The 42209-nt window shown below is 65.4% G+C and carries 27 protein-coding genes; 11 read left to right on the top strand and 16 right to left on the bottom strand.

All coding sequences use genetic code 11. The annotated features are described in order from the left end of the window. Nucleotides 1-713 precede the first annotated feature (713 nt). The gene (locus QBK88_RS27830; RefSeq protein WP_277964582.1) at nt 714-1658 is read right to left on the bottom strand and encodes a LysR family transcriptional regulator; all 945 of its coding nucleotides are present in this window, start codon (nt 1656-1658) and stop codon (nt 714-716) included. Nucleotides 1659-1730: 72 nt separating this feature from the next. Here QBK88_RS27830 and QBK88_RS27825 point away from each other — a divergent pair, with 72 nt between their 5' ends. The 3 genes from QBK88_RS27825 to QBK88_RS27815 all read left to right on the top strand — a co-directional run bounded on the left by QBK88_RS27825 (nt 1731) and on the right by QBK88_RS27815 (nt 4507). Continuing rightward, nucleotides 1731-2780, top strand: coding sequence for a Gfo/Idh/MocA family protein (locus QBK88_RS27825; RefSeq protein WP_277964581.1), 1050 nt, complete (start codon nt 1731-1733; stop codon nt 2778-2780). A gap of 147 nt (nt 2781-2927) precedes the next feature. Further along, complete coding sequence (locus QBK88_RS27820; RefSeq protein WP_277964580.1) at nt 2928-3860, top strand: AEC family transporter; 933 nt, start codon at nt 2928-2930, stop codon at nt 3858-3860. Nucleotides 3861-3937: 77 nt separating this feature from the next. Then, entirely contained in the window at nt 3938-4507 is a 570-nt protein-coding gene (locus tag QBK88_RS27815; protein ID WP_277964579.1) for a hypothetical protein, read from the top strand. Nucleotides 4508-4518: 11 nt separating this feature from the next. Here the strand turns inward: QBK88_RS27815 and rarD are convergent, their stop codons facing one another. Then, the gene (gene rarD / locus QBK88_RS27810; protein ID WP_445765016.1) at nt 4519-5382 is read right to left on the bottom strand and encodes an EamA family transporter RarD; all 864 of its coding nucleotides are present in this window, start codon (nt 5380-5382) and stop codon (nt 4519-4521) included. 373 nt (nt 5383-5755) lie between these two features. Between rarD and QBK88_RS27805 the strand changes: the two genes are divergently transcribed. Then, nucleotides 5756-6352, top strand: a complete 597-nt coding sequence (locus QBK88_RS27805; protein ID WP_277964577.1) for a trypsin-like peptidase domain-containing protein — start codon at nt 5756-5758, stop codon at nt 6350-6352. 15 nt (nt 6353-6367) lie between these two features. On the opposite strand, the gene QBK88_RS27800 is transcribed toward QBK88_RS27805, so the two are convergent. The 7 genes from QBK88_RS27800 to QBK88_RS27770 form a co-directional block, all read right to left on the bottom strand. Continuing rightward, a complete protein-coding gene (locus QBK88_RS27800) occupies nt 6368-7549 on the bottom strand; it encodes an HlyD family efflux transporter periplasmic adaptor subunit (RefSeq protein ID WP_277964576.1) in 1182 nt (393 codons plus the stop codon). Next, entirely contained in the window at nt 7546-9705 is a 2160-nt protein-coding gene (locus QBK88_RS27795; RefSeq protein ID WP_277964575.1) for a type I secretion system permease/ATPase, read from the bottom strand. Before QBK88_RS27795 ends, QBK88_RS27800 begins: the two co-directional genes overlap by 4 nt. After that, nucleotides 9702-11114, bottom strand: coding sequence for a TolC family outer membrane protein (locus QBK88_RS27790; RefSeq protein ID WP_445765015.1), 1413 nt, complete (start codon nt 11112-11114; stop codon nt 9702-9704). The genes QBK88_RS27795 and QBK88_RS27790 overlap by 4 nt, the downstream gene beginning before the upstream one ends. A gap of 161 nt (nt 11115-11275) precedes the next feature. Next, nucleotides 11276-24067 carry a BapA/Bap/LapF family large adhesin gene (locus QBK88_RS27785; protein WP_277964573.1) on the bottom strand — a complete coding sequence of 4264 codons (12792 nt, stop codon included), beginning with the start codon at nt 24065-24067 and terminating at the stop codon, nt 11276-11278. Between the two features lie 386 nt (nt 24068-24453). After that, complete coding sequence (locus QBK88_RS27780) at nt 24454-25125, bottom strand: YdcF family protein (RefSeq protein WP_277964572.1); 672 nt, start codon at nt 25123-25125, stop codon at nt 24454-24456. A gap of 23 nt (nt 25126-25148) precedes the next feature. Next, nucleotides 25149-25868: an aspartate/glutamate racemase family protein gene (locus QBK88_RS27775; protein WP_277964571.1), complete on the bottom strand. Its 720-nt coding sequence runs from the start codon at nt 25866-25868 to the stop codon at nt 25149-25151. A 23-nt stretch (nt 25869-25891) separates the two neighbouring features. After that, nucleotides 25892-27406: an NCS1 family nucleobase:cation symporter-1 gene (locus QBK88_RS27770; RefSeq protein ID WP_277964570.1), complete on the bottom strand. Its 1515-nt coding sequence runs from the start codon at nt 27404-27406 to the stop codon at nt 25892-25894. Nucleotides 27407-27787: 381 nt separating this feature from the next. Between QBK88_RS27770 and ku the strand changes: the two genes are divergently transcribed. Further along, the gene (ku, locus tag QBK88_RS27765) at nt 27788-28651 is read left to right on the top strand and encodes a non-homologous end joining protein Ku (protein WP_268141231.1); all 864 of its coding nucleotides are present in this window, start codon (nt 27788-27790) and stop codon (nt 28649-28651) included. A gap of 55 nt (nt 28652-28706) precedes the next feature. Here the strand turns inward: ku and QBK88_RS27760 are convergent, their stop codons facing one another. Together QBK88_RS27760 and ligD are read right to left on the bottom strand one after the other, a co-directional pair. Continuing rightward, complete coding sequence (locus QBK88_RS27760) at nt 28707-29648, bottom strand: DUF72 domain-containing protein (RefSeq protein WP_277964569.1); 942 nt, start codon at nt 29646-29648, stop codon at nt 28707-28709. After that, nucleotides 29645-32140 (bottom strand): DNA ligase D, encoded by a 2496-nt coding sequence (gene ligD, locus QBK88_RS27755; protein ID WP_277964568.1) that lies wholly within the window; start codon nt 32138-32140, stop codon nt 29645-29647. The genes QBK88_RS27760 and ligD overlap by 4 nt, the downstream gene beginning before the upstream one ends. 130 nt (nt 32141-32270) lie before the next feature. Between ligD and xth the strand changes: the two genes are divergently transcribed. The 3 genes from xth (at nt 32271) to QBK88_RS27740 (ending at nt 35414) form a co-directional block, all read left to right on the top strand. Then, the gene (xth, locus tag QBK88_RS27750; protein WP_277964567.1) at nt 32271-33068 is read left to right on the top strand and encodes an exodeoxyribonuclease III; all 798 of its coding nucleotides are present in this window, start codon (nt 32271-32273) and stop codon (nt 33066-33068) included. 391 nt (nt 33069-33459) lie between these two features. Then, nucleotides 33460-34638 (top strand): N-methyl-L-tryptophan oxidase, encoded by a 1179-nt coding sequence (gene solA / locus QBK88_RS27745; RefSeq protein WP_277964566.1) that lies wholly within the window; start codon nt 33460-33462, stop codon nt 34636-34638. Then, nucleotides 34635-35414: a MetQ/NlpA family ABC transporter substrate-binding protein gene (locus QBK88_RS27740; RefSeq protein ID WP_268141241.1), complete on the top strand. Its 780-nt coding sequence runs from the start codon at nt 34635-34637 to the stop codon at nt 35412-35414. Before solA ends, QBK88_RS27740 begins: the two co-directional genes overlap by 4 nt. A 1-nt stretch (nt 35415) precedes the next feature. On the opposite strand, the gene QBK88_RS27735 is transcribed toward QBK88_RS27740, so the two are convergent. The 3 genes from QBK88_RS27735 to QBK88_RS27725 all read right to left on the bottom strand — a co-directional run bounded on the left by QBK88_RS27735 (nt 35416) and on the right by QBK88_RS27725 (nt 37073). Continuing rightward, on the bottom strand, nt 35416-35964 hold the full coding sequence (locus QBK88_RS27735; protein ID WP_277964565.1) for a cysteine hydrolase family protein: 549 nt from the start codon (nt 35962-35964) through the stop codon (nt 35416-35418). A gap of 95 nt (nt 35965-36059) precedes the next feature. Further along, nucleotides 36060-36182, bottom strand: coding sequence for a hypothetical protein (locus QBK88_RS27730; protein ID WP_277964564.1), 123 nt, complete (start codon nt 36180-36182; stop codon nt 36060-36062). A 51-nt stretch (nt 36183-36233) separates the two neighbouring features. Beyond that, complete coding sequence (locus QBK88_RS27725) at nt 36234-37073, bottom strand: alpha/beta fold hydrolase (protein ID WP_277964563.1); 840 nt, start codon at nt 37071-37073, stop codon at nt 36234-36236. A gap of 167 nt (nt 37074-37240) precedes the next feature. On the opposite strand from QBK88_RS27725, the gene QBK88_RS27720 reads away from it, so the two are divergent. Continuing rightward, entirely contained in the window at nt 37241-37780 is a 540-nt protein-coding gene (locus tag QBK88_RS27720) for a DUF3237 domain-containing protein (protein ID WP_277964562.1), read from the top strand. A 184-nt stretch (nt 37781-37964) separates the two neighbouring features. After that, nucleotides 37965-39179 carry an aldose 1-epimerase family protein gene (locus QBK88_RS27715; protein WP_277964561.1) on the top strand — a complete coding sequence of 405 codons (1215 nt, stop codon included), beginning with the start codon at nt 37965-37967 and terminating at the stop codon, nt 39177-39179. Between the two features lie 46 nt (nt 39180-39225). Here QBK88_RS27715 and QBK88_RS27710 read toward each other — a convergent pair whose 3' ends face one another. Both QBK88_RS27710 and QBK88_RS27705 read right to left on the bottom strand, forming a co-directional pair. Continuing rightward, nucleotides 39226-39669: an SRPBCC family protein gene (locus tag QBK88_RS27710; protein ID WP_268141257.1), complete on the bottom strand. Its 444-nt coding sequence runs from the start codon at nt 39667-39669 to the stop codon at nt 39226-39228. 100 nt (nt 39670-39769) lie between these two features. Then, on the bottom strand, nt 39770-40996 hold the full coding sequence (locus QBK88_RS27705; protein ID WP_277964560.1) for an MFS transporter: 1227 nt from the start codon (nt 40994-40996) through the stop codon (nt 39770-39772). 242 nt (nt 40997-41238) lie between these two features. Here QBK88_RS27705 and QBK88_RS27700 point away from each other — a divergent pair, with 242 nt between their 5' ends. Next, on the top strand, nt 41239-42129 hold the full coding sequence (locus QBK88_RS27700; protein WP_277964559.1) for a LysR family transcriptional regulator: 891 nt from the start codon (nt 41239-41241) through the stop codon (nt 42127-42129). Nucleotides 42130-42209 lie beyond the last annotated feature (80 nt).

The raw sequence follows: 42209 nt of genomic DNA, 5'->3' as shown, positions 1-42209 counted from the left end.
AGGGCGCTGGAGAAACCCAAGCCATGCACCTAGAGGCCATGATGCGGTTTCATGACAGGCTTTTAGGGCCCCACCGGAGATCTCATCATGGCCACCAAGCGCTAGTCGATGGTGTTGTAGCGCCCTTGAGATCGAGCGCCGCCCGCGCGGCGCTTCGCGAGCAAGCTCTGCTCCTACATCTGTTTCGGGCCAGTTATGTCAGTGGGATTGCCTTGTCCGCCTTGTTTTTCCGGCTTGAGACCGTAGCAGGGCCGCCAGGCGCATGCCTTGGTTTTTCCGGCGCCCTTGAGACCGTGCGCCGCCCGCGCGGCGCTTCGCGAGCAAGCTCTGCTCCTACATCTGTTTCGGGCCAGTTATGTCAGTGGGATTGCCTTGTCCGCCTTGTTTTTCCGGCTTGAGACCGTAGCAAGGCCGCCAGGCGCATGCCTTGGTTTTTCCGGCGCCCTTGAGACCGCGCGCCGCCCGCGCGGCGCTTCGCGAGCAAGCCCGCTCCTACATCTGTTTCGGGCCAGTTATGCCTGTGCCATTGCCTGGTCCGCCTTGTTTTTCCGGCTTGAGACCGTAGCAGGGCCGCCAGGCGCATGCCTTGGTTTTTCCGGCGCCCTTGAGACCGCGCGCCGCCCGCGCGGCGCTTCGCGAGCAAGCTCTGCTCCAACGTTTGTTTCGGGCCAGTTATGCCTGTGCCATTGCCTCGACCGCCTTGTTTGCCTGGCTCAAATCCGTGTTACCAGCGCCTGCGGGCCGTGGGTCAGGGCTTGCTTGAGAAATTCAATGCACACCCGAATCTTCTCCGATTCCCCACCCCGCGCCGTGGTCACCGCCCACACGTCCGCCGGCTGGCGGTAACCCGGCAGCACTTGCACCAGTTCTCCCGCCTTGAGGCTGGCCGCGACGTCCCACATCGAGGCCATGATGATGCCGTACCCCTCGTGCGCCCACTGGCGCACCACGTCGCTGTGGTTGGAGGCCATGGGGCCGGTGACTTTGACGCTCTCTTCGCCATTCGCGCCGTGCAGGCGCCACAGGCCGAAGCGCTGGTCACGCTCGCGGAACAGCAGGCAGTCGTGCTGGGCCAGTTCGGCCAGGCTGCGCGGGGCGCCCATGCGTTCTACATAGGCGGGGGCGGCGCACAGGATGCGGTAGCTGCTGGTGATGCGGTGGGCAATCAGGTGCTGTTCCAGTACTTCGCCCACGCGGATGTCGATGTCGAAGTTCTCGGCGATCAGGTCGGCACGCCGGTCCAGCAGCTCCAGCCACACCTCCAGCGCCGGGTAGCGCTGGCGCAGGCGCGCCATCACCGGCGCGATGTATTCGCGGCCCAGGCGCAGGCTGGTGCTGATACGCAGCGCGCCGCGCGGTTCGTTGCGTACCCCGGACAAGGCCTGGAACATGTCGTCGACATTACCCAACAGGGTCTGGGCCCACGTGAAGGCTGTTTCGCCGTCGGCGGTGATGTTGACGCGGCGGGTGGTGCGCTGGAACAGCTTGACCCCCAGGGACGCTTCCAGCAACGCGATGCGCTTGCTCAGGTGGGCCGGTGAAATGCCGCTTTCCTGGGCTGCCGTGACGAAGCTGGCATGGCGGGCCACGCTGCAGAACAATTGCAGGTCGCGCAGGAAAGGCTCATTGTTCGCTAATCGCGCATTCTGAATCTTCATAATGAACGATTATGTCCTGATCGCACTGGATTAAGCTACGGCCATTGCTCACCATAATAATCAGAGAGCCCTATGCCCCTTCTTCGTATCGCCGTGGCCGGCGCCGGCATGATCGGTCGCAGCCACCTTGAACAGATTGATGCCAGCCCGGACTGCCAACTGGCGGCCATTGTCGACCCCTCTGCGGCGGCCGCGCAGTTGGCCGAGCGTTTCCAGGTGCCCCTGTACCCGTCCCTGGATGCGTTGCTTGCCGCCGACACCCCGGATGGCATCATCCTCGCCACGCCCAACCACCTGCACGTGCCCCAGGCCATGGCGTGTCTGGCGGCGGGGGTGCCGGCGCTGGTGGAGAAACCCCTGGCTCACAGCCTGGAAGAGGGCGAGCGCCTGTATGCCGCCAGTCTGGCATCGAATACGCCGTTGCTGGTTGGCCACCACCGGGCTCATAGCCCGATCCTGGAACAGGCTCGGCGGCTGGTTGCCGAGGGCGTGCTGGGTGATCTGGTGGCGGTGATGGGCAGCGCGCTGTTCTTCAAGCCGGACGAGTATTTTGCCGCAGGGCCCTGGCGCACAGTGGCGGGTGGCGGGCCGATCCTGCTGAACCTGATCCATGAGATCGGTAACCTGCGATCCCTGTGCGGCGAAATCGTCGAGGTGCAGGCCATGGCGTCCAGCAGCACCCGCGGCTTCGAGGTGGAAGACACGGCCGCCATCCTGCTGCGCTTCGCCAGCGGCGCGCTGGGCACCTTCATGCTGTCGGACACCGCGGCCAGCCCGCGCAGTTGGGAGCAGACCAGCGAAGAAAACAAAAGCTACTGCCACTATGACGATGAAGACTGCTACGTGATCACCGGCACCTTTGGCCAACTGTCGGTGCCCACCATGCGCCTCAAACGGTTCGGCAAGGCCGAGGACCGGTCGTGGTGGAAACCGTTCGATTGCGAGCAATTGGCCCAGGAACGGGATGACCCGCTGGCACGGCAACTGGCGCACTTCTGCCAGGTGATTCGCGGGCAGGCGCAACCGTTGGTGAGCGTGCGCGACGGGTTGCAGAACCTGCGAGTGGTAGAGGCCATCGCCCAGGCGTGCCATGGGCGTGAACGGGTGCTGATCCCGCAATAGCCTCGCATGACCACCGCCGCGTAGCAGCGGACCTGGCCGCGTCGGCGGTGCAGGCGGTGTACCTGGTGCTGCGTGGCGTTCATGACGCGGCCGGGTCCGCTGCTACAGTTCGAGGTGGCCACCGCCTTTACTTGAGGAACACGACCTTTGTTCGATGTGCTCGCCATCACCGCGCCGATTTTCATCATCATTGGCCTGGGCTACCTGGCCTCTGCCCTGAAACTGCTGAGCCGCGAGCAGGTGCGCGGGGTTGGCACGTTCGTGATCATCTTCTGCCTGCCCGCCCTGGTGATCCATGCCCTGGCCGACCGGCCCATCAGCGAAGTCTTCAACAGCCATTACCTGCTGGCCTACGGCCTGGCCTCGCTGGGCAGTTTCGCCATCGGTTTCACGGTCTTTCACCGTACGCGTCAGGCCAGCGTGGCCAACGCCGCCATCGCGGGCATGGGCATGTCGGTGTCCAACAGCGGTTTCATCGGCTACCCCATCGCCGCGATGGTCGCGGGGCCTTCCGCAGTGGTGGCGCTGGCCTTGGGCATGATCATCGAAAACCTGGTGATGATCCCTCTGGCGCTGGCCTTGGCCGAAGCCGGGGAGCAGCAGGGTGGTTCTGCCCGACGCGTCATCGGCGAGACCCTCAAGCGCCTGGGCAAGAACCCGTTGATCGTGTCGATCATCATCGGCGGCGCCCTGTCGCTGGCCGGCGTGCGCATTCCCGTGGCGCCGCTCAAAGTCATCGAGATGCTGGCGCAGGCCTCGGCGCCGGCAGCGCTGTTCGTGATCGGCGGGGTACTGTTCGGCACCAAAGTGCGTGGGCAGTTGCAGGAGCTGGGTCTGATCGGTGCGGGCAAGCTGCTGGTGCACCCCTCGCTGGCGGCGCTGATGTTCTGGGTGCTGGGCGACATACCGCTGCCGATGGTGCTGGCGGGCGTGGTGATCGCTGCCGCGCCGATGATGAGTGTGTACCCCATCCTCGGCCAGCGTTTTGGTTTGGAAGGCCGCTGCGCGGCGGCGCTGGTGCTGACGACCCTGGCGTCGTTCTTCACCATCAGCGTGGTACTGGTCATCGCGCGGATGTGAGGTACTGTAAGATTTGACAGGTGTGGACCTGGAATATCCTGGGTTTAATGGCACTTCATTCGAACAGGAGTGCCGCCATGAGCCAGCCCGAATCCATTCTTCCCGAGCTAAGCGTGCCAGAGAAAGGTGGAGAGCCGAATCTCCCCGGCCAAGTTTCGTTTGTCACAGGGTCACGTGTATGCACCTACTCACTGCGCGCATCCACTACGACTATCCGGCTGGCCTACAACGCACCTGAGGGCCTCATCCTGCAATATGACCTGATGACCGGCGACGGTATTTCCACTATCCGTTTTGACACCGTTCCCGTGCAGGGCGTTATCGTTAACGACCGGGGCGCCTATGTCGCTGGCCAGTATGACTTCCTCACAGGCACTGCGGGGCTGACGTTCACGCTGGGGCTGCGTGACGCCGATGTTGGCGACTTCATCGTTTCCCCCGCGGGGCCGTTCCCTTATGCAGGGGGCGTTGGAACGACCGTCAGGTCCTACAAGTGGACGTCCGTTCGCCTGTACAAGCGGGGGGTCATACCACGCGGTACCCACACCATAGCTGCCGGCCAACTGGCGGCCTATGCCTTCGGCGCCAGCAAGTTCACCCATGTCAGGTGGGTGACCGAGCGAGCGGTGCAAATCATCGTGAGCTGACGGGTGATGGTTCAGGCCGCAGGGCGGCGTCGTTGCCGCACCAGGTGCTTGAAGCCCTCGATGATCAGCACCACTACCGCCAGCCAGATCGGCAGGTAGGTGAACCACTGATCACGGGCGATGCTTTCGCCCAGCAGCAGCGCCACGCCGACCAGCAGCACCGGTTCGACGTAGCTGAGCAGGCCGAACAGGCTGAATGGTAATAGCCGGCTGGCCATGACATACGACACCAGCGCCAGGGCGCTGATCATGCCCAGCACCGGGATCAGGCCATAGAGCGCTGGGTGCTGGAGCAGGTCGGCCGATGACAGTGGGCCGGTGGTCACGAACCACAGCGCCGGCACCATCATCAGGCACATGTCGGTCCACAGCCCGCCCAGGTGGTCGGTATTGCACTTGCGCCGCAGCACGAAGTAGGCCGGGTAGCCGGAGGCAACCACCAGGGTTTCCCAGGCGAAGCTGCCGTGTACCCACAGCTCGTGCCCCACGCCGCACAGGGCGAAACCCACGGCCACCTTCTGCAGGTACGACAAGCGTTCGCCGTACACCACCCGTCCGGTCAGCACCATGGTCAGCGGCAGCAGGAAGTACCCCAGTGACACCGGCAGGCTGCGGCCATGCAAGGGCGCCCAGAGGAACAGCCATAGCTGTACGCCAAGGAGCGACGCGGTGCCAACGCTTCCCAGCACCAGAATGGGGCGTTCGCGCATGCGTTCGAGCAGGCCGATGACCAGCTTGAAGTCGCGGGTGATGAGCAGAAACAGAGTCACGCACGGCACGGTGAGCAGGATGCGCCAGCCGAAGATTTCTTCGCCATCGAGCGGGGTCAGCAGCGATGTATAGAAGTACATCACGGCAAACAGCGTCGATGCCATGACGGACGAAATGATGCCTTTGGACAAGGGAGCCTCTGAGACGCGGGGTGGAACGGGCAGGTAAGCGGGCAATGATCGCATTCGCAAGCAGGGTGTGTCACCAGAATGGGGCGGCCATTGATACATTTCGGTGCACGCTGGAAAGGTGGCTGCCGGTGGTTTGGTAAGGCCAGGGGGTACCCGACAGTGCAGATCTAACCAAACAGTTCATATAGCAAGATGATTGGATCCAGCCGAACGGTAGGCTCAGCCTATCGACGCCGTAGTGGCATACTGATATATTCGCGCCACTTCTCACCACCCATCGTGTGCCATCATGTACCCCCTCAAGTCACTTCTGGCAGCCTGCGTGCTGCTCAGCGGGTGCAACGGAATGCCGACCGCCTTCACCACGGACCCTGTCTATGATCAAGCCTTCGTCGTTCACTCAGGGGGGCCTTTGCCTTTCATGCTGATGGGCACGGCGGTGCAGTGGAACGCCGACTACGCGGTGACCGTCAAGCACATCCCGTACCTGTCGGGGGCTGTCTACCAGGGCCAGGCCGATGTGCAGTTCTTCCGCCACAAGGCCGACCACGCACCCCAATGGCGGGCGTATGCGCCGGGCGAGACATTGACGGCAGTGGGTTTCAACTCTCTGTACGTACCCGTCAAGGGTGAAGGCCACGCCCTGCCGGCCATGGTACGCCTGAGCGCCCAGGAAGGCGGCGTGATGTACGGCACCCATGATGGCGCCACCGCGAAAGGCATGTCCGGCGGCCCGGTGTTTGCAGCCGACGGCAAGGTGGTGGGCATCAACGTTGCCTACCTGACCCGCGGCGACCTGGCGGGCCTGAAGCGTGCAGACCTGGCCAACGAGCCACGGGTGAGCATCTTCCTGCCCTATGCCGAAATCACTCGCGAGTGGCAGCGGTACCTGGCGCAGTCGCAGCCGTTGCAGGCGCCAGCCACCAAGTTGGCGAGCCGCTGATCGCCGCCCTGCCTGTCAGCGCTCGCGCAGGGCTTCGCGGGCGCGGTTCAGCGGTTTGATCAAATAGTCGAGCACGGTTTTCTCGCCGGTACGGATGTCGACGGTGGCGATCATGCCCGGGACGATGGCGAAGGTCTTGCCGGCCTTGTTGCGCAATACGTCAGCCTTGGTGCGGATGAACACCCGGTAGTAGAACACTTCCGGCTTGGCTTCGTCCTGGATGGTGTCCGGGGAGATGGTCACGACCTTGCCGTCCAGGCTGCCGTAGATGGAATAGTCATAGGCGGTGATCTTGACCTTGGCTTCCTGGTCCGGGTGGATGAAGGCGATGTCCCGCGGGGCTATGCGGGTTTCGATCAGCAGTTGCTCGTCCAGCGGCACGATTTCCATCAGTTGGCCGTTCGGCGGTACGACGCCGCCCACCGTGGTCACCTTGATGTCCTTGACGATCCCGCGCACCGGCGAGCGCAAGGTCAGGCGTTCCAGCGAGTCGTTGCGTCCGCGAATGATGGCCACCAGCATGTCTGCCTCGGCGTTGGCCTTGGCCAGGTCTTCACGGGCGCGCACCATGTAGTCCGAGCGCGCCTCGGTGGCCTTGAGCTCGAGTTCCGAGCGCTGGCGGTTCAGCCGCAGCACCTCGACGCGGCTGGACGCGCCGATCTTGGCCAGGTTTTCGGTGATCTCCAGCTCGCTGCGCACCAGGCGCAGGCTGTCCTGAATACCCGCCAGGGTCGCCTCCAGGCCTCGGCGGCGGGTGGTGTACAACTCGGTTTCGGCGCGGGTCAGGTCAGGGTAGGCTGCCAGTGATTCGGGAAACTTCAATGGCTTGTCGCTGACCTCGGCCTGCAAACGGCTGACGCTGGCCAGCGCGGCGCGGTATTTGGCTTCGCTCTCGCCGACGTTGGATTCGTTCTTCACCGGGTCGAGCTGGGCCAGCACCTCGCCGCGTTCCACCAGGGCGCCCTCAGTGACGTTCATCTGCTTGATGATGCCGCCTTCCATGGACTGGATCACCTGCTCGCGGGAGCTGGGAATGACCTTGCCGGTGCCGGTGGACACCTCCACCACCTGGAACCAGTAGGCCCAGGCGAAAAAGCAGCCCAGCATCAGCGCGCAGCCCCAGATCACCCGGGTGCCGCGCACCAGGCCACGGTCGTCATCGCCGTCCAGATAGGACGCGTGCTCGTAAGTGCTCATGCCTGGGCTCCTTGGGGTTGCTTGAGGCGCGCCAGCGCGGCGTCGCGGTGGTCATCAATGACGATGCGTCCACCGTCGAGCACGATGATCCGCTCCACCAATTGCAGCAGGCTGACCCGGTGGGTGGCCACCACCAGGGTGCGGCCCTGGGTCCAGGTGGCCAGTTGTTCCAGCAGGCGCCGTTCGGTGATGTCATCGAGGCTGGCGGTGGGCTCGTCCAGCAACAGTACCTGGGGCTGGCGCAGCAGCAGGCGAGACAGCAGCAGGCTCTGGCGCTGGCCGCCGGACAGGCCCTGGCCGCCTTCCAGGATGAGGTGGTCCATGCCCTTGGGCAGCAGGCGCACGAAATCCAGGGCACCGGTCAGCGACAGCGCCGCGAGGATCTCCTGGTCGCTGGCCTGGCCGGCGCCCAGGGTGATGTTGTCGCGCAGGGTGCCGTGAAACAGCCGCGCGTGCTGGGCCATCAGGCCCACGTCGCGGCGTAGGTCGGCGGGGTCCAGGTGGGGCAGGGCAATGCCGTCCAGGGTGGTCTCGCCGGTGCTCAGGTCCATGGCCCCGGCCAACGCTTGCAGCAGGGTGGACTTGCCGGCGCCATTGCGGCCCAGCACGGCGATGTGCTCGCCCGGGCGGATGGTCAGGTTCAGGGCACTGAGGGCCGGCGCGGCCTCTTCGCTGTAGCGGAAGCTGGCCTGCTTGAACTGATAGTCGCCACGAATGGCCGGCAGGTGCACCCGCTGGCTGCCTTCGGGGTGGTCCACCGGCAACTGCATGATGCGGTTCAGGCCTTCCAGCGCCACCTTGGCCTGCTGCCAGCGGGTCAGCACGTGGGTCAGTTGCGCCATCGGCGCCATCATTCGGGACGACAGGATCGAGGCCGCCACCAGGCTGCCGGTGGTCAGGTCGCCGGCGATGACCATGGGTGCGCCGAACACGATCACCACCGCGAACACCGCGCTCTGCACGTTCTGGGTCCAGGCCACCAGGCTGTTGGTGAGGTTGCGCAGGCGCAGGCTGCTCTCCGCGGAAGCTGCGTTGTACTGGTTCCACTGCTGCTGGAAGCGTTGCTCGGCCTGCAGCGCCTTGATGTCGTCCAGGCCCTGGATGCTTTCCACCAGCATGGCGTTGCGCAAGGCGGCCTCGCGCATGGACTCGTTGGCCAGGCGCGCCAGCTTGCGTTGCGCCAGGATACCGGGCAATACCATGGCCACCAGGGCGACCACGGGGATGGCCACCAGGGCGCCACCGATCAGGTAGAACACCAGCAGGAACAGCAGGAAGAACGGCAGGTCGGCCAGCGCCGTGGCGGTGCTGGAGGTGATCAGGTCGCGAATTTGTTCCAGCTCGCGCAACTGCGAAATGAACGAGCCGGTCGAGCGCGGGCGTGCCGAGTTGCGCAGGCGCAAGGCGTGCCCGAACACCAGGTCGGACACCCGCAGGTCGGCGCGCTTGCCCAGCAGGTCAGTGATGCGCAAACGCGCGATGCGCATGACGAAATCGAACACCACCGACAGCAGCACGCCACCGAACAGCACGTACAGGGTGGGCAAGGATTCGGCCGGGATCACCCGGTCGTACACCTGCATGGAAAACAGCACCCCGGCCAGGCCCAGCAGGTTGGCCACCAGCGAGGCGATCATCACGTGGGTGTAGGGGCGCAGGTCGCGCAGCACGATGCGGCGGAACCAGTGTTCGTCGAAGGGCTTGACGTAGTCGTCGGTGCGCACGTCGCTCAGGGCCCGGGTGGGGCGCAGCACCACGGTGCGTATCGCTTCGCCCGCCAGGGTGGCCGGGGCCAGGCGGCTTTGCAGGCCCTGGTCGCCGCTGAACACCACGCCCAGTTCGCCGTCCTCGCCCACGCTTTCCACCACGCCCACCTGGCCGTCGCGCAACTGCACCACCAGCGGCGCGCGCCAGCGGCTGAGGCTGCGCCGGTCGAAACCGGCGAACTTGACGCTCAGCCCGGCCTGGCGGGCCATGTGGCGAACCACGTCTTCCAGGCGCCCGTCCGGTTGCAGGGAGGCGAGGCGGATGCTTTCCGGCGACACATCCAGGCGGTAGTGGCGGGCCACGGTGAGCACGGCTTCAAGCCACGGCGCGTAGTCGGCCTTGGGGGCGGCGCCGGCTGGGTCGTGGGGGATGACGATGGCGTCGGTCATGGCTGGATCTCCACGTGCTGGATGGTGCTGTGGTCGATGCCGAAGGCGCGGCGCAGGCCACCACCGTTGTACAGGCAATCGATTTGCAGGCGGCGCAGGTCGGCCACGGTGTTTTCCAGGTCGAAGCGCGACTGGTAGATCTCCTGCTCGGCATTGAGCAGGTCCAGCAGGGGGCGGGTACCCAGTTCCAGGTATTGCTTGCCGTAGAGCTCGCGGGCCTGGCTGATGCTGGCCTCGCGGGTTTTCAGGGCATCGAGGCGCCTGCCCAGGCCAGCGGTCTGTGACTGGGCTTCGGTGAGGCCCTGGCGCGCCTGCAGGCGGGCGGCGTCCTCGGCTGAATCGGCGGCGGTCAGGGCATGGCCGGCGGCGCGGCTGCGCGCGCTGATGGCGCCGCCCTGGTAGATCGGCACTTCCAGGTTGAGGAAAATGCCCACCTGGGTACGGTCCACCGCCGGGTTGTCCTTGTTGTAGTCGTTGTCCAGGTACTGGTTGAACGACGGTTCCAGCGACAGGGTAGGGTAGGCCTCGGCCTTGGCCTGGGCCAGTTCCGCCTGGGCCTGGCTGCGCTGCGCCACGGCGGCGAGCACGGCAGGCAGGGCATCGCCGTTGTCCGGTGCCACGCACGACTGGTTCAGCCCGGGCGCGAAGGCATCGGTGACCTGCGGCACGCTGCGCCGCCCCAGCAGGTTGGCCAGGGTTGACTGCCAGCGTGCGTACTGGGCCTTGTAGTCTTGCAGGGTGGCCATGCCGCCTTCCGCCCTGGACTGCGCCTGAACCACGTCGGAGCGGGTACTGGCGCCCATGTCGCTGCGTTGCTGGGCCAGGTCGACGATGTCGCCGATGCCATGGATCTGGTCGCGCGCGATCACCAGCAGGTGCTGGTAGCGCTGCACTTCGATGTAGGCATAGGCGGTGTCGCGGGCCACCTGGTCGATGGCCAGCAGGATATTGGCCTGGCTCTGCGCCACCTTGGCGCGGGCGGCGTCGACGGCGTTGTCGACCTTGCCAAAGTCATAAAGCATCTGCTTGAGCGAGATGCTGATGGCCTGGGTGTTGCGGTCACCGTCATACCCGCTGTCGTAGCCGCCTTTGATACCCCCCGTGACCTGGGGGTAGTAGCCGGCCTGGGCGACGTTGATGCCTTCGCCCTGTTGGTAGAGGGTGCCGATGGCCTGGCCGATGCTGGGATGCCAGTCCACCGCCACGCGAATGGCCTGCTCCAGCCCCAGGGACTGCTCACTGGCCTTGACCGAGGCCGGGCCCGTGGGCTCGGCGTTGACCCGGTCGGGCGCGGTGCGCAATTTGCTCGGGCTGATCACGCTGAGCCCGGGGTCCAGATGGTCGTCGGCCGTGGCCGATGGGGAAAACGTGTACTGCAGGCTGGTGGTCAATACGACCGCCGATAACATCCCTAGTCGAACTGGCTTCACGTAAGTCCCTTACTGTGGTTCTGAATTCCTTTGCCCAGTGCAGGGGCTGGCTTGCCAGCGAGCTTTTCAATGCTGCCGAACAGCTCGCTGGCAAGCCAGCTCCCGCAGGGCTGATGCCTACTTCATTACCCTAGTGCAATTTAGACCACATGCACCCCGCTCTGTACCCAAAGATGGTGGCTGGGATCTTGCTCGGGCGTGTACTGGGTATAACTCACGCCGTCGGCGGTCTCCGTGCCGCTGGCTGTCCACGTATCGGTCATGTGCACGCTGTCCTGGCTGTTGCCCTTGATGATCAGTTTGCTGTCACCACTCTCGATCACCGCCAGCATGTCAGCCAGGTTCAGGGTCAAGGCCACCGCGCTGGTGCTGTTGAGGTCCAGGATCTCGATGTTGTGGATGCGGCTGGCCAGGGTGCCCAGGTCGATGGTGGCGTCGCCGCCGTCCCACATCAGCGTGTCGGTGCCGGTGCCGCCGTCCACCGAGGCAAAGTTCTGGTCGTGGACGATCATGGTGTCGTTGCCGGCACCGCCGATGATGGTCACCGCGCCGCCGTGGATGGCGTCCAGTGTGTCGTTGCCGTCGGTGCCTTGCAGCACCTCGGTACTGGTGCTGGCCGCCGCCACCGTGGTGGTCGCGGTGCTGGTTTCATCGCTGACCAGGGCCAGCGCACTGAAAGTGCTGGCGGTGGCACCGGCCTGGGTCAGGTCGATGGTCAGGGTGGAGATGTCGGTGGTGCCGTTGGGGTGGGTGAGTTCGTAGGTGAACACATCACTGTGGCCGATCGCCGCGTCCGTCAGCCCGGCGTTGAGCGTGTAGGTGTAGCTACCGTCGGCATGCACCAGCAGCGAGCCGTAGGTGCCGGCGATGGTGGTGCCGTTGTAGCCGGGCGTTACGTAGCTGCCGGCCAATAGCACGCTGAGCACGGTGTAGGCCGAGCCCAGGATGTCGGCACCGCCGCCCGCGGTATCGGTCAGCAGGTTGCCGACGACCGGCGTGTAGCTGCCCACCACGTACTGGTTGGTGTAGGTGGCCACGTTGGTGATGCTGGTGGTGATGCTGCTGGCCAGGCCAATGCCGGTGACGACGACCTTGACCTGGTAGGTGCCGGAGGTCTGGTCGTCGAAGGTCACGCCATAGTTGTTGCCACCCAGGCTCAGCAGCGCGCCACCGCTGACGCTTTTCACCAGCACGTACTGGCCGGTGCTGGTGTTGAGCTTGTACAGGCCCAGGGTCAGGCTGCTGGCCAGGCTCAGCAGGTTGCTGGCGTTGAGGGTGACCGTCAGGTCGCTCACCGTGTTCGCCGCCACGCTGGTGGTGTAGGTGGCATTGGCGCCACCCAGCAGCGGCACGGACAGCGTGCCCAGGGTAGCGGTGCTGGTCACCTCTTTGGCCGCCAGGGTAATGCTGGTGCTGGCGATATCGTAGGTGGCGTCCACCACGGTGGCGGCGGCCGCCAGGTTGGTGCTGCTCCAGGTCTCGGTGGACTGCGGGCTTTCAATGCGTACGTACAGCGTCGCGGTGGCGCTCAGGCCGTTGGCGTGCACCAGCTGGTAGGTGAAGGTGTCCACCTGGCCGATGCTGCTGGTGCTGCCGTTGGCGGTGTACGTGTAGCTGCCATCGGCATGGATCACCAGGGTGCCGTACAGCCCCTGCACCGTCGTGCCGGCGCCACTGGCGGCGGTGACGAAGGTGCCGTTCTTGGAAATCTGCAGCACGGCGGCGCTGTCCGGGCCCAGTTGGTCGGCCAGGCCGTTGGTGCCCAGGTCGGTGAGCACGTTACCGGTGGTGGCCACGCCCGCCGAACCGGTGAACTGCGTCAGGCTGCTGGTCTGCTGTGTTACGTCGGTGGTGACCGTGGTCAGCACACCAATGCCGCTGCTGGACACCACCAGGCGGTAGTCGCCGGACAGCAGCGCGCTGATGTTGACCTGCACTTCCTGGGAATTGATGGTCAGCAGGTCGAGGATGCCGCGGCTGCCGTTGACGTCCAGGGTGACCCAGTTGCCGCTGGCGTCCTTGACCTGCAGGGTGTAGCTGACACCGGTGAGCAGTGACACCAGGCTGCCCGCAGTCAGCGTCATGCTCGAGGTTACCGAGGTGCCGCTGCCCACGGTGAAGGTGTAGGTCTTGGAGAAACCGGCCAGCAGGGTGGTGAAGGAGTCCGTGTAGTGGGTTGTGGTGCTCACCGGGGTCAGGCTGACCGTGGCCACGGCCAGGTCGTTGCTGGCAGTGACCGGGGCATTGGCGTCCAGGTCAGGGGCGGTGACCGTCACTGCGGTCGAGACGTTGCCGTTGGCGTCGGTGAGGCTGACGCTGAGGGTTTCTCCGTTGATCTGCGCGGCGCTGAGGACCACGCTGAACACCCCGGTGCCACCCACGGTGCCAGTCCCCAGCACCAGGCCGGAAGCGGCCTTGATGGTGACGATGCTGTTGGCCTCGCCGGTACCGCTGACGGTGAGACCATCGGCGCTGACCAGCAGGGTACCGGCCGCGGCGGGTGGGGTCAGGTCCGGCGCGATGGTGGTCGCGGCGGTCGAGACGTTGCCGCTGGGGTCGGCCTGGGTGACGCTCAGGACCTGGCTGTTGATCTGCGCGGTCGTCAGGGCCACCGAGAAGCTGCCGTTGGCGGCCACGGTGGTGGTACCCAGTACCGACGTACCGGCGCGCACGGTGACGGTGGAACCGGCCACGCCGGTACCGGTCACCAGGGTGCCACTGGCGTTCACCAGAACGCCGGTAGGCGCGGCGGGTGCCGTGGTGTCGGGTGCGGTCAGGCTGGCCGTGGCCGAGGCGTTGCCGGCCACATCGGTCTGGCGCACGGTCAGCACTTGGCCATCGAGCTGGGCGCTGCTCAGGGTCACGGTGAAGGTGCCCCCGAGGCCGACCACCGCGGTGCCCAAGGTGGTGCCGCCATTGCTGACGGTAACCGTGGCGCCGGCCTCGCCGGTGCCAGTCACGGTGATGCCGTTGGCGGCCAGCGCCAGGGCCCCAGGGGCAGTGGGCGCCTGTGTGTCCAGGGCCGTCAGGGTCGACGCCAGCGAGGCATTGCCGGCGGCGTCGGTCTGCACCAGGGTCAGCACCTGGCCGTTGAGCTGGGCGGTGCCCAGCGTCACGGTGAAGGTACCGGCCGAGCCCACCTGGGTGGTGCCCAGCACGGTGCCAGTGGCACTGGTCACGGTGACCGTGGCCCCGGCTTCGCCGGTACCGGTGACTTGCAGGCCGCTGCTGGTCAATGCCAGATTGGCCAATTGCGCCGGCGCGGTGGTGTCATTGGCCACCAGCGTGGTCCCGGCCGAGACGTTGCCGGCCGCATCCGCCTGGCTGACGGTCAGGGTCTGGCCGTTCAGTTGCGCGGCACTGAGGGTGACGGCAAAGGTGCCGCCGACCACGGTGCCGGTGCCCAGCACCGTGCCAGCGGCGTTGGTGACGGTCACTGTGGCGCCGGTCTCGCCCAGCCCCGACAGCACCAGGCCCGCGGCATCGAGGGCCAGCACGCTGGGCGCCACCGGAGCGGTGGTGTCCGCAGCCTGGACGGTCACCGAGGTAGAGGTGTTGGCGTAGGCATCGGTCTGCACCGCAGTCAACACTTGACCGTTGGTCTGTGCGGCATTGAGGTTGACGCTGAAGGTACCGCCGACGCCGACCACGCCGGTGCCCAGCAGCGCCCCGGTAGCCGATGTGATCGTCACCGTCGCACCCACTTCACCGTGGCCGGTCACCAGCAGGCCGGCACCCGTGACCGCCAGGCCCGTCAGCGGGTCAGGCGCGGTGGTGTCGGCAGCGATCAGTTCGGTCGGCAGCGAGGCGCCACCGGCCTGGGTACTAGCGGTGACCGACAAGGTCTGGCCGTTGGTCTGCGGCGTGGTCAGGGTCAGGTCGAAGATGCCGTTGCTGCCCGTGGTACCGGTGCCCAGCACCGTGCCGGTGGCGCTGTACACGGTGATGGTGGTGCCCGCCGCGGCGACACCGTTGAGGGTCACGCCGTCGGCGGCCAGCACCACATCGGTCGGTGCATCGGGTGCCGGGGCGACCGGCACGATCAAATCCGCGGAGACCGAGGTGTTGTTGCTGGCATCGGTCTGCACCACGGTGAGCACGGCGTTGGCGTCGATGCCGGCGGACAGGTTGATCACGAAGGTGCCGTTGGCGGCGACGACACCGCTACCTACTGAGGTACCGTCGGCATCGGTGACCAGCACCGTGGCCCCGACTTCGCCACGCCCGGCCAGCAGGCTGTGGTCGGCGCTGATGCTCAGGTTGGTGACGGCATCGGGTGCCTGGGTGTCGAGCGTGGTGTAGATCAGCGGCGTGGAGGCATTGGACGAGGCATCGGCGGCGACGATCGACAGTACCTGGCCATTGATTTGCGCAGGGGCCAGGGTCACGGTGTAAATCCCGCCCGCTGTGGCGGTGGCCGTACCCAGCTCGGTGCCGTCGACGCTCCTGACGGTCACCAGGCTATTGGCCTCGGCGGTACCGGTCAGGGTCACACCATCGACGGACAGGGAAGTGACCGTGGGCGCGGCAGGGGCGGTGATGTCGCTGGCGGTCACTGTCTGGTTGCCAGACAGGTTGCCCGCGACGTCAGTCTGGCTGACGGTGAGCGTCTCGCCGTTGAGTTGCGCACTGCTCAGCCCCACGCTGAAGTGGCCGTCGGCGGCCACGGTGGTGGTGCCCAGTTCAACGCCCGCGGCGCTGCGCACCGTGACAGTGGCATTGGCTTCGCCAAGCCCGGTGACGGTCAGGCCACTGGGGCTGACGGCCAAGGCGGTGACGTCGGCAGGCGCGGTGGTGTCGCCCGCCTGGTACACCAGGGGCAGGCTGTGGTTGCCAGCGGTATCCGTCTGCACCAGGGTCAACAGCTCGCCGTTCACCTGAGCGCTGCTCAAGGGCGTGCTGAAGGTGCCGTCGGCGGCGACGGTCACGGTGGCAAGCACGCCACCGGTGGCCGTGGTGACCACCAGGGTCGCGCCGGCTTCGCCGGTGCCGGTCAGGGTCAGGCCATCGGCACTGAGCGCAGTGACCGTCGGTGCGGTGGGTGCGGTGACGTCGCTGGCCACCAGGCTGGCGGTGACGGAAGGGTTGCCTGCGGCGTCCTGTTGCACCACCGACAGTTGTTCACCGTTGAGCTGAGCGGCGTTCAGGGTCAGGGTGAACTGACCATTGGCGTCGACTGTGCCGGTGCCCAGCGTGGTGCCGGCGGCGTTGGTGACCGTGACACTGGCTCCGGCCTCACCGGCACCGCTGAGCACCAGGCCAGTGGCGTCCAGTGCCAGCCCGGTGACGGCGGCGGGTGCTGTGATGTCCGGGGCGATCTGAGTAGCGGTGGCCGAGGTGTTGCCGGCCGCGTCGGTCAGGGTCACCCACACGGTCTGGCCATTGGTCTGGGCCGTATCCAGGGTAATCAGGAAATGCCCGGTGCTGTCGACGGTCCCAGTGCCGACTTCAGTGTTGTCAGCCAGGATGATGCGCACGGCCGTGCCTGCCTCGCCCACGCCACTGAGTACCGTCCCGCTGGCATTGAATTGCAACTGCGTGGCCAGGTCAGGTGGGGTCAGGTCCGGCGCGTTCACCACCACCGGGGTGCTGACGTTGCCGGGTGGGTCGGCCTGCTGCACGGTCAGCGCCTGGCCGTTGATTTGTGGGGTGCTCAAGCTGACGCTGAAGGTGCCGTCGGCCAGCACCACGGCGGTACCCAACACCAGCCCTGCCGGGTCTTTCACGATGACGGTGGCGCCGGCTTCGCCGGTACCGGTGACCAGAGCGCCGGCGGCGTTGATGGCTACATCGGCCAGTGGGTCAGGGGCAGTGAAGTCAGGGGTGGTCAGGGTGGCGGTGGGCGACACGTTGCCCGAAGCGTCGGCCTGTACCAGGGTCAGCACTTCGGCGTTGGTCAGCGGCGTGGCGAGCACCAGCGTGAAGGTGCCGGTGGCCCCTACGGTTGCGGTGCCAAGCGGTACGCCGAGGCTATCGCTGACCGTGACGATCGCGCCAGCTTCACCGTGGCCTGTGAGGGTAGCGCCATCGCTGGCGATGGCCAGTTGGGTGAGCGCCGAGGGCGCGGTGGTGTCCACCGACGTCAGGTCGGTGGCCGCCGAGGTATTGCCAGCAGCATCGGTGAGGGTCACGGCCAGTTGCTGGCCGTTGGCCTGAGGCGTGTTGAGGGTGATCTGGAAGCTGCCGTCCACGTTCACGGTGCCGGTGCCCAGCAGGTCGCCGGCGGCGTTGACCACCTTGACCGTGGTGCCCGCCTCGCCGGTACCGGAAAGCAGCAGGCCGTTGCTGCTGACCGTCAGGCCGGTGGGTGCGTCGGGGGCGATCAGGTCCGGTGCGGTCAGGTTGACGCTGGGCGATTCGTTGCCCGCGGCGTCGGTCTGGCTCAGGCTCAAGAGTTGGCCGTTGGTCTGCGCCGCGTTCAGGGTGACGCTGAAGGTGCCATTGGCCCCCACCACGGCGGTACCCAGTTCGATACCGCCCTGGCCCAGTACGGTGACCGTCGCACCGGCTTCGCCATGCCCGGTGAGGGCAGTGCCGTTCGCGGCCAGGTGCAGGTCGCTGAGGGCGGTTGGCGCGGTGACGTCGGCGGCGATGAGGCCGGTGGGCAGCGAGTTGATGCCGTCGCTGGAAGTGGCCGTGGCCGATAGCTGTTCGCCATTGAGCTGGGCGCTGGTCAAGGTGATGCTGAAGGTGCCATCGCTGGCCACTTGGGCGGTGCCCAGCACGGTGCCGGCGGCGTTGTGCACGCTGACGCTGCTGCCGGCGGTGGCATTGCCGGTCAGGCTCAGGCCGTCGGCGCTGAGCACCAGGTTGGTGGGGGCCGGTTCGGCAAGGCTGCCGGGGGCGGTCACGTTGGCGGCGCCGGAGGCATTGCCGGCCGCGTCGGTCTGCACCACGCTGAGGGTGCTGCCGGCGGCTGCGGCAGGCGCCAGGGTCAGGCTGAAGCTGCCGTTGCTGGCCACGGTGCCGGTGCCCAGCAGCGTGCCGCTGGCGTCGCGCACGGTGACGGTGGCACCGACTTCGCCCTGGCCAGCCACGGTGGCGCCGTCGGCGGCCACCGCGAGGTTGGTCACCGCCAGTGGCGCGGTGGTGTCCGCGGCGGTATAGCTGGCGGCCGTGGAGACGTTGCCTGCGGCGTCCGTGGCGGTCACCGACAGCGCCTGGCCGTTGGTCTGGGCGCTGCCCAGGGTCAGTTGGAAGGTGCCGTTGGCCGCGGCGATGGCGGTGCCCAGCACGGCCCCCTGGGCGTTGCTGACGGTCACGGTGCTGCCGGCCTCGGCATGGCCGGTCAGTTGCAGGCCAGCGCTGTTGAGGGCGAGGTCCGTGGGGCTGTCGGGCGGTGTCAGGTCTTGTGCGGTCACGGTGACAGCCGTGGAGACGTTGCCCGGTGGGTCCTCCTGGGTCACGGTCAACACTTGCGCGTTGAGCTGCGGGGTATTGAGCGTCAGGGTAAAGGCGCCATTGCTGGCCACCAGGCCGGTGCCCAGCAAGGTGCCGTCGGCGCTGCGCACGCTGACCGTGGCATTGGGTTCGCCGTGGCCGGTCACGGTGATGCCATCGGCGTTGACGGCCACTTGGGTCAGCGCGGCGGGCGGGGTGATGTCCGGTGCGGTCAGGGTCGCCGAAGGCGAGGCATTGCCCGCGGCATCGGTCTGGTAGATGTCCAGGGTCTGGCCATTGTTCGGGGCTGGGGCCAGGGCGACCGAGAAGGTGCCATTGGCGGCCACGGTCGCGGTGCCCAGCAGCACGCCGCTGCTGTCGGTCACGCGCACCGTGGCACCGACTTCACCGGTGCCGTTGAGGGTGGCGCCGTCGCTGCTGATGGCCAGGTTGGCGACCGCTGCCGGTGGCGTGGTGTCGACGGTTGCCACCGTGGCGTCGGCGGAGACGTTGCCCGCCGCGTCGGTGAGGCTCACGTGCAAGGTACCGCCGTCGGTCTGGGCCGGCGCGACGGTGATCTGGAAATTGCCGCTCTGGTCGACCGTGCCGGTACCCACCACGGCGCCCGCGGCATTGGTCACGGTCACGGTAGCCCCGGCTTCGCCCTGGCCGTTGACCACGGTGCCGACGTTATTGATGGCCAGGCCGGTGGCGGCATCGGGCGCGGTCAGGTCCGGCGCCACGGTGCTGGCCGGTTGCGAGACGTTGCCGGCGGGGTCGGCCTGGGTCACGGTGAGGGCCTGGGCGTCGGCCTGGGTCGGGGTCAGGGTAATGACAAAGGTGCCGTTGCTGGCCACCGTGGCGGTGCCCAGCACGGTACCGGCGCTGTCCAGCGCCGTGACGGTGGCGCCCACCTCGCCCTTGCCGGTGAGGGTGGTGCCGGTGCTGTTGACGGCGACGTCGGTCGGCGCATCGGGGGCCGTGCTGTCACTGGCGACCACGGTGCTGGGCACTGACGTGTGGTTGGCGCTGTCCGTGGCGGTCACGTGCAGCACCTGGGCATTGAGCTGCGCCGTGGCGAAGCGGATGCTGAAGCGTCCCAGGCTATTGACCGTGGTGGTCCCCAGGTTGGTGCCGGCGCTGTCCACCACCGTGATGGTGCTGCCAGCGGTGCCGGCGCCGGTCAGGGTGGTGCCGTCGCTGCTCAAGGCGAGGTCGCTGGGCGCGGCCACCTGGGTGCCGTCCGGGCCAGCCACGTCCACGGGGTTGGAGCTGTTGTTGGCGGCATCCGTGCTGACCACGCTGAGGGTGCTGCCATTGCTGGCCGCGGTGGTCAAGGTAATGACGAACACGCCGTCGCTGCCCACGGTGCCGCTGCCCAGCACGGTGGAGCCTTCGCGCACGGTGACGGTGCTGCCGGCTTCACCGGTGCCCGACACCTGAGTGCCATCGGGGCTGACGGCCAGGTTGGTGACATCCTGGGGCGCGGTGGTGTCCGGCGCGCTGACGGCACCGGGCAGGGACGTATTGTTGCTGGCGTCGGTCGCCGTCACCTGCAGCGGCTGGGCATTGGTTTGCGCGGTGTTCAAGATGACGCTAAACACGCCATTGCCATCGGCGCTGGCCTCGCCCAGCAGGGTGCCGTCGGCGGCACGAACCTGGACGCTGCTGTTGGCCTCGGCGGTGCCGGTGACGGTCAGGCCATCCGTGCTGACGGCCAGGTCAGTGGGGGCTGCGGGCGCGGTCAGGTCCGGGGCGGTCACGGTGGTGACGGCCGATGGGTTCTGCGCCGTGTCGAGCTGGTTGACGCTCAGCACTTCACCGTTGAGCTGCGCCGGGGTCAGGGTGACGGTGAAGGTGCCGTTGCCGGCGACCACGGCGCTGCCCAGCAGCGTGCCGTCGCTGGCACGTACATACACGGTATCGCCGGCTTCACCGGTACCGGTCACGGTGGCGCCGTTGCCGCTGATGGCCAGGCTGCCTACCTGTGCCGGTGGAGTGTTGTCGGCGGCGGTCAGGCTAGCGTCGGCCGAGGTGTTGTTGCTGGCGTCGGACTGGTTGACCCGCAGCACCTGGCCATCGGCCTGGGCGCTGTTAAGTGCCACGGTGAAGGTGCCGCCGGTGCTGACGATGTCACTGCCCAGCAAGGTGCCGTCGCGGCTGTATACATGCACGGTAGCGCCGGGTTCGCCGGTGCCGCTGAGCGCATCGCCGGCGCCATTCAGGGTCAGGTTGGCAGGTGCGTCAGGTGCTTGAATATCGGGCGCGGTCAGGTCAGTGCCGGGGCTGGCATTACCCGCCGCATCGGTTTGCAGCGCGGTCAAGGCCTGGCCGTTGATCTGCGCCGGGCTGAGGGTGACTTCGAAGGTGCCGTTGCTGCCGACCACTGCCGAGCCGATGCTGTTGCCATCGGCATCACGCACGGTGACCGTGGCGCCCACTTCACCGTGGCCGCTGACCAGGGTGCCGTTGGCGGAGATGTCGACGCTGGTCAGGCCGCTGGGCGCCACCAGGTCGGGGGCGGTGACCTGCGCAGGCGTGGACGGGTTGCCGGCGGCGTCGGCCAGTACGACCTGTAATGCTTCAGCATCAATTTGCGCTGGGGCCAGGGTGACACTGAAATGCCCGGTGCCGTCCACGGTCGCGGTGCCCAGTACGGTGCCAGAGGGGTCGCGCACGGTCACCGTGGCGCCGATTTCACCGCTGCCGGTCAGCACGTTGCCGCTGGCATTGACCGCCAGGTCGGTGGCAGCGTTGGGCGCCAGGGTGTCGGGGGCGATGAAGGTGACCGGGCCGGCGCCATTGCCGACCGCGTCGGTGGCGGCCACCAGCAGGGTCTGGCCGTTGTTCTGAGCGCTGCTGAGGGTGACGCTGAAGGTACCGTCGGCCGCGACGATGGCGGTGCCCAGGGCATTGCCGTTGGCATCGGTGACGGTGATGTGCGCGCCTGCCTCGCCGTTGCCGGTCAGCACCGTGCCGGCCACGTTCAGCGCTAGTCCGCCGGGTTGCAGCGGGCCGTCCAGGTCAGGGGCGGTGATGGCGGTGGCCGGCGAGGGGTTGCCCGCCGCGTCGGTGAGGGTCACTTGCAGCGCCTGGCCGTCCACCTGGGCGCTGGCCAGGGTCACGGCGAAGCTGCCACTGGCCGAGACCACCGCGGTACCCAGGACATTACCGTTGGCATCGGTGACGCTGACCGTAGCGCCCACTTCGCCACGGCCAGTCAACAGCAGGCCGTTGGCGTTGACGACAAGGTCGGTGGCGGCGGTCGGGCCGGTGATGTCGGGCGCTGTCACCGGTACGGTCACCGAGCTTTCGCCGTTGCCGTCGATGGCTGTGACGTCCAGCACTTCGCCATTGGCCTGTGCGGGAGTGAGGGTAATGGTGAATTCGCCATTGCTGGCGACCACGGCCGAGCCCAGCAGGTTGCCACTGCCGTCTCGCACCTCGACCAGGTTGCCGGCGGTAGCGCTGCCGGTTACCAGGCTACCGTCGGCGTTGACCACCAGGGCCGATGGTGTGCCGGGGCCATCGGCATCCGGGGCCAGCACGGTGATGGCGGGCGAGGTATTGCCCTGGGCGTCGGCCTGGACCACCCTGACCGTGTCGCCCTGGGTCACGCCGGGTGCCAGGGTGACTTCGAAGGTGCCGTTGGCGCCGACCGTGCCGGTGCCGATGACGGTACCCGCGGCATTGGTGATGCTGACCGTGGCGCCGACCTCGCCCTGGCCGGACAGCGCTATGCCGTCGGCACTGATGACCACGTTGGTGACCGGGTCGGGCGCGGTGGTATCACCGGCCTGCAGGGCTACCGGTGCGCTGCTGTTGCCGGCGGCGTCGGTGGCGGTGACGTCCAGGTGTTCGCCGTTGGTCTGGGCGCTGTCCAGGGTCAGGCTGAAGGTACCGTCCTGGGCCGCGCGGGCAGCACCGATCACTTGGCCGTTGGCATCATGCACCAGCACCCGGGCGCCGGGCTCGGTGGTACCGGTCAGCGTCAGGCCGTCGGCGGACAGCACCAGGTTGGCCGGTTGTGCAGGCGGTTGAATGTCGGGGGCTGTCAGGGCCACGTTGGCCGAGACGTTGCCGGCAGCATCGGTGAGGGTGACCTGCAGCACCTGGCCGTTGTCCTGGGCTGGGCTGATGCTGATGCTGAATAACCCGTCGGCGCCGACCACGGCGGAACCCAGCACCGTGCCATTGGCGTCGATGATGGTGGCGGTGCTGCCGGCCTCGCCATGGCCGCTGACCAGGGTGCCGCTGCCACTGATCGCCACATCCATGGGCGCGTCGGGCGGGGTGGTGTCGGGGTTGCCGATGTCGGGTGCCACTGCCGTGGCGGGGCTGGAGGTATTGCCGGCCGCGTCCGTGGCACTGATGTTCAGGGTTTGGCCATCGGTCTGGGCCGGGCTCAAGGTGAGGGTGAAGGTACCGTCGGCAGCGGCCACGGCAGTGCCCAGCAGGCTGCCATCGGCGGCGCGCACGGTCACGGTCGAGCCTGCCTCGGCGGTGCCGGTCAGTTGGCTGCCGTCGGCGCTGACGGCGAGGTTGCCGGGGGCGTCGGGGGCGGTGGTGTCGGCGGCGGTCACGGTGCCGGACGCAGAGGCGTTGCCGGCGGCATCGGTAGCGTTGACGGTCAGGGTCTGGCCGTTGGCCTGGGGCTGGCTCAGGGTCAGGGTGAAGGTACCGTCGGCGGCGGCCACGGCGGTGCCCAGCACGCTGCCGTCGGCGGCTCGCACGGTCACGGTGGAACCTGCCTCGGCGGTGCCGCTCAGTTGGGTGCCGTCGGCGCTGACGGCCAGGTTGCCGGGGGCGTCGGGGGCGCTGGTGTCGGCGGCGGTGACGGTACCGGGCGCCGAGACATTGCCTGCAGCGTCGGTGAGGGTCACGTCCAAGGTCTGGCCGTTGGTTTGCGGGTTGCTCAAGCTGACCTGGAAGCTGCCGTCGCTGCCGACGGTGCCGCTGCCCAGCACATTGCCAGCGGCATCGCGCACGGTCACGGTGCTACCGATTTCGCCCAGGCCGCTGAGCACCAGGCCGTTGCCGGACAGGCTCAGGCCAGTGGGGGAGTCCGGGGCCGTGGTGTCGGCGGCGGTGCCACTGTCGCTGCTGCCGCCACCGCCACCGCCGCCACCCACCGCGGCCGCGGTGGCACCGCCGGCCCCCAGCAGGCCAAGGCCGGCGATCGCCCATTCAGGGGTAGCACTGCCGACCACGCCGACGCCCGCCAGCAGGTCGTCGAGCGACGATACTTGAGCAAACGTAAAGCCGTGGAAGGCTTCGGCGTTGTACTGCGCCTGCCACAGGGTGCCGTTCTCATCCTGGAACACCATGTCACTGCGCACGCCCTCGGCGTTGGCCTTGAAGAAGTTGCTGACCCGCACATGCTCGCCGTTCTTGAGATTGAGCACGGCATCGTCACCGGAGCGGGTGACGGACGCGACCTGGTCAGGGGGTACGGGAATCTGTACAACGGCGGGGTTTGGCAGTGACACATCGCCAAATTGCTGGGCGGTGACTTGGGCAGTTGCTTTGTCGGCGACGACGATATTGTCCATTATCGGCTCTTCCTTTCGCTTTCTTGTCAGTCACCACACTGCACTGCGTGGTGATCATCACTACGGCTGCATGCGGGCAGGCAGCACCGAAAAAACCTGTACAGATTGGATCCTGTAGGTATAGCAAAGGGCTACGAAAGCGCGCGCTAGCTTGCTGGCTAGCAAGGTTTATGCGACAGGCGGTGCGGGGTTATCGGAGGGAAACTTAGGTGTGACAGGTGGGATGACGGAAAAGTGCTTTTTTTTGTACAAAGAACGTTGGCATGTAGCGACAACGTTCTTTGTGAGCGCTGGGGCATCAGGCCGCGTCGGTGATCAATGCGGTGAGCCTGATGTTGCGCGGCGCCCGTGATGCGGCAAAATCCGTTTGTTGCGAGGGGCGAGAGTCAGGACTGGCCGGGGCGCGTGCGCGCGGGGTTCAAACCGAGCGCGGAATAGACATGGTAGCGCGCGATGCCGATGTACTCATGCAGGGCGGCGTCGGCAACGATGAAGTTGAAGGACAGCGGCAAGGCCGACGGCATGGCGCGCAAGTAGTCTGCCCGTACCGGGGTAGCCGTCACATCGAAGTGGGCGAAATACACCTCGCTTCGGCGCAGGTGGATGGCCGACGATACCAGCACCACACGGTCGGCGGATTGGCGGTGCAGCAGGGCCGCGGTGAACTCGGCGTTCTGCCAGGTATTCATGCTTTTATCCTCCAGCAGCACATCACCATGCGCCACCCCCAGAGCCTGCAGGGTTGTCTGGTACACCGCTGCTTCGGTGACGCCGGTATGGCGCGCGTCGCCGCCGCTCACCAGTACCTTGCAGTCGCCACCGGCCTGATGGCATTGATTGTACAACGCGGCGGTCTCGACCAGCCGCGGGTAGGCGAAGACCCCAGGCTCCACGGCATCGAGCGCCTGCTCGGTGCCGGCGCCCAGCAGCACGATCACGCTGCGCGTGCCCCAGGTGATCGAAGGTTTCAGCGCGTAGTCGGCTTGAAGGTTGTTCAGCAGCCACGCCGGTGCCGGGCCGCAGCCCACCGCCAGGAACCAGGCGGCTGCCAGGCGCAAGCACACCCCTTCGAATCCGGGCCTTACCCTAGCGGCCAGCCCACCACTCGCTTGCGGCGCGGCGTTGCATAGGTGCGCACCTTTGACGTGCTCAAGCCCAACCGTACCAGCGACTCCGCCAGCGCCACGGCGGCCGTCACCCCGTCCACCACCGGTACGCCGGTGCTTTCGCGAATCATCGCGTCCAGCCCGGCCATGCCGCCGCACCCCAGGCAGATCACCTCGGCCTGGTCATCGCGCACGGCCAGTTCGGCCTGGGCAACGATGGCGGCCACGGCACGCGATGGATCCTGCTCCAGCTCCAGTACGGCCAGGCCGCTGGCGCGTACCGAGGCACAGCGCTGGTACAAGCCGGCCAGGCGCAGGCGGTCCTGAATCAACGGTACGGTGCGGTCCAGTGTGGTCACCACCGAATAGGCGTGGCCTAGCAGCATGGCCAGGCTGGCGGCGGCCTCGGTGATGTCCACCACTGGCACGTCAAGCAATTCCTGCAGGCCTTCGCGACCGTGTTCGCCGTACCCGGCCTGGATCACCGCGTCAAAGGGCTGGTCATAGGCCATGACCGCGTCCATGACGCCGATGGCAGCCAGGTAGCTCTCGAAATTGCCTTCCACCGATTCCGCGCCAAAGCGCGGCGTCAGGCCGATGATCTCCGTACCGGGCGCCGCGACGCTGCGGGCCTGCTCAGCGATGGTGTGGGTGATGGCAGCAGTGGTGTTGACGTTGACAACCAGGATACGCATGGCAAACCTCAGGGCAGGAAAAATCAGTGCTGGGCATTGTCGACAGCGATGGTTTCACCGCTGACGTCCAGGAACGCTTGGTGACGGTCGCTGAGCAGCAGGTACACCGCGGCAGCGATGGCGGCGCCGAACAGCCAGGAGAATGCCGACACGGTTTCGAAGGCCGGGACCAGCGCCAGCACGATGGCAATGGTTGCCGCGGGCAGCACGGCGGCGACGGCGCGCGGGTTGATGCCGCGGCGGTAGTGGTAGGCCGCCTCAGGCGCCTCGGTGTACAACTGGGGGACGTTGACCCTACCCCGGCGCAGCAGCCAGTAATCGGCGGTGATGATTCCGTATAGCGGGCCGAGCAGTGCGCCCAGGCCGGCCAGGAAGTACTCGATCACTAGTGGGCTGTTGTACAGGTTCCACGGCAAGATCAGCACGGCCACGGTGGCGCTGATCATCCCGGCGCGGCGAAAGGTCAACAGCCGCGGCGCCAGGTTGCTGAGCACGAAGGCAGGGGCCACGAAGTTGGCCATGATGTTCACCGCCACGGTGACGATCAGCAGCGCCAGGCAGCCGAGCACCAGGAACAGGGTATCGGGGATGGACTGGATGATCTGGGTGGGGTTCTCGATCACCCGCCCATCAATGGAAAACTGCGCGCCGCACAGCACCACGGTGACCACGGCGAAGGCGAGGATATTCACCGGCAGGCCCCAGAAATTGCCTTGGCGGATACAGCGTCGCGAGGGAGCCGAGCGGGTAAAGTCGCAGAAGTTGAGGATCATGGTGCCGTAGATCGCCAGCCACAACGCACCGCCGGCGAAGATATGCCGCCACATGCTGGCGCCCTGCAATGGCTCACGGATCGACCACGCCAGGTCGCCGCCCACGCGGGCGTACATCCATACTGCCAGGCAGCCCATGGTCAGCAGAATCACTGGCCCCGCGAAGCCTTCATAGCGGCGCACGGTTTCCATGCCGTAGGCCAGAATCACCAGCTGCACCAGCCAGATGCTGACGAAGCACGCCCAACCCAGACTGGAGAGCCCCAGAACCTGGTTGTGGTCCCACACCGCCACGCTGGGCAGCAGCGCGGTGAGCAGCACTTTGAGTACCACCGAAGCCAGGTACGTCTGGATGCCAAACCAGGCAATGGCGATGACTGCGCGCACCAAAGCGGGGAGCTGTGCACCAAAAATGCCAAAACTGATGCGGCTGATGACCGGAAAAGGCACACCGGTCTTCTGCCCCATGTAACCGGTGAGGTTCATGAAGCCATAGACCAGCGCAGCACCGATCAGCAATGACAGCAGGATCTGCCAGCCGCCCAGGCCCAGGGCGTAGAGCCCCATGGCAAAGGAGTAGTTGGCGATATTGTGTACATCGTTGGTCCACAGCGCAAAGATGCTGTACCCGCCCCAGCGCCGGCCTTCGCTTCGCGTGGGGGCCAGGTCGCGGTTATGCAGGCGAGGGCTGAGCGCTGGGTAGGGCACCGACCCGGTGTGGGTCACGTCGGAACGGGAGGACTCGGCGGGGCTGTTGAGCTGCATCGGTGTGGCTCCACGGTTGTATTTATTGCTGTATACATATTGTGGTGTCCAGGTAGCCATAATCGTGCCAGTTTTGTTTTCGACTTGAGGTGCGATCACCTTAGGTATTGTTTTGACTGTCTATTCTATCCAAAAAGCTAGAGCTTTCTGATCATGTGGTTAGAATTATTGTATACAATTACGTTACTTGGGGTGACACAAAGTGTGTGTGTCAGTGGCCGCCGGGCGTTCTGCAAGGCTTGAAAAGCCCGCTGGCGTGCCAGCGCCTGCAGGGTCGGTGCAGCAGGCGAATATAGGGTCGTTCCGGGTTAAACCTTCCCCCCGCCGCGCAGTCTTTCTCTTTAGGAGCCCCCATCCCCGGGGCCCCACAGGAGATCAGTCATGGCCCGAGCCATCTGGAAAGGCGCGATCAGTTTTGGCCTGGTGCACATTCCCGTGTCCCTGAGCACGGCGGTGTCCAGCGAGCGCATCGACTTCGACTGGCTGGACAAGCGCAGCATGGACCCGGTGGGCTACAAGCGGATCAACAAGGTCACCGGCAAGGACATCGACAAGGACAACATCGTCAAAGGGGTGGAATACGAGAAGGGCCGCTACGTGGTGATCAGCGAAGACGAGATCCGCAAGGCGCGCCCGGAAGCCACCCAGACCATTGATATCTTTTCCTTCGTCGAGGCCCAGGAAATTCCCTTGCAGGCGTTCGATACGCCCTATTACCTGGCGCCGGACAAGCGCGGCGGCAAGGTGTACGCGCTGTTGCGCCAGACCCTGGAAAGCACTGGCAAGGTCGCCTTGGCCAGGGTGGTGTTGCACACCCAGCAGCATCTGGCCTTGTTGCGCCCCCTGGACAACGCGCTGGTGATGATTACCTTGCGCTGGCCCGCCCAGGTGCGTGGCATAGAAGGGTTGGAGCTGGACAGTAGCGTCACCGATGCCAAGATCGACAAGCGCGAATTGCAAATGGCCAAGCGCCTGGTCGAGGACATGAGCGGCACCTGGACGCCAGAGGAATACCAGGATGACTTCAAGGAAACCATCATGGAGCTGGTAGAGGAAAAGGCCAGCAAGGGCAAGATCGCCACGGTGACCTCGCTGGACGAGGAGGGCGAGCACAAGAGCGCGGATATCATCGACCTTACCGACCTGCTCAAGCGCAGCCTGGCGGGTAAAAAGCCTGCGCCGGCCAAGCCGGCCAAGAAAGCCGAGGCACCGGCCAAGCGCACTGCGCGGAAAAAAGTGTCCTGAACGACGCTTCCCTGGCCCGACCCGTCGCCGCGGCCACGTCCGCGGCTGCAAGGCTTCAGGTTGCGTTGTTTTCCAGGGCCTCGGTGGGCTCGCCGGGGGTGGTCTGCAGGCCCTTGTCCAGCTTCAGCAGCGCCAACAACCGCCGTGCGTCGTAAGGCGCGCGTACCTTGATGTCATTGTCGAAGTAGCAATAAACGTCACGCTGGCTGGCTTTGGGTGGTGCGCTGTGGGGGTCGATAAGGTCGGCGTCGCCGGGCTGGGCGCCGCGCTTCCAGGCCCGCAGGCGCTGTTGCCACTGGGCAAGTGCCGCATCGGAATAACCGCTGCTGTAGAGCTTCTTGTCGCCATGCAGGCGCAGGTACATGAAGTCACTTGTCACGTCCTGCACATGGGGCCATTTGCGCGCTGCATCGGCGATCACCAGGGCCACCTGGTGCTTGCGCAACATGGCTACGAAGGCCGGGTCGATAAAGCTGTCGTTGCGAATCTCCACGGCATGGCGCAACACCTGTTTCGGCTTGCCGTCCAGGTAACCGGGGTGCTGCAGGCGTTCGGCGCAGCCTTTGGCCAGGGCAATGGCCTGTTGGCCGGTGCGCGGCAGGGTGGCCAGAAAGTCTTCGAACAGCCCGGCATCAAATTTGAAATTGGGCGGGAACTGCCAAAGCATCGGGCCCAGGCGATCCCCGAGCGACAGGGGGCCGGAGGCATAGAAGTTGGCCATGGCCTCCTCTATGTCGCGCAGGCGTTTGACGTGGGTGATGTAGCGCGGGCCCTTGACGCTGAACACGAATCCGTCGGGCGTTTCACTGGCCCATTCGGCGAAGCGTTCGGGGCGCTGCAGGGCATAAAAGGTGCCGTTGATTTCGATGCTGTTGACCGCCCGAGAGGCGAAGCGCAGTTCATCCTTCTGGCGCAGGCCTTCGGGGTAGAAGTCGCCGCGCCAGGGCGTGTAGCGCCAGCCAGAAATGCCGATGTGCACCTGAGCTCCGGCCATCATTCACCCCCCAGGCGGTTGCGCAGGGCGGCGGTGATGGACTGCTTGGTGGCGGCGTAGTCGGACCAGGGATCGTCCCTGTCCGCCAGGCGCTCGTGCAGGTTGAAAATGTTCCACTGGTTGGCACCCTTGAGCCCGTTCAGCTCATCGCGGCGGATCGGCACCGACACTGGCAGCCCCTCGCGGGCGCGAAGGGTGTAGGCGCAGGCGGTGGTGGCGCCTTTGGTGTTGCGCAGGTAGTCGATGAAAATCTTGCCCACGCGGTTTTTCGGTCCCGACACCGAGGTCAGGCGGTCCGGGAACAGGCCGGCCAGGTGCTTGACGATGGCGTGGGCGAAGTCTTTCACCTCGTCCCAGCCGGCGCGCCGGGTCAGTGGCACGACGATGTGCATGCCCTTGCCGCCGCTGGTCTTGAGGAACGCGTTCAGGCCCAGCTCGTCCAGCAGGGTCAGGGTCAGTTGCGTGGCTTCGAGCATGCTCTTCCACGGCAGTGCGGGGTCCGGGTCCAGGTCGAGGATGAAACGGTCCGGCTTGTCGTAGTTCTGGTCGGTGGCGTTCCAGGTGTGCAGCTCCAGGGTGTTCATCTGCACCGCGCCCAGCAGGGCATCGGCGCGGTTGATGATCATCACTGTCTGGCCGGCGGCTTCATCGGTGACCAGGCCGGGAATGTCCAGGTGCGCGGCATTTTTCTGAAAGAACAACTCACCCGTCAAGCCTTCCGGGGCGCGCACCAGGGCCACGGGACGGCGCTTGAGGTGCGGCTCGATCCAGGCCGCGACCTGGGCGTAGTACTCGGCCACCTGGCGCTTGGTGGCGCCGCAACTGGCGTCGATGACGCGGTCGGGGTGGGTCAGGCGCAGGCTGTCGCGGGTGGCACTGGTCTTGGCTTTGCTGGGGGTTGCCTTGCTGGTTTTCACGGGTTGCTCCAGGTCGATGGCCTTGGCCGGCTTGTCGTCGCGCAGGCCGTGGAAAACCGAATGGCGGACCACGCCATCGCGGGTCATTTGCGCATAGGCCACTTCCGCCAGCAACTGCGGCCTGAGCCAGTGCACGTCGCGGGCCTGGGCACCGGTGGGCGGGCGGGAAAACTGGGGTTTGGGCACTTCCAGGGGGCGGAGTTTTTCCAGAATGCTGGCCAGGGTCGCGGTGTTGAAGCCGGTGCCGACCTTCCCGGCGAAACGCAACTCACCGCTGTCATGGTCGTGCAAGGCCAGCAACAGGGCGCCGAAGCCGCTACGGCTACCTTTAGGGTCGGTATAGCCGACGATCACGAATTCCTGGCGCTGCTGGCACTTGAGCTTGATCCAGTCACTGCTGCGCTTGCCGCTGTACAGGCTGTCGGTGCGCTTGCCGATCAAGCCTTCCATGCCCATGCGGCAGGCACTGTCGAGCAGGGATTGGACCGGTTCGTCGAAATCCGCCGAATAGCGCAATTGCGGGGCTTCGTTGGGCGCCAGCAGCGCCTTCAGGGCCGCGCGACGTTCCTGCAAGGGGCAATGACGCAGGTCCAGTCCGTTCAGGTAAAGGGCGTCAAAGAGGTAATAGACGATGGCCTCATCGCTGCCGTCGTCGAAGGCATTTTGCAGGGCCTGAAAATCCGAAACGCCGTCTTCCCGGGCCACTACCATTTCGCCGTCCAGCCAGGCCGAGTCCAGCCCCAGGCCGGCGAGCGCCGTGGCCTGGCTGGGCATTTTCGCGGTCCAGTCGTTGCCGTTGCGGGTGAACAGGCGCACTTGGTCGCCGTCGATGCGCGCCAGCACCCGGTAGCCATCGAACTTGATTTCGTAGCGCCAGTCGCCGCTGGGCGCGGACTCCACCAATGTGGCCAATTCGGGTGTCAGGGTGGCAGGCAGGCTGGCCTTGTGTGCGCCGCTCAGGGAATGACGTTTGGGTTTGGCCGGGGCTTTGGCAGCCTTCGCAGGCTTACGGGTCTTAGGCACCAGCGTTCGGTCACTGAGCACGCTGTCGGGCAGCGCGGCGACAACGTCGAAGTCCGCCTCCGGGCGTGCTTCGCCGTCGGCGGATTTGATCAGCAGCCATTGTTCTTTCTTGCCGGCCAGGTGGGTGCGGAACAGGTTCCAGATACCGGAGAGCTTTTCCCCCTGCAGACGAAAGCGCAGCTTGCCTTTCTCATAACTGTCCTGAGGGTTGCCTTCGGGTATCCAGACGCCGCGGTCCCAGACAATCACATCACCGCCGCCATAATGGCCTTCGGGGATATGGCCCTCGAAATTGGCGTAGTCGAGCGGGTGGTCTTCCACGTGTACCGCCAGGCGCCGTACCTTGGGGTCCAGCGACGGGCCCTTGGGAATGGCCCAGCTTTTCAGGGTGCCATCCAGCTCCAGGCGAAAGTCGTAGTGCAGGTGGCTGGCATCGTGTTTCTGGATGCAGTACTGCAGCGCATGGGCCTTGCCCCGGTGGCCGCCCTTGCCGCTGGGTTCGGGGGTGGCGTCGAAGTTGCGCTTGCTGTGGTATTCCTTCAGGGAACGGGCCATGGGGATGCTCCGGCGCACGGGGTTCTAAAAAGTGGAGGGGCGCAGGGGCCGTAGAGTTCCCGTGAGGTGAACGAGTGGCGCTGGTCAGGTTCAAACAGGCACGGCCTGGAAAGTGCCCCGAGGAGCCCGCATGAAAGCCTTGAAAATCGCCACCTTCAATATCAACGGCCTGCGCGCCCGGTTGCCCAACCTGTTGCAATGGCTGGAGCGCGAACGCCCGGACATTGCCTGCCTGCAGGAGCTCAAGGCCACCGACGCACAATTTCCGGCCGCTGAGTTCGAAGCCATCGGCTACGGTACGCTGCACCATGGCCAGCCTGCCTGGAATGGCGTGGCGATTCTGGCCAGGGACGCCGAGCCGCTGGAGTCGCGCCGTGGTTTGCCGGGTGATGACAGCGACACCCAGAGCCGCTACCTGGAGGCCGCCGTGCATGGCGTGCTGGTGGGCTGCCTGTACCTGCCCAACGGCAACCCGCAGCCGGGGCCGAAGTTCGCCTACAAACTGGCCTGGTTCGAGCGCCTGATCCAGCACGCGCAAGCCCTGCAGGCCAGCGACCATCCGGTGGTGCTGGCAGGCGACTACAACGTGGTGCCCACTGACTTCGACATCTATAACCCCAAGTCCTGGCTCAAGGATGCCTTGTTGCAACCTGAAAGCCGCGACGCTTACCAGCGCTTGCTGGCCCAGGGCTGGACCGACGCGTTGCGCCACTTGTACCCGCAAGAGCAGGTGTTCACCTTCTGGGACTATTTTCGCCAGCACTGGCCCCGCAACTGTGGGTTGCGCATCGACCACCTGTTGCTGAACCCGTCGCTGGCGCCGTACCTGAAAAACGCCGGGGTGGATGCCTGGGTGCGCAATGAAGAGCATGCCAGTGACCATGCACCGGTGTGGATCGAGCTGGGCACCCGCAAGCGCAAGGGTTAGGAACGGTCGCAGCATGCCTGTAGCAACGTGCCGTTGTGGGACCGGGCGCAAGCTCGGGAAGCGGGTGACGCGGTCGATCTGACGGGCCCCTTCCCGAGCTTCGCCCGGTCCCACAGGATTGCCATAACCGTGGAGCAACGTGCCGTTGTAGGACCGGGCGCCAGCTCGGGAAGCGGACAACACGGTCGATCTGGCAGGCCGCTGCCCGAGCTTCGTCAGGTTCTGCAAGGCTGCCATGCCCGCGTCCCAGGCACCGCGCAGCGTCAGGCCTGCCGCATTAAGACCACTGCGACAAGGGATGTCGAAAAACGCATAAGCTTATGCATTTCCGGTAGTTGATTATTAGCGTGGCTGGCCGTGAACTAGGCGCTTTTTCGCAAGGCACCTGGGCATGGAAAAACACTATGAAGTTCTGGTGCTTGGCTTGGGCGCCATGGGCGCAGCAACCGTATACCAGTTGGCCAAGGCAGGGGTGAAAGTAGCGGGCATCGACCGTCACCACCCCCCTCACAACCTGGGTTCAAGCCACGGAGATACCCGTATCACCCGCCTGTCCGTGGGCGAAGGTGCGCAGTACGTGCCTATCGTGCGCCGGTCCCAGGCTATCTGGCGTGAATTGGAGGCCTTGTCCGGCGAGTCGTTGTTCGAGCAGTCGGGCCTGCTGGTGCTGACCTCCAGCGCCGAATTCGACCCCGCTGACGCCAGCGATTTCACGCTGCGCACCATCGGCCTGGCCCGCACCTACGGCATCGAACACCAGGTATTGGACGCCGCGCAGATCCGCCAGCGCTTCCCGCAATTCGCCCATGTGCGTGATAACGCCATCGGCTATTTCGAGCCCGAAGGCGGTTTTGTGCGGCCCGAACGCTGCATCGACGTGCAATTGAAGCTGGCCGGGCAGCACGGCGCCACGCTGTTCAAAGGTGAGACCGTCACCGCCATCGCGTCTGATGCCGAAGGCGTTACCGTCACCACCAATCAGCGCACGGTGCGTGCCGGCAAGCTGGTGATCAGCGCCGGCAACTGGGCCGGTGGCCTGCTGGGCGAGCCGTTCGACGGCCTGCTGAGCGTCTACCGGCAAAAGCTGTTCTGGTTCGAGCTGCAGGAAAACGCTGCCCTGGAAGGCGCGTCGCCCACCTTTATCTTCACCCACGGGCGTGGCGACGACTGCATCAACTACGGCTTTCCGGCCCTGCCAGGCGAGGGCAGCCTGAAAATCGCCACCGCGCAGTACAAGGTGGCTGGCCACCCCGATAGCCTCGACCGCACGGTATCGGCGGCCGAAGAACGCGAGATGTACGAACAGCAGGTTCAAGGCCGTATCGCTGGGGTCACCGCGCACGTCGTGAAGTCCGCCGTGTGCGCCTACACCGTCACCCCCGACCGCCACTTCATCATCGACCAGCACCCGGCCCTGCAGCACACCCTGGTGGTCAGTGCCTGCTCCGGCCATGGCTTCAAGCACTCGGCCGCCTTGGGCGAAGCCTTCGCCCAATGGTGCGTGCGCGGCACCACCGACCTGGACCTGTCCTCCTTTTCCCTGCAACGCTTCAAAGGTAACGCATCGTGAAACGCATCGTTCTGTCTGCTGCACTGCTGGTCGCCGCCATGGGCAACGCCTATGCCGAAACCCTGAAAATCGCCGTGGTACCGGTGCCCCACGCCGAGATCCTGGAGTTTCTCAAGCCTGAACTGGCGAAGGAGGGCGTGACCCTGGACGTCAAGGTGTTCTCCGATTACGTGCAACCGGACCGTCAGGTAGACGAAGGGCAGCTGGATGCCAACTACTTCCAGAGCAAGCCGTACTACGACGCCTACAAGAAAGACCGCCCCAGCAGCGACCAGGTACCGATCGTGGCGGTGCACATCGAACCCTTCGGTGCATACTCGAAGAAAATCAAGACCATCGCCGAGCTCAAGGACGGCGCCACCGTGGCCATCCCCAACGACCCGGCCAACTCGGGCCGCGCACTGCTGTTGATCGCCAAGCAGGGCCTGATCACCCTCAAGGACCCGAACAACATCATGGCCACCCAGCAGGATATCGTCGGCAACCCCCGGCACCTCAAGTTCAAGGAGCTTGAGGCCGCCATGCTGCCGCGGGTGCTGAACCAGGTAGACCTGGCACTGATCAACGCCAACTATGCGCTGGAGGCCAAGCTGGTGCCGCACCAGGACGCGCTGTTCATCGAAGGTTCGCAATCGCCATACGCCAACTACCTCTATGTACGCCGTGACAAGGCCAACGACCCGGCGGTACAGAAGCTGGGTGCCTTGCTGAACTCCCCGCAAGTCAAACAGTTCATCCTGGAACGCTACCACGGTGACGTGGTGCCGGCGTTCTGACCTAGCCCTGGAACTGGATGTCCGCCGTGGCGACCACGCGGGCGATCGGCCCATTCAGGGTCTGGTTGTGGTGGGCGATGATCACCTCGGCGGCCAGCAGGTCGGTGTCCATGCAGCTATGGGCATCGGCCACCAGCACCGGTCTGAAGCCCAATTGCGCGGCGACGCGGCAGGCTGTGTCGACGCAGTATTGAGTCTTGAGGCCGACGATCACCAGGTCCTGGATGCCATCGGCCTTGAGCCATTGCTCCAGGTCGGTGCCCTGGAAGGCGCTGGCGGCCTGCTTGTCGAATAGCCGCGCATTGCTTTCATTCAGGCCAAGCTCCGGGGCCACCTGCCAGAACGGGCTGCCCTGGGCGATGGGCGAGCCGTGCGGCCCTGTGTGGCGCACGGCCAGAACCGGCGCACCGGCCTCGTGGGCCTGGGCGATCAATAGGTTGATATTGGCCAGCAGGCGCTCGCCATCGAGTGGTTTCTGCGGACCGTGGATCAGGCCTACCTGCACGTCGATGATCAGCAGGGCGGGGCGGTTGAGCTTCAATGCAGCCATGGTACTACTCCTTGAAAAAACCAGTCCCGGTCCGGGCACAAAAAAGGCCCCGACCATTGCTGGCGGGGCCTTGGGTGTCGCGTGTCAGGTACTGCTCACGCCTCGCCGCACGGCCCGCCGGTGGCGGTCGTGGTGGTAGTGGTCGAGGTGGTGCGCAGGAAACCGTTCATGAGCCCAGAGTGCACCAGGTGCTGGCAGGGCGTCAACGACGTGTTCATGAAACATTGAACCGCCACCGCCGACCCGACTGCACTCACAGGTCTCGATGGTCAACTTCCCTCATGGCCCAGCCGTCGTGGCTCGAACCTGCCGTTGGCCACGATCGCCGCGGGCGCTTCATCATCGTGCTGCTGGCAGAGGAATTCGCGCATGGCTTCAGCGGTTTGCCTGGCGCTGGTTACCACGAAAAAATGCCCTTCGCCCCGCAGGATGTGCACTTCGGCACGGCGAATGGTGCGGCGCAGTATATCCGCGTTGTACAGCCGCACCAGGGTGTCACGGTCGCCGCTGAGGATCAGCGTGCGCTGGCGCAACCGGAACAGCCGGGGCAGGCTGGTCCAGCCCACCAGGGCAGCGATTTGGTAGTAGTACGCGCGAGGGTTGGCGGTGAGCATGCCGTGCATTACCCCGAAGTGCATCAGCGTCTGCAGCGAATGAGGAGAGCGTTCCTGCTTCTGCCGGCTGGCGCCTTTGCCCCTGCCCAGAAAGGCCAGGATATCGGCGGGCTTGACCAGCAAGGCCGGTCCCGCTGAAGTCGCCGCGAGGATCAGCCGGCGCACCCTGGCCGGGTGGCGCAGCGCGAACTCCTGGGCCAAGGCACCGCCCCAACTGACACCGAACACATCCACCCGGTCGAGTCCCAGTTGCGTGAGCATCGCGGCGATCAGGTCGGCGTGGCCCGGCAGGCGCATCGGCCAACGCGGCAGCTGCGATGTGCCGACCCCGGGCACGTCCAGCGTGATGGTCGTGTAGTCCGCCAGTTCGTCGCGCAGGGGGTCGAAGGTGCGAATCAGGCCTCCCAGGCCGTTGAGCAACAGCAGCGGTGAGCCCTGGCCGCGGATCGAAACGTTCAACTGCACGTCGTTAACGGTGAGTGTTTGCGTTGCCATGGTGGAGTTACTCCGATTTGGCCCAGCCTGACGCCTCTTGCCCTGGCTGACCTTAACCCAGGGCCTGTGCACTGAACAGTAGCCGTTCGGATCGGTTGCGTTGACAAGCCTGAACCGGTAATGGTTAATAATATTATCGATAATTACAAAAAAGAGGTCCGGTAACCATGAGTCTGCGCAAGCAATTGCCCACATTGGCCCTGACGGCCTGCGCCTGCATGACGCAAGCGGCCGTCTACGAACCACCACCGCTCAAGCTTGAGCCCCTGGCGCGGTTCAGCGTCGACCTGGTAGCCCCCATCTGGGAACTGGGGCCAACGAGCGGGCAGGGCAAACGCCGGATCATCCCGATCACCGGAGGGCATTTTGAAGGCCCGCGGCTCAAAGGCACCATTCTCGACAACGGCGCGGACTGGCAGGTCGTGACCCCGGACGGCTTGGCCATCATCGACACCCGCTACCTGCTGCAGACCGACGACGGCGCGTTGATCTACCTGCGCACCGAGGGTTATCGGTTCGGCCCCGCCGACGTCATGAAAAAGGTCGCCGCGGGAGAGAACGTCGACCCCAGCCTGTACCAGTTCCGCATCACCCTGCGGTTCGAGACGTCGGCGCCCAGGTACGCCTGGCTGAATCGCACGGTAGGGGTGGGCAGCGCCATGCGCCTGGGCAATGCGGTGGTGTACGACGCGTTTGAAGTGAACTAGGTCATTTGCAACTGGTTAATTGGCTTAATCAAGCTGATAACGGCGCCTACCAGCGTGCTGCACACCGCAAAAATGTGGCCGCGCTGGATTCCTTGGGTTTTGGCCGTAGTATCGTTCACGAAGCTGGCTGAAACGTTTCTTCTAGTCTATAAAAACGGGCACAACTCCAAGAAAGGCTACTGCCATGACCCCGCTCAAACTTTTCGTTGCCCTCGGCGCACTGTCTACTGCCTCCCACGCCATGGCTTGGGACTACGTTCTGCTCGACACCGACAAAGCCGCTCAGAACTGGCAGATCACCAGCCAGGTGCTGGGCGTTAAAACCGACAAACCCTTCAGCGTCACCTTGCGCACCTTGCACGGGGGGCGGCAGGAAGGTGTCAGCATCGTCGATATCGATAACGGTACGATGAAACTCTCCGTCGTGCCGACGCGCGGAATGAATGTCTTGCAGGCCTCGGTGGGTAATGTGCGCATGGGCTGGGATTCGCCGGTCAAGGAAGTGGTCAACCCGTCCTTCATCGAACTTAATGGCCGTGATGGCCTGGGCTGGCTGGAAGGGTTCAACGAGCTGGTCGCTCGCTGCGGATATGAATGGGTCGGCCACCCCGGCATCGATAACGGCGAACTGCTGACCTTGCACGGTCGGGCCGCCAACATTCCTGCGAACAAAGTCACCCTGCACATCGATGAGAAACCACCGTACGCCATCACCCTGCGTGGCGAACTGAAAGAGCAGGCGTTCAAGAAGGTCGACTTTTCTGTCGCGACCGAATTGGTCACCGAACCCGGTAGCGTCGTGTTTGCCCTCAACGACACCCTGACCAACAACGGCGACTATCCGAAGGAATACCAGGCGCTGTATCACAGTAACTTCAGCACCCCGTTCCTGGAGCAAGGGGCTCGTTTCGCCGCCCCGGTGAAACAGGTGTCGCCGTTCAACGACAAGGCCAAAGGCGATCTGCCCGACTGGCAGACCTACCGCGCACCCACCAGGGACTATGACGAAACGGTCTACAACGTAGTGCCGTATGCCGATGCCAAGGGCGATACGCTGACCGTGTTGCACAACAAGGCTGGCACGCTGGGGGTATCGGTCGGTTTCAACACCCAGACGCTGCCGGTGTTTTCCCTGTGGAAAAACACCGATACCCAGGGCCAGGGCTATGTCACGGGGCTGGAGCCGGGAACCAGTTTCTCCTACAACCGACGTTACCAGCGGCCACTGAACCTGGTACCGACCATCCAGCCGAAGGAACACAAGCAGTTCCACATCACCTACAGCCTGTTGGCGGACAAGATGGCGGTGGACAAGGCCCTGAAACAGGTGGGCGAGATTCAGGGTGGGCGGGAAACCGAGGTGCGGCAGACCCCGTTGGTTGATCTGACCAAGGGTTGATAACGGCCAGGGCACTGTTGGCCGGTACCCCGGTTCTGCAGGGGCATCAGGTTGATGCCCCCAGGCGTTGAGCCATGCCGCTCAGGCCAGCCAGAATGAATTCGTCGATAAGCGATTCATACTGGGTGGTCACTTGCTCGTCAGCCGACGTGAAGGAGGCACCCCATTGCAGCGTGCTCTGTTCGCCATTGGCAGTGGGTTTGACCGAGAGGGTAGCGGCGTAGTCGTCTAGGGGGATGTCGGTGCCCGTCAAGCCATAGGTCATCGTCATCTGGTCGTTGTCGATGGACAGCAGGCGCTCATGAATCAGGTCGCCGCTGGCCAGGCGCAGGGTGCGGATTGACCCGCCGTCGTCTGACGCCTTGCCGTCCTCGATCACGCATGAGGTGATCTGCGGGTGCCAGGTGTCGACCAGGCCGAACTGGCGCAGCAGGTGCCAGACCGACAGTGGGGCGGCGTCGATCAGGACGGTATGAGTTATCGAGGACATGGGACGTTTTCCTGGCTGGCTTCATCCTTTCGAGGGAAAGCCGGCCATGGAAGTTCGGTTGGATGCCCGCCGATCTGCTCGTGGGCACCTGGGGCAAGGCTCAGCAGGGTTGCGGCGCCAGGCTGTTGCTGACACTGCGCCCCAGCACCAGCACGGTGACAAAGCCGCAGCCCACCAGCGCCGTGGCCAGGCTCAGCAGCACCGAGCTGCCCATCTTGTCGACGATCTGCCCGCCGAAGAACGAGCCCAGCGCAATGATCACCTGGAACAAGGCCACGAACAGTGGCATGCCGCGCTCGACGTCCTTGGGGGCCACGACGAACATCCAGATGCTGGCGCAGGCCGGGAACGCACCGAAGGCGAAGCCCCAGAGGGCGATCAGCATGGCGGCGCCCGTCATGCCGGTGGCGAAGTAGGGGAACAGGGCGGTGCTGGTACCGATCATCAGCGCGACCAGCAGCAGGGTGTGACGCACGCTGCGGTTGGCGGCGAAGCCGGCGAAGATATTGCCCAGAACGCCAGCCATGCCATAGAGCAGCAACAGCGAGCCAATGGCGGGCCCGTCGAAGCCGGCACGTTGTTTGAAGAAGGGCGCGACATAGGTGTAGGCGGCAAAGTGCGCCAGGCCTATCAGCAGTACGGCGATCAAGCCAACCCGCGCTTGTGGGTTGGTAAACAGGGCCGGCAGGTCACTGACGCGGATAGCCTTGTCCGGGTTGAGCCGCGGCAGCAGGAAGACCTGCGCCAGCAGCACCGGTACACCCACCAGCGCGGTGACCAGGAACGTCATGCGCCAGCCCATCAGGCCACTCAGCCAGGTGCCTACCGGCACGCCCAGCACGGTGGCCAAGGTCACCCCGACCATGATGATCGACGTGGCCTGCGCCACGCCCACGCCCCTGGGGGCCAGGCGGCCACTGAGGGCAATGGCGGTTGCCCAGAAACCGCCGATACTGACACCCAGCAGTACGCGGCCGAGCAGTAGCAGGTTGAAGTCGCTGGCGTAGGCCACCACCGAGTTGGCGATGATCATGATCAGGGTCAGGCCGATCAGCAGGTAGCGGCGGTCCATGGCGCCGATGCCCACGGACAGCAGGGGGGCGGCAAGGGCGGCCATGATGCCGGGCAGGGTGACCATCAGGCCGGCGTGGCCTGCGCTGATACCCAGGTCGCTGGCGACATCGTTGAGCACGCCCACCGGAAGAAATTCGCTGGTCACCAGGGCAAAAGCGCCCACGGCGACCGAGAGAATGGCCAGCCACTGCTGCTTGACGTTTTGTTGACTGTGTTCGGGACGGCCATGAGGGGCCTGGTCGGGGGTTGGCATGGTGCGGGGTTCCAAGGGGAGTGACGCCTGAAGCAGGCGCGAGAAGCGGGGGGATTTGGCCGCGATTATAGAGGTCAGTTCTGACAATCGGACAGGCCGGCCTTTTGATAGTCACCATTAATGTGATCGATAAAACCGCTCGGCAGGGCGTGCTGCCCACGTCGTCAACCACGGCCCGGGCGTCTGCTGCCCCCTGGCCGTGGCAGACGAGGTAAAGTGAGCTTTTTATCCGGAAGCCGCGCATGGACTTAAAGCAGTTGGAGTGTTTCGTTCGAGTGGCGGAGTTCGGCAGTTTCACCCGCGCAGCCGCGGTGCTGAACATGTCCCAGTCCGCGGTGAGCCGCCAGGTTCGTCAGCTGGAGGTGGAGCTTGCCGAGCACTTGTTGCTGCGCAACGGCCGCAATGTATCGCTGACTGATGCCGGGCAGCGGTTCTTCAACCATGGCAAGGGCATATTGCGACAGGTACAGGTGGCTCGCGAAGAATTACGTGACCAGCGTGGCAGCCTATCCGGCAAGGTAGTGATCGGGCTGCCACCCAGTATCTCTCGTCGCCATACCGTGAACCTGGTGTCGGCATTCCGCGAACGGTTTCCCCATTGCATCCTGGGGATCAAGGAGGGTTTGAGCCATTCGATGCGCGAATGGCTGCTACTGGGACGGCTGGATTTCGCCCTGCTGTTCAACCCCAGCCAGAGCTCGCAGCTCCAGTACGAACACGTGCATGCCGAGCCGCTGATGGTGATCGGTAGCGCCGATTCGCCGTTGCCCCGCGAAGTGCCCATGAGTGCGCTGCCCGCCTACCCGTTGATTACCCCGAGCGAACCGCATTCCATTCGCCGCCTGATCGAAGCCGAGGCCGGGCGCCAGTCGCTGGCCCTGGACATTGGCCTGGAGATCGACAGTATCCCTGCTTTGCTGGAGTTGATTCATCGCGGGATGGGCTACGGGGTGTTGTTCCAGTCCGCGCTGGCGCGGCATGACGATTCACTGGAAGGCTTCAAGGTGGCGCCGATTGTCGAGCCCATGATCCAGACGCACCTGTTCATTGCCACCGCGCAGCAACGGCCGCTGTCGCGCCTGGCTGAACAGGCCATGGCAATGGTCCGCGAAATCTGCACGCCAGGAGGTTGAGCATGCAAAACACGCATAGCAGCTAGAACAGCCATCCGGTTGTCGCACCCGGCCAACAACGCCACCATTCAGGCTCGCTT

The sequence above is a fragment of the Pseudomonas sp. RIT-To-2 genome (genome assembly GCF_029623465.1).
Lineage (GTDB): Bacteria > Pseudomonadota > Gammaproteobacteria > Pseudomonadales > Pseudomonadaceae > Aquipseudomonas > Aquipseudomonas silvicola.
Note: the sequence above shows the minus strand (reverse complement) of the source record. Positions and strands in the feature narration are given on the sequence as shown.

Excerpts from the sequence above, each read along its gene's own strand:
- QBK88_RS27775 (WP_277964571.1), bottom strand. The coding sequence starts at position 25,868 with ATGCGTATCCTGGTTGTCAACGTCAACACCACTGCTGCCATCACCCAC.
- QBK88_RS27710 (WP_268141257.1), bottom strand. The coding sequence starts at position 39,669 with ATGTCCTCGATAACTCATACCGTCCTGATCGACGCCGCCCCACTGTCG.
- rarD (WP_445765016.1), bottom strand. The coding sequence starts at position 5,382 with ATGGCATCGACGCTGTTTGCCGTGATGTACTTCTATACATCGCTGCTG.
- xth (WP_277964567.1), top strand. The coding sequence starts at position 32,271 with ATGAAAGCCTTGAAAATCGCCACCTTCAATATCAACGGCCTGCGCGCC.
- ku (WP_268141231.1), top strand. The coding sequence starts at position 27,788 with ATGGCCCGAGCCATCTGGAAAGGCGCGATCAGTTTTGGCCTGGTGCAC.
- QBK88_RS27785 (WP_277964573.1), bottom strand. The coding sequence starts at position 24,067 with ATGGACAATATCGTCGTCGCCGACAAAGCAACTGCCCAAGTCACCGCC.
- QBK88_RS27825 (WP_277964581.1), top strand. The coding sequence starts at position 1,731 with ATGCCCCTTCTTCGTATCGCCGTGGCCGGCGCCGGCATGATCGGTCGC.
- QBK88_RS27700 (WP_277964559.1), top strand. The coding sequence starts at position 41,239 with ATGGACTTAAAGCAGTTGGAGTGTTTCGTTCGAGTGGCGGAGTTCGGC.
- QBK88_RS27800 (WP_277964576.1), bottom strand. The coding sequence starts at position 7,549 with ATGAGCACTTACGAGCACGCGTCCTATCTGGACGGCGATGACGACCGT.
- QBK88_RS27730 (WP_277964564.1), bottom strand. The coding sequence starts at position 36,182 with ATGAACACGTCGTTGACGCCCTGCCAGCACCTGGTGCACTCTGGGCTC.
- QBK88_RS27815 (WP_277964579.1), top strand. The coding sequence starts at position 3,938 with ATGAGCCAGCCCGAATCCATTCTTCCCGAGCTAAGCGTGCCAGAGAAA.
- solA (WP_277964566.1), top strand. The coding sequence starts at position 33,460 with ATGGAAAAACACTATGAAGTTCTGGTGCTTGGCTTGGGCGCCATGGGC.
- QBK88_RS27790 (WP_445765015.1), bottom strand. The coding sequence starts at position 11,114 with ATGTTATCGGCGGTCGTATTGACCACCAGCCTGCAGTACACGTTTTCC.
- QBK88_RS27705 (WP_277964560.1), bottom strand. The coding sequence starts at position 40,996 with ATGCCAACCCCCGACCAGGCCCCTCATGGCCGTCCCGAACACAGTCAA.
- QBK88_RS27720 (WP_277964562.1), top strand. The coding sequence starts at position 37,241 with ATGAGTCTGCGCAAGCAATTGCCCACATTGGCCCTGACGGCCTGCGCC.
- QBK88_RS27715 (WP_277964561.1), top strand. The coding sequence starts at position 37,965 with ATGACCCCGCTCAAACTTTTCGTTGCCCTCGGCGCACTGTCTACTGCC.
- QBK88_RS27725 (WP_277964563.1), bottom strand. The coding sequence starts at position 37,073 with ATGGCAACGCAAACACTCACCGTTAACGACGTGCAGTTGAACGTTTCG.
- QBK88_RS27795 (WP_277964575.1), bottom strand. The coding sequence starts at position 9,705 with ATGACCGACGCCATCGTCATCCCCCACGACCCAGCCGGCGCCGCCCCC.
- QBK88_RS27805 (WP_277964577.1), top strand. The coding sequence starts at position 5,756 with ATGCCGACCGCCTTCACCACGGACCCTGTCTATGATCAAGCCTTCGTC.
- QBK88_RS27830 (WP_277964582.1), bottom strand. The coding sequence starts at position 1,658 with ATGAAGATTCAGAATGCGCGATTAGCGAACAATGAGCCTTTCCTGCGC.
- ligD (WP_277964568.1), bottom strand. The coding sequence starts at position 32,140 with ATGGCCCGTTCCCTGAAGGAATACCACAGCAAGCGCAACTTCGACGCC.
- QBK88_RS27760 (WP_277964569.1), bottom strand. The coding sequence starts at position 29,648 with ATGATGGCCGGAGCTCAGGTGCACATCGGCATTTCTGGCTGGCGCTAC.
- QBK88_RS27770 (WP_277964570.1), bottom strand. The coding sequence starts at position 27,406 with ATGCAGCTCAACAGCCCCGCCGAGTCCTCCCGTTCCGACGTGACCCAC.
- QBK88_RS27735 (WP_277964565.1), bottom strand. The coding sequence starts at position 35,964 with ATGGCTGCATTGAAGCTCAACCGCCCCGCCCTGCTGATCATCGACGTG.